Raw genomic sequence first — 55,098 nt, 5'->3', positions numbered from 1 at the left:
TGCGTGTCGATCTGCTGAGCCGTGAGTATCCGCCCGAGGTGTACGGCGGCGCCGGAGTCCATGTCGAGTACCTCGCGCGGGAGCTCCGCCGGCTGGCCGACGTGCGCGTTCGCTGCTTCGGCGCCCCGCGCGACGAGCCCGGAGTGGAGGCCTACGCGGTCCCCGGAGGGTTGTCGGGCGCGAACGCCGCCCTGCAGGTGCTCGGCGTCGACGTCGAGATGGCCGCCGGCTGCGAGGGCGCCGACGTCGTGCACAGCCACACCTGGTACGCGAACTTCGCCGGCCACGTCGCCAAGATGCTGTACGGCGTGCCGCACGTCGCCACCACCCACAGCCTGGAGCCGCTGCGGCCGTGGAAGGCCGAGCAGCTCGGCGGCGGCTACACGCTGTCGTCGTGGGCGGAGCGGACCGCGCTGGAGTCGGCCGACGCGATCATCGCGGTGTCCGAGGGCATGCGCCGCGACGTGCTCACGGCCTACCCGGAGATCCCCGCCGAGCGCGTACGGGTGATCCACAACGGCATCGACACCGAGGAGTACGCGCCCTCCCGGGGCACCGATGCGCTGGTGCGGCACGGTATCGACCCGGCCGTGCCGTACGTCGTCTTCGTGGGGCGGATCACCCGGCAGAAGGGCCTGGTGCACCTGCTCCACGCGGCCCGCTCGTTCGACCCGGCGGCGCAGCTGGTGCTGTGCGCGGGCGCGCCCGACACGCCGGAGATCGCCGAGGAGGTCACCGCGCTCGTGCGCGAGCTGTCGGCCTCCCGCAAGGGCGTGGTGTGGATCTCCGAGATGCTGCCCAGGCCCGAGGTGATCCAGATCCTCACGCACGCCACCGTGTTCGTGTGCCCCTCGGTCTACGAGCCCATGGGCATCGTGAACCTGGAGGCGATGGCGTGCGAGACCGCCGTCGTGGCGACCGCGACCGGAGGCATCCCCGAGGTCGTCGCCGACGGCGAGACGGGCCTGCTCGTCCCGATCGACCAGGGCGCGGACGGCGAGCCGCACGACCCCGAGGCGTTCGCCGCGGCGCTGGCCGAGCGGGTGAACACGGTGCTCGGCGATCCGCGCCTGGCCGCCGCGATGGGCGAGGCCGGGCGGGCGCGGGCGATCGAGCACTTCTCCTGGCGGCGGATCGCCGAGCGCACCCACGAGCTCTACGCGTCGCTCACGCACCAGGGATGATCATAGTGACGCCGGCGGACGCGCCCGGCCGGGTCAGCGCGTCCGGCGCGTCGTCGAGGCCGATGGTGCGGGTGACCAGCAGGTCGGGGCGGAGCACGCCCGCCGCGATCAGCTCCAGCATCGGGGGATAGGCGTGGGCGGCCATGCCGTGGCTGCCCGCGATCTCCAGCTCGTGCGCGATCACCCGGCCCATCGGCAGGGAGGTCTCCCCGGGGAGCAGGCCCACCTGCACGTGGCGGCCCCGCCTGCGCAGGCCGCCGATCGACGCGGCGCAGGTCGCGGCGTCGCCCAGCGCGTCGAGGGAGACGTCGGCGCCGGCGCCCCCGGTGGCCGCCCTGACCCGCGCGGCCGACTCCTCGGGAGAGTCGCCCTCGCCGAGCAGAACGCACTCGGCCGCGCCGAACCGCTTGGCCAGATCCAGGGCGGCGGGGGACACGTCCACCGCGACCACCCGCGCGCCCACGGCGGCGCCGATCATCACGGCCGACAGCCCGACCCCGCCGCAGCCGTGCACGGCGAGCCACCGGCCCGCCCGGACCCGCCCCTGCTCGACGACGGCCCGGAACGCGGTGGCGAAGCGGCAGCCCAGGCTCGCCGCCGTGGCGAACGCCATGCCGTCCGGCAGCCGTACGAGGTTCACGTCGGCGTGGTCGATCGCGACTAGCTCGGCGAACGACCCCCAGTGGGTGAAGCCGGGCTGCGTCTGGCGCTCGCACACCTGCTGGTCGCCGGCGACGCACTCGCGGCAGCTCCCGCAGGCGCAGATGAACGGCACCATGACCCGGTCGCCGGGCCGCCAGCCGGAGACCCCCGGCCCGGCCGAGTGCACCACCCCCGCCAGCTCGTGCCCGGGCACGTGCGGCAGGACGGTGATGTCCGCGTCGTGGCCCATCCACCCGTGCCAGTCGCTGCGGCACATGCCGGTCGCCTCGACCCTGATCACCACACCGTCCGGCGGCGCCACCGGGTCCGCCACCTCGCGCACCTCGGGCCGCCCGCCGAACTCCTCGTACACCACCGCGCGCATGTCACGCTCCTTCCCTGGCCGTACGCTAATCGGGTGATTGCGATCGACCGGATCCGGATGGCCTTCACCGACCGGCACGGCGGCGTGAGCGCCGGACCGTACGGCACCCGCAACCTCGGCGGGGCGGTGGGGGACGACCCCGCGGCGGTCGCCGAGAACCGGGCGAAGACGGCCGCGGAGTTCGGGCTCGACCAGGTGGTGTTCATGCGCCAGGTCCACGGGACCGACGTCGCCTACGCCGCACGGCCGTTCGGGGACGACCCGCCCGCGCTGGACGGGGTGTTCACCGACCGTCCCGGGCTCGGCCTGGCGGTCCTGGTCGCCGACTGCGCGCCCGTGCTGGTGGCCGACCCGGTGGCCGGCCTGGTCGGCGGCGCGCACTCGGGACGGCCCGGCACCGAGGCGGGTGTGGTCCCCGCGCTGGTCGAGACGATGGCGGCCCGGGGGGCCGAGCCGGAGCGGATGGTGGCGGTGATCGGGCCCTCGGCGTGCGGGCGGTGCTACGAGGTGCCGGAGGACCTGCGCGAGCGCGTCGCCGCCCGCGTGCCCGAGACCTGGTCGCGGACGAGGCAGGGCACGCCCGCGCTCGACATCAGGGCGGGGATCGCGGCCCAGCTCGCCCGGGCCGGCGTGGCCGACGTCCGACACGACGACCGCTGCACGATCGAGACGGCCGATCTCTACTCCTACCGGCGGGAGCAGCGCACCGGGCGCTTCGCCGGCTACGTCTGGCTCACCGCCGGCTGAGAACGCTCCGGCGCCTGAGACCGCCCCGACCCTGAGGCCGCTCCGCGACGGCCGCCCCGGAGGCGTCTCAGGCCCGTGCCCGCGGCTCCAGCCCGGCGTACGCCTTCCTGAGCAGCGCGTGCAGGGTCGCCCGCTCGTCCTCGTCGAGCGCGGCGAGCAGGTCGTCGCGCACCTCCCCGGCCTCGCGCAGGGCCGCCTCCAGCGTGGCCCGGCCCACGGGGCTGACGGCGACGCGGTAGCGCCGCCGGTCCACCGGGTCGCGCTCGCGCTCCACGAGGCCCAGCGGCACGAGCGTGTCCATCACCGCCACGAGGTCGCTGGGGTCGATGCCGAGCCGGGCGCCGAGCTCGCGCTGGGACGCCGGGCCGAAGTCGCGGAGCGCGGCGAGCACGGCCATGTCCCACAGGCCGATGCCGTGCGCGCGGAGACGGTCGCCCATGCGGCGCCGACCGGCGATGCCCACCTTCGACAGCAGGAACGCGGTGATGCCGAGCAGGGAGGGGGGAAGTTGCGGCACCTCACTCACAGGAGCAGGATAGGGCAGGCCAATGATTGGTGCTACCCAAGGATTTCCATGGACGCTCTCTACCCCCGCGTGCTCACCGCGAGGTTCGCCGACGCCTTCCGCTTCTACGACGGCCTGCTCACCGTCGTCGCCGGGGCCCGGCTCGTCAAGGGCACCGAAGACGGGCCGTACGCCAACTGGGACCGGGATGCCGAGGCGGTGCTGGCGCTGCTCGACCGGTCGATGCTGGAACGGGTGACCGGCATCGGCCTCGACGGCTCCGGCGGCGCGACGATGCTGGTCCTGACCGTGGACGACGTCGAGCGTGCCGCGGCCGTGGCGGCGGCGTGCGGCGGCCGGGTCGTGGTGCCGCCGGGCGACCGGCCCGAATGGGGGCCGACCTGCCGCACCGCCCACCTGCGCGATCCCGACGGCAACCTCGTCGAACTCCAGTCCTACTGAGCGCGGCGCGTCCGTCGCCTGCCCGGAGGCGGATCGCGGCGTGCGGGGGGCGATGACGGGCTTGCGAGCGGCTTGCAGCGGTTGCGGAAAGCCTGCGGCAAGGGGCGTGCAGGCGAGCGGGCCTATCACTGAGGAGTACCGACCCGGCGGCGACGGCCAGACCGGGAAAGCACCCTCACCCCGCACTTCCAGGAGACAGTCATGAAGCGCACCCTGCTCGGTCTGGCCGCCGCCGCGATCTCCGGTCTGGCCGTCACGGCCCCCGTCACCCTCATGGCCGGGCCGGCCTCCGCGACCGGCGACTACGGCCCGGACACCTGCATCGAGGGCTACGTCTGGCGCGAGGCCCGCCCCAGCGACCACGTCTGCGTGACCTCCGCGACCCGCACCCGGACCCTCGCCGACAACGCCGCCAAGGCGTCCCGCTGGACCTCCGGCCCGTTCGGCCCGCACACCTGCACGACGGGCTACGTGTGGCGCGAGGCGTTCACCGGCGACGACGTGTGCGTCACCCCCGCCGTCCGCGCGCAGGCCAAGCTCGACAACGGCAAGGCGGCCGAGCGCAAGGTCTCGGCCAGGCTGTGGATCACCCGTTACACCGTTCCGCCCCTGGACAACGGCGACGGCACCTCCACCAGCACCTCCGTCGACGACATCCCGCGTCTCAAGATCAACGGCGACCACTTCAACCACGGGCAGGTCCGGCTCTACATCCGGTACACCAGCGGCAAGGTCTACTGGAGCGGCACGGTGACCGCGAGCGCGCACAGCGGATACGTCGCCGGGAGCTTCGGCAAGAAGACCGGCGTGTTCGACTGCGCCTTCGGGGGCAAGCCGGCCAACGCCTACGCCCAGGCGCAGGACGTGATCTCCGGCCGCTGGTCGGCCAAGGTCCCCGTACGCGTCGGCTGCGCCGTCCTCTGACTCCGAGGGCGGAGGTTTCCCATAACCGGCGAACACGGAGGACCGGCCCGGTCGGGCCGGTCCTCCGGCGCGTCACGGCACGACCGGGGCCGGGGTCCGACGATCTTCTGGGAGGGCCGGCGTTCCAATCCTCGTGATCGGGGTAGTCGGTGGGCCGGCGGGGACCCACCGGAGGCCGGCCCGCGACCCGGCCTCCGGCGGGTCCCCACCCCCGATCTGTGAGGGACTGACATGGGAACCGCGACCCCGGTGCCGGAGACCAGGAGCATGAGCGGCGACGAGCTGTCGGCCGACGACGCCTACGCCGCCATGCGACGGTACGGCGGCTGGCACCTCATCCGTGACGCGTACGTCCGGTTCAGATACGGCGACGGCGTGAGCAACGCCCGCGCCCTCGCCTTCCAGACCTGCCTCGCGATCATCCCGGGAGCGATCGCCGTCGTGGGCCTGAGCTCGGTGCTGCACCAGGAGCGACTCGGCCGGCTCCTGGAGCTCACCCTGCGGCGGCTCACCCCCGGCGCGGGCTCGCGGGTCATCCAGGAGACGCTCAGCCAGAGCCACCACGCCTCGGGCGCGGGGGGAAAGCTGGCCCTGTGGCTCGGTCTGCTGACCGCGCTGGTGTCGCTGACCACGGCCATGGGCCAGTTCGAACGCGGGGCCAACCGCATCTACGGCATCGAGCGCGACCGCCCCTTCGCGGCCAAGTACGGCAGGGCGCTGCTGATGGCCGTCACCGCGGGCCTCCTCATGAGCGTCGGGTTCGTCATCCTGGTCGGCGGCGGCGCCGTCGGCGAGGCCGCGGCGCACGCCTACGGCTGGAGCGAGACGACCGAGCGGCTGTGGGGCTGGCTGCGGTGGCCGATCGGCTTCCTGCTCGCCGTCCTGTCGATCTCGGTGCTCTTCCGCGCCTCGCCCCGGCGCAAGCAGCCGGGCCACACCTGGCTCGCGGTCGGGGCGACGGTCGCCGTGCTGCTGTGGACGCTGTTCACCTGGCTGCTCGCGCTCTACACGGCGGGCAGCGGCACGTTCGGCGCGACGTACGGACCGCTCACGGCGATCATGGCGTTGCTGCTGTGGTCGTTCCTCAGCTCGATGGCGCTCTTCCTCGGCCTGGCCTTCTCGGCGCAGCTGGAGGCCTGCCGCGCGGGGTGCGACGAACCGGCGGAACCCGACCCCGGCCCGGCCCCGGCTCCGGCCCTTACGCGTGAGCACCAGCCCGTGGGGAGCGGCCGATGAGCTGGTGGCGCAGGCGGTTCGACCCTCAGCACGGACTCGGTCTGCGGCTGACCGTGGCGGTGGCGGCGGTGGCGCTGATCGGGGTGCCGTTCACGGTGCTGCTGGTCTTCGTCAAGACCTCTTTCGGCCCGCTCACCGAGATCGACGAGGGCGCCGCGCGGGACCTGCACGTCTACGCGGTCGGCAACCCGGGCTTCGCCCGGCTGATGGAACTCGTCAGCGACGTCTTCGCGCCGCTGACGTGGCGGATCGCGGTCGGCGCCGCGGTCGCCTGGCTGGTCTGGCGCCGCGCCTACCACCTGGCCCTGTGGGCGGCCACCACGCTCACGGTCGGCGGCCTGCTCGGCCTCGCCCTGAAGGTCGTCGTCGCGCGGGCCCGGCCCAGCCTGCCCGACCCCGTCGCCATCGCTCCCGGCGCGTCGTTCCCCTCGGGACACGCGGTCAACGCCACGCTCGGGGCCGGGATCCTGCTGCTGCTCGTCCTGCCCCTCGTACGCGAGCGGGGGCGCGCCCTCGCCTGGGCGCTCGCCGTGCTGATCCCGCTGGCGGTCGGTTTCAGCCGGATCGCGCTCGGCGTGCACTGGTTCAGCGACGTGGCGGCGGGCCTGGTGTTCGGCGTGGCCGTGGTGGCCGCCACGGCCGCCGCGTTCGAGACCTGGCGCCGGCGGGACGTGGGCCGCCGCCCCGCCCAGCCGTTACGTGAGGGCGTCGGGCCGGAGGCGAAGACGGAAATCACCCCCCAAGGAGGACGAATTGGCCACCGTTCGTGAACGTCCGGCCCAGAGCGGACGGGGGTCGTCCTCCGCTCCCGCTCACGGAGTCGCCGCGGAAGCGGGCCGGCGGATTCTGCTCCCGCTCGTGCTCATGGCCCTGGTGACCCTCGGGCTCGGCCTGCTGATCACCAAAGTCATGGAGCACTCGACGCTCGTCGCGCAGGACGAGGCGGTCAGCCGCGAGATCGCCCAGGAGCGCACGCCGTTCTGGAACGAGGTGACCCACTACGCCTCGATGCTGTCCGACACCCCCGTGATCATCGTGGTGACGGCGATCATGGCGGTGCTCTTCCGGCTCGCCTACAAGCGCTGGCGGGAGTCGGTCTTCCTGGTGGCCGTCGTCTGCGCCCAGTCGGCGATCTTCCTGCTCGCGACCGTGTTCGCGCAGCGGGCCCGCCCGCACGTGCCGCACCTCGACCCCGCGCCGCCGACGTCCAGCTATCCGTCGGGGCACACCAGCGCCGCGGTGGCGTTCTACTGCGGCACCGCCCTCGTCCTGACGCTGCACACGCACCGCCACACGATTCTGAAGGCGCTGTGGTGGCTGCTCGGCGCGGGCGCGGCCCTGGCGGTCGGCCTTTCGAGGCTCTACCGGGGCATGCACCATCTGACGGACGTGAGCTGGGGCTACGTGCTCGGGATCTTCTGCGTGGTCGTGCTCGCCCAGGCCCTGCTGCTACGGCCGCTCATGGAGTCACGGCGCGCCGCGAGCAGACGATCCGTACGCGGCGCCGCGCGGGCCTGACCGGCTCTACCCGCCTCCGGTCCGACCGGCTCCCGCTCGTGGCCGGGAGCCGGTGGCCGGGGCGGTCAGTCCGACACGCCGGTGAGGCGGCAGGCGTCGGCCCAGCGTGCGGGATCGACCGTGGCCCGAGCCGGTCCGGGGGCGGCCCCGACGCCGGCCGTCGAGGCGGTGCCCACGGCGGTTCCGGCTGTGGTTCCGGCGGTCGTCTCGGCGGCGGTTCCGGCGGCGGGGCGCAGCAGGGCCCAGCAGTCGTCGATCGCCTCGGCCAGCAGATCCCGCAGCAGCGGATCGGGGTCGGGCACGCACGCCTGGGCGATGCCCCGGACCGCGAGCTGCACGGTGTTCGGCGCGGCGTACCGGCGGAACCCCTTCGGCGAGACCCGTACGCCGCGCCCGAAGGTGTAGGCCCAGCGGGTGGCGTCCGGCACCTGGGCCAGCGCCTGCCTGCTGCGCTCGCTCAGGTCGTGGGCCGGGCGGCCCTCCAGTTCGGCGAGCACGTGCTCGCCCGACAGGATCGAGACCGCCATCGCGAGCTGGCGCTCGTGCGCGACGACCGGCAGCGCGGCCCTGGCCGAGCACAGGGCGATCCGCGCGTCGAGACGCGGATCGTCGCCCGTCAGCCCGATCACCGACGGGATCAGCTCGGCCAGCCGGGGCCGGGCGGCGTCGGAGGTGTGGTCGTTGACGAGCCGGGCGAGCCCGGCGAGCAGCGGGTGTGTGCACGACGGGTGGTCGCTCCACCGCTCACCTGCGAGGTAGGACGCGAACTCCATGAAGCAGGCGCCCTTGCTGGGATTGCGATGCTTGCCACGAGACAGCATGGGCATCGCTGAGGGCATGTGACCGTGCACGAGCTACTCCACGCTAAATCGCCTATGGTGTCCCTTTCAGTGTGCGCCCGGCACGGGGCATTGAGAAGAACCCTTACTCCGACTTGTCCTCCGTGTGGCGGAACGCACCAGTGGCGGCCGTACGGATTCGGCGCCGGTGCGCGGCGCGGGCGTCGCGGGGTGTGCCTTCTCCTCGGGCCGGAGCCCAGGGTGACAATCGTGGAAGCAGAACAGCGGGCGTCGCATGAGTCACGACGCCCGCTCCAGAACCGAATTTCAAAAAAGAGGTGGAGACGGGATTTGAACCCGTGTACGCGGCTTTGCAGGCCGCTGCCTCGCCTCTCGGCCACTCCACCAGAGCGAGGCCCGCATTCGTGACCTCTCGGAGCGGAAGACGGGATTCGAACCCGCGACCCTCACCTTGGCAAGGTGATGCTCTACCACTGAGCCACTTCCGCGTCCGCCTCGCGGCGACGTGGCTACTGTACCGGGTTTTCGCCCCCAGTGTGTACTCAGAACGGCCGGGCGATCGGTCTGCGGAAGGCGCGGTCGGCTCCCCGCTCGATCGCGGGCAGGGTCAGGAAGATCTCCAGGATCCGGGTGAGCCGGTGCACCTCGTTGCGGTGGAAGGCCGGCCCCTCGGCCCTGGCCAGCATCAGCGCCAACGCCAGCGGCGGCAGCGGTGCGACGATCACGTGCAGGCCGGACGGCAGCGTGGTGGCCGTCGGCCTGGGCGGGGTCTCCTTCGGGAACGGGATGTCCTCGGGGGCGCGCCAGCTCGCGTACACCGTGACGCGCGGGTCCTTCTCGGTCGCCGCCGCGGCCCAGCCGGCGCTGAACAGCACCGGCATGGAGTCGATCAGCGTGCCGAGCGCGCGGTCGCCCGCCGTGGCGAGGAACTTCAGGATCTCCAGCTCCGGATAGGTGCCGGGCGCCTCCCTGGTGCTCCAGATGCCCTCGATCCGGACCCCGTCCATGTCCTCGAGGGCCCGTACGAGGTCCTCGCGGGGGGCGGAGTCGGGCCAGTAGACGGTGAAGTCGTCGAGGGCGCGGCCGTCGCCCCGGTCGAGCACCGTCACCTGGGTGATGTCGGCGCCCGCGGCCCCCAGGACCCCGGTCACGTGGCTCAGCGAGCCCGGACGATCCGGCAAGGCGATTCTCAGTCGCAACAGCATGACGACCTCCCCCACCGTTGGTCCAGGTCAGATTATCCGGGGCAAAAGCTCCACGTCCACGATCTTGTACGGCTCACAGCCGGCAGCGGGGAAAATGAACGTGTGAAAGTCGGCGCGCTCGAGGTCTGGCCCCCGGTGGTGCTCGCTCCCATGGCGGGCATCACGAACATCGGTTTCCGCACGCTCTGCCGGGAGCAGGGCGGCGGCCTGTTCGTCTCCGAGATGATCACTTCCCGGGCGCTGGTCGAGCGGGTGCCGCTGACGTTCCAGATGATCCGGTTCGGCCCGGAGGAGTCGCCCCGCAGCATCCAGCTGTACGGGGTCGACCCCGCCGTGATCGGCAAGGCCGCACGGATGATCGCCGAGGAGGACCTGGCCGACCACATCGACCTGAACTTCGGCTGCCCGGTGCCCAAGGTCACCCGCAGGGGCGGCGGGTCGGCCCTGCCGTACAAACGGAACCTGCTGCGCGCCATCCTGCGCGAGGCGGTGGCCGGCGCCGGGCCGCTGCCGGTCACGATGAAGATGCGCATGGGCATCGACGAGGACCACCTGACCTACGTCGAGGCGGGCAGGATCGCCGTCGAGGAGGGCCTCGCCGCCGTCGCCCTGCACGCGCGTACGGCCCGCCAGCACTACGGCGGCACCGCGCACTGGGACGCGATCAAGCGGCTGAAGGACGACGTGCCGGAGATTCCGGTGCTCGGCAACGGCGACATCTGGAGCGCCGACGATGCGCTGCGCATGGTCGCCGAGACCGGCTGTGACGGGGTGGTGATCGGCCGGGGCTGCCTGGGCCGGCCGTGGCTGTTCCGCGACCTCGACCTGGCATTCCGCGGCTCGGCCGAGCGCACCCGTCCCCGCCTCGGGGAGGTCGGCGCGATGATGCTGCGCCACGCCGAGCTGCTCTGCGAGGTCATCGGGAGCGAACGCCACGGTCTGGCCGACTTCCGCAAGCACGTCGGCTGGTATCTCAAGGGCTTCGTCGTCGGCGCGGAGACCCGCCGCGCCCTCACCTCGGTCACCGGGCTGTCCGAGATGGCCGAGCGGGTCGCCGAACTGGACGCGGACCAGCCCTGGCCGGACGAGGCCGACGGGCCCCGCGGCAAGAGCGGCGAGCGGTCCAAGGTGTCGCTGCCGCACGGCTGGCTCGACGACCCCGACGACATGACGATCCCCGGCGCCGGAGCCGAGGACGCCACCTCCGGCGGCTGAGGGGCGTTCACGGCGCTCGGGCGGCTCGGGCGCCCGGGGGCCTCGCGGGCCGTGGGAACCGTGCGGGAAAAGGCTTTGCGGCGCGAAGCCCGGCGATGACAGGGTGCTCGGCGTGCCGCCGCAGCACCAGGTCCGCGCCGACTACGACGCCGAGACGATCGTGGTCTATCAGGCGTACCCGGCGGGCGTGGCGGACCCGGCACTGAGCGCCGGGCGGTTCGTGCCGCCCTTCTCGTTCACCCGCATGACGTGGATCAAACCGTCGTTCCTGTGGCTGATGCACCGCAGCAACTGGGCGCGCAAGGCCGGGCAGGAACGCGTCCTGTCGGTGCGGATCACGAGGCGGGGATGGCGCGAAGCCCTCTCCCGGGCGGTGCTGACGACCGCGGACCCACTGTCGGTCGGCCGGGCGGCGGTGCACGTCCAGTGGGATCCCGAGCGTTCGTTGCGCGGGGCGCCGCTCAACCACTACAGCATCCAGGTCGGCATCGGCCGTGACCTGATCCGTACGTTCGCGGACGAGTGGGTCGTGGACCTGGCCGACCTCACCCCGCGGGTCCGCAGGATCGCGAGCCTGGTGCAGAGCGGGCAGGCGGCGAAGGCCCAGCGGCTGCTGCCGCCGGAACGGGTCTACCCGGTGCCCGAGGAGATCGGACGACGGCTGCTCATCCGCCCCTGAGAACGGACCGCACGGCCGCTCCCGTGGACCCCACCACGTGTGAGCGTCGCGCACGTAGGCTCTGGGCATGGCGAACGCGATCATCACGGCCCGCAGGGTGGGGCTGGACCTGGGCGGAGTGCCCGTGCTGCGCGGCGTCGATCTCACCGCGGCCCCGGGTGAGATCGTCGCCGTCATGGGGGAGAACGGCGTCGGGAAGTCCACGCTGCTGCGCTGCCTGGCCGGTCTGCACCCCTCGCCGCGCGGTGAGATCGACGTCCTCGGCGGGCCGCCGGCGGACCTGCCGGACTTCTGGCGGCACGTCGTGCAGGCCGGCGACGAGCCCGCCTGGTATCCGGGCCTGAGCGTCCGCGAACACCTCGAGCTGATGGACGCCGTGCACCAGGACGCCCGGCTGACGGTGGACGAGGCGCTGGACGCCTTCGAGCTGACCGCCAGGGCCGATCTCACCCCGTTGTCGCTGTCCACCGGCCAGCGGCAGCGGCTGTCGCTGGCGATGGCACTGCTCCGGCCGAGCCGCCTGCTCCTGCTCGACGAGCCGGAGCGCGGCCTCGACGCCGGGTTCAGACGGCGGCTCGCGGCGATCCTGCGCGACTACGCCGCCGGGGGAGGCACGGTCGTGATGGCCACCCACGACGCGTTGCTCGCGCAGGACGCGGGAGCCCGTGTGATCACGCTGCGGGCGGCGTCGTGATCCCGGTGGCCGCGCGGACGCATCCCGCCTTCGCCTACCTGCGCGCGCACCGTGGGCGGCCGGCGACCTGGTCGGACCGGTACACCAGCGTTTTCGGCCTGCTCGTCGCCGCCACGGTGCTCGGCCGCCCGGCCGCCGAGGCGCTCGCCGGGCTGGCCCGGCACGCCGACCCGGCGCGGCTCGGCGCCGGGTTCGCGCTGGTCGCGGCGGCCTACGCGGGTTTCCTCGCCCTGGCGCGGGCGCTCGGCCCCGTCGTGCTGCCCGCCGCCGACGCAGCATGGCTGGTGACCTCGCCGCTGCCCCGCCGGGCCGTGCTGAGCCGTACGGCGCTGCTCCTGCTGTCGGCGGCGGCGCTGGCCGGGGCGGCGCTCGGGCTCGCGGCGCTGTCGGTGTCCGGGGCTCCCGGCGAGTTCGGTGTGCGCCTCGCGGCGGCGCTGGTGCTCGGCGTGGCCGCGGGCGTGGGCGGCATGGCCGCGGCGGTGCTCGGCCAGCAGTCCCCGGCGGCGGACACCCGGCTGCAGCTCCTGATCGCCGGAATGTTCTCCGTGGCCGTGCTCGCGGCCGTGTCCGGCGCGGGCCCCGGCCGGCGGATCCTCGCCGCCGTGGCCGGGGCGCCCGCGTCCCTGGGCGCGGCGGTCGCGGGCGTCGCCTCCGTGGTGGCCGCCTTCCTGGCACAGCGGGCCTGGGCGGCGCTCGGCCGCATCCCCGCCGGCACGATCCTGGCGTCCTCGACCCGTACGGCCCGGGTGACCTCGGCCGCGACCATGCTGGATCCCGGAATGCTCACCTGGGTCGCGGAGGACGTCCACTGGCGCGGCCGGGCGCTGCGCTCCCGCCCCTGGCCGCGCCTGGTGTCGCGGCTCGGCCCGGCGCCCGCGCTGGCGTGGCAGGAGTGGCTGCGGGTGGGCAGGCGACCGGGCCGGCTGGCGGCCCTGCTCGGCGCGGCGGCGCTGCCCGCCGTCTGCGCGGACGCCGCCGGCGGCTCTGCGCCCGCCGCCGGGGCGCTGCTGTGCGGGGTGCTGCTGTGCGGGGCGCTGACCGCCGCCGCGATGTGCACCGGAGGGGTCCGGCGCGACGGCGGTGACCCCGCCCTGGCCCGGATGCTGGCCGTGGACGCCAGGGCCGCCACGGCCGCCCGGTCGGTGCTGCCCGCGCTGCTGGCCGCGGCCTGGTCGGCGCTCGCCCTGGCGGGCCTCCAGGCCACGGGCGCGCTGCCGGCCGGGGTCTGGTGGACGCTCGGGCCGGCGGCCGCGCCCGCGCTGGCGGCCGGGGCGCTGCGGATGGCCCGGCGCCGGCCCGTCGACCACTCCATGCCGGTCATCGACACCCCCGGCGGCGCGGTGCCGACCGGCCCGCTCATCTGGGCGGCGACGGGGCCGGACGTCGCGCTGCTCGGATCCCTGCCCGCGCTCGCCGCGCTGGTCACGCGGCCCGCCGACGTCGTGCCGTACGTCGCGGCGCAGGCCGTCGCCGGGGCCGCGGTGCTCGCCGCCCTCGTGCTGCGGTCCGCCCGGAGAGCCCGCGGATAGCCACCGTCGCCGGCCGGCGCGGGTGAGAACGGCGCTACGTTCCGTGATCGGACTGTGATCCGGATTGTGACCGCGCGGAGTCAGATCTCGGCGTACCTTGCGGTCAAGGGCTTGCCGCACCGCAGGGGAGACGCGTGACCGAGACCCGGCACGAGACGTCGGCGGAGGACCTCGTCGCCGAGTTCGACGCGGAGCGTCCCGCGCGGCGACTTCCGGGCCGTCCGGCGGCGCTCGTCACGATCGTCGCGCTCGCCCTGTCGCTCTACGCGCTGTACCAGACCTTCCGGCCGGGGCCGGTCCTGCCGTACCGGATGGCGTTCCTCGCCGTGGTGCTGCCGCTGGCGTTCGTCTGTTACAAGGCGCGGCGCGGAGGCCGGGACAGGCCCGGCGTGCTCGACTGGGTGCTCGCGGCGCTGTCCCTCGCGGTCTGCGCGTATCCGCTCGTGGTCTTCGACGACCTCATCCGCCGGGCGTACGCGCCGACGCCGCTCGACGTGGCGGCGGGAGCGCTGCTCACGCTGCTGCTCCTGGAGGCGTGCCGGCGGACCGTGGGCTGGATCCTGCCCGTGGTGTGCGCGGTCTTCGCGGCGTACGCCTACTACGGGGGCTACCTGCCCGCGGACTGGTCGCTGGGTCACCGGGGCTACGACCTGGACCGGATCGTGGCGGCGTTCACGATGGGCACGGAGGGCGTGTACGGCGTGCCCCTCGACGTCGCCGCGACCTACATCATCCTGTTCACGATCTACGGCGCGGTGCTCGACCATTCGGGGGCGGGACGGTTCTTCGTGGACGTCTCCTTCGCGGCGTTCCGCCGTTCGCGCGCCGCGCCGGGGCGCACCGTCACGCTCGCGGGGTTCCTGCTCGGCACGGTGAGCGGTTCCGGCGTGGCCACCACGGTGAGCGTGGGCAGCGTGGCCTGGCCGATCCTGCGCCGGGCCGGCTATCCGCGCGAGCAGGCCGGGGGAGTGCTGGCCGCGGCGGGCATCGGCGCGATCCTGTCGCCCCCGACGCTGGGCGCGGCGGCTTTCATCATCGCCGAGTACCTGCGGGTGAGCTACCTGACCGTGCTCGTCTACGCCACGATCCCGACGATCCTGTACTACCTGGGCGTCTTCCTCGCCATCGAGATGGACGCCCGCAGGTACGGCACGCACGCGGTGCCGGTGGACGCGGGCCGTCCCTGGCCGCTGATCAGGCGCTTCGGCTACCACTTCAGCTCGCTGTTCGTGATCATCGCCTTGATGGCACTCGGCCAGTCGCCGTTCCGGGCGGTGGTGTACGCCACGCTGCTGGCCTTCGCGCTGTCGTTCCTGGACCGCACCCCCGGCGGCGAGAACCGGCTCACGCCGCGCCGCGCCGTACGGGCCCTGGCGGCGGGCGCGACGGGGGTGCTGCCGGTCGCGGTCACGTGCGCGGCGGCGGGGACGATCGTCGGCGTGGTCACGCTCACCGGGCTCGGGCTCAAGGCCGGCTCGCTGATCGTCGGCCTGTCCGGGGGGAACCTCGCGGTCACCGCCGTCGCCTGCGCGCTGGCCGTGCTGCTGCTCGGGCTGGCCGTGCCGGTCACGGCGTCCTTCGTCATCGCCGCCGTGATCATCGGCCCCGCGCTGCTGAACCTCGGCGTGACGGCGGCCGAGGCGTACATGTTCATCTTCTACTACGCGGTGCTGTCCGAGGTGAGCCCGCCGACGGCGCTGTCGGCCTTCGCCGCCTCGGCGATCACGGGCGGCAACGCGCACCGCACGATGTGGGCCACCTGGAAGTACACGCTCCCGGCGTTCCTGGTGCCGTTCGCGTTCGTGCTCACCCCGCCCGGCGCGGCCCTGCTGGCGCAGGGCCCGATCGGCGAGGTCCTGCTCGCCGCGGCCGTGTCGGCGCTCGCGGTGGCCGCCCTCGCGGTGACCACCGGCGGCTGGATCGCCGGCCCCGCCGGACCGGTCGAGCGGGGCCTGTGCGCGCTCGCCGCGGTCCTGCTGCTCGTCCTTTCGCCCGGGCCCGTGCTGGCCGGGCTGGGCGCCGCGGTCCTGGCGCTCGCCGTTCACCTCGTCCGCAGACACAGGGAGGCGCGACTGTGAGGATCAGGCTCGTGACGGCGCTGGCCGTCACCGTGGCACTGCTGGCCGGTGGTTGCGGGGGCGACCGATCGGCCGGGCGGGAAAGCGGTGGCACCCGCCTGTCGATCGCCACCGGCAACACCACCGGCGTCTACTACGTGCTGGGCGGCGGGTTCGCCGAGTTGATCGACAAGCACCTGCCGGGCCACCGGGCGACCGCGGAGGCCACCGGCGCTTCGGTGGAGAACATCCAGCGCGTGGTCAGGGGACAGTCGGACATCGCCTTCACGCTCGCGGACACGGCCGCCGACGCGGTGAGGGGCACCGGCGCCTTCACCGCGCCGCAGCCGATCCGCGCGCTCGCCCGGCTCTACGGCAACTACACCCACGTGATCGCACGGACCGACGCCAAGATCAAATCCGTCGCCGGCCTGCGCGGCAAGCGGGTGTCCACGGGATCGCCGAACTCGGGCACGGAGGTGATCGCGCTGCGGCTGCTCGCCGCCGCCGGGCTCGACCCGGACAAGGACGTCGAACGTCAGGCGCTGTCGTTGCCCGAGACCGTGCAGGGGCTCAAGGACGGCACCCTCGACGCGCTGGTGTGGTCGGGCGGCCTGCCCACCTCGGGCATCACCGACCTGGTGACGAGCATGCGCGACGAGGTGACCTTCGTGCCGTTGGACGACGTGCTGCCCGCCGTGCGCGCCGCCCACGGCCCCGTCTACGCCGAGGGCACGATCCCCAAGGGCGCGTACGGCACGGCGTCCGACGTGCCGGCCATCGTCGTGCCGAACCTGCTCGTGGTGAACGCGTCGATGGACGCGAAGCTCGCGGAGGAGCTCACCCGGCTGATCTTCGACCACAAGGCAGACCTGGAGAAGGTGCACGTGTCGGCCAAGGACATCACCCTCGCCGAGGCGCCCAGGACCGACCCCGTGCCGCTCCACGAGGGCGCGAGGAGGTTCTACGGCTGAGGGCCGACCCGGATGAGGCGCTGCCCGGCCTGGACGCGCGCTAGAGGCGGGTGAGGCCGGTGACGTGGAGGACGGCGTGGCCCTCCTCGTCGGAGGCGGCCAGGTCGACCTCGGCGCTGATGCCCCAGTCGTGGTTGCCGGCCGGGTCGTCGATGATCTGACGCACCCGCCACAGCTCCTTCTCCTCCTCGATGAGCAGGAGCGCGGGACCGCGGGCGGCCGGGCCGGTGAGGACCTCGTCGTGCTCCTCGTAGTAGGCGTCCATGGCCGCGCCCCAGTCGACGTCCGGGTAGAGCTCGACCAGCTCCTCCTCCCGGTCCAGCGCGATGAGTTCCACCATGCGGAACATCGCGTTGCGGACCAGCACCCGGAAGGCGCGCGCGTTGGCGGTGACCGGACGGGTCCTGGTCTCCAGCTCCTCCCCGGCCTGCAGCGCCTCGGCGGGGTTGGCCAGCTTCTCCCACTCGTCGATGAGGCTGGAGTCGACCTGGCGCACCAGCTCGCCGAGCCATTCGATGAGGTCCACCAGGTCGTCGGTCTTCAGGTGCTCGGGCACCGTCTTCGACAGCGTGCGGTAGGCGTCGGCCAGGTAGCGCAGCACCGTCCCCTCCGAGCGTGCCAGCTCGTAGAACTGGATGTACTCGGTGAAGGTCATGGCCCGCTCGTACATGTCGCGCACGATCGCCTTGGGGCTGACGACGTGGTCGCCGACCCACGGATGCCCGCGCCGGTAGGTCTCGTACGCGCCGAAGAGCAGGTCGGCCAGCGGCATCGGGTGCGTGATCTCGGCGAGGCGCTCCATCCGCTCCTCGTACTCGATGCCGTCGGCCTTCATCTGGGCGACCGCCTCGGCCCTGGCTTTGTTGAGCTGGGCGTGCAGGATCTGGCGGGGGTCGTCCAGCGTGGACTCGACGATCGAGACCAGGTCCAGCGCGTACGTCGGCGACTCGCGGTCGAGCAGCTCGAAGGACGCCAGCGCGAACGTGGCCAGCGCCTGGTTGAGCGCGAAGTCCTCCTGCAGGTCGACGGTGAGCCGGGCCATCCGGCCGTGCTCGTCGGGCTCGGCGAGCTTCTCCACGATGCCGCCGGCCAGCAGCGAGCGGTAGATCGCGATGGCGTGGCTGATGTGGCGGCGCTGCGCCTTGCGGTCCTCGTGGTTGTCGGTGAGCAGCCGCTTCATCGCCTGGAAGCAGTCGCCGGGCCGGTTGATGATCGACAGCAGCATGGCGTTGCTGACCTTGAATCGGGAGGTCAGCGGCTCGGGCTCGGCCGTCTGGAGCTTCTCGAACGTGTCCTCGCTCCAGCCGACGAACCCCTCCGGGGGCTTCTTGCGCGCGTAGCCGCGGCGCCGCTTGGGGTCGTCGCCGATCTTCGCCAGCGCCCGTTCGTTCTCGATTACGTGGTCGGGCGCCTGGCAGACGACGTACCCGACCGTGTCGAAGCCGGCCCGGCCGGCCCGCCCGGCGATCTGGTGGAACTCCCGCGCCCGCAGGCGCCGCACCTTGGTGCCGTCGAACTTCGACAGCGCGGTGAACAGCACGGTGCGGATCGGGACGTTCACCCCCACGCCGAGCGTGTCGGTGCCGCAGATCACCTTCAGCAGGCCCGCCTGGGCCAGCCGTTCCACCAGGCGGCGGTACTTCGGCAGCATCCCGGCGTGGTGCACGCCGATGCCGTGCCGCACGAGCCGGGACAGGGCCCGGCCGAAGCGGGTGGTGAAGCGGAAGTTGCCGATGAGGGAGGCGATGGCCTCCTTCTCGGCCTTGGTGCACATGTTGATGCTCATCAGGGCCTGGGCGCGCTCCATCGCCGCGGCCTGGGTGAAGTGCACGACGTAGACCGGCGCCTGCTGGGTGGACAGCAGCTCCTCCAGCGTCTCGTGCAGGGGAGTGGTCCGGTAGGAGTAGATCAGCGGCACCGGCCGCTCGGCGTGCTTGACGACGCTCGTGGGGCGGCCCGTGCGGCGGGTGAGGTCGGTCTGGAACCGCTCGACGTCGCCGAGCGTGGCCGACATCAGCACGAACTGCGCCTGCGGCAGCTCCAGCAGCGGCACCTGCCAAGCCCAGCCGCGGTCGGGCTCGGCGTAGAAGTGGAACTCGTCCATGATCACGGTGCCGACGTCGGCGTCGGCGCCGTCGCGCAGCGCGATCTGAGCGAGGATCTCGGCGGTGCAGCAGATGACGGGCGCGTCGGCGTTCACGGTGGCGTCGCCGGTCATCATGCCGACGTTCTCCGTGCCGAACAACGCGCACAGGTCGAAGAACTTCTCCGACACCAGCGCCTTGATCGGCGCGGTGTAGAAGCTGATCTCGTCCCGCGCCAGCGCCGCGAAGTGCGCCCCGGCGGCGACGAGGCTCTTGCCCGAGCCCGTCGGCGTCGACACGATCACGTTGTTGCCGGAGACGACCTCGATCAGCGCCTCCTCCTGCGCCGGGTAGAGCGTGAGCCCCCGATCGGCGTTCCACGACACGAACGCGTCGAACAGCGCGTCGGGTTCGGAGTCGGACGGAAGACGGCGGAGGAGGCTCATGCTTTCGCTCACGCCTCTTATCCTGCCCAAGACGCATGACTGTTTCGACCGCCCCGTCGTACGGCAAGCTGTGGCACAGCTACGTCAAAGGGGTGTGGCGCTGCACGAAGCCGCAGGTCAAACCCACAAACTAGCGGTATGGGGGAGAAGTGGGCCGGGCTCGCCGCGCGCCGGGAGGCGGCGGCCGACGTGCTGCTCGCCGTCGCCGTCCTCGCTTTCGCGGTTCCGGCGGTCGTGTTCGGCCGCTCCTTCCCGGCCCTGCCGTTCCTCGCCGTGCCGTGGTGGGCGCAGGTCGCCGTGGGGGTCGCGGCGGCCGCGTCCATGCTGGTGCGGCGCAGTGTGGCCTGGCCGATGGTCGCGGCCACCGTCGCCTGCGCCCTGCTAGCGGGCCAGACGATGCCGCTGATACTGGCGGCGTACTCGATGACCTCGCGGAACACGGTGCGTTCCTGGCCGTGGGCGACCGCCGTGCTGGCGGGGGTCTACGCGCTGGCCGACTACACGAGCCCCTACACCGACAAGCTGCCCGTCGCCGTGACGGTGCGGGCGGTCACGCTGATCTTCATGCCCGCCCTGGTGGGCACCTGGGTGTGGCGCTACCGCTCGATGATCCGGGAGCTGCGGGCGGGCGTGCGGGCGCGGGAGGAGCGCGCCGCCGCCCAGGAACGCCGCCGCATCGCGGGCGAGCTGCACGACACGGTGACGCACGCGGTCACCGTGATGGTCCTCAACGCCGGTCTCATCCAGGACGCCGACGAGCTCGACGAGATCCGCAAGCTGGCCAGGAACATCGAGGACAAGGGCGTGCGGGCGCTGACCGAGCTGCGCGAGCTGCTCACGGCGCTGCGGCGCAAGGACCTGCCGCCCTCGGCGGAGAGCGTCGAGGGGATACCGCGCCTGGTCGAGGAGAGCAGGGCCACCGGCCTGCGCGTCGCCCTGCACTACGACGTGCCGGAGGAGACGCTGCCGCGGCAGGCCGGTCACGCCTGCTACCGCGTCGTCCAGGAGGGCCTCAACAACGTGCGCAAACACGCGCCCGGGACCGACGTGCAGGTGGTCTGCGAGGCCCACGGCGACGTGCTGAACGTGTCGGTGGTCAACAGCGGCAAGAGCCGGGCCGTGCCGGTCCGGGTGCCCGCCGACGCGGGGGGCGGTTACGGGCTGCCCGGCCTTCGTGAGCGCGTCGCGCTGGTGGGCGGGCGGCTCACGTACGGGCCGACCGCCGAGGGCGGGTTCGCGCTCACCGCCCGCATCCCCTTCCACCTGTCCGACCACGGCGAGCCCTGATCCCGTCTTCCGGCGGCGGCGCGGGCGCCGCGAGCACCGGCCGCGCTTGCGGGGGCAGGGCCGGGAGGCGGCGGTCACCGCCGCATCCTCGGGTCCTGGGTGGGGTCGGCATACATACGCGGACAACCACGAGCGATCGCATCGGTGCGCAGTTCGTAGTGCCAGGGTTCGTTCACGTAGATCTGGCACAAGCCGTACTCGGCACCATGGTCGGACAGCCACGCCGTCGCATCGGAATGCCCGACGTCGACCGCGTCCCCCGTCACGTGAGAGGACGTCGCCGGGGTGGCCACCCATCGCGCGGCCTCGTCTTCGGACCCGTACTTGGAGACCGCCTCGCGAAGAAGCTGATTCTGGTACTCCGGAGAGCGCCAGCCGCTGTTGACGTAGAACTCGACTCCGTCGTCCGCGGCGTCCGTCGCCGCCTGGCGGAGGGCCCTGAGCAGACCCCGGTCGAGGTTGACGACACCCGGAATCCCGTCGTCGAAGACCGTCACGCCGTCCGGGACGACACCGTCGGCTTCGCCGGGCGCACAACGGCGCTCACTGTGACGGGCATCCGGCGACGACGCCGGGGAGGTCGTGGCGGGAGGCGGGACCGGGGTGTGCTTCCGGGGCGGTGCGGCGGCAGGGGAGGACGCCGGGATCGGCGCCGGTGACGAGTGCCGCACGGGGGATCCGGCCGAGAAGAACGAGCAATGCGGCGACCGGTGGCCGAGGACGGCGATGATGGCTGCTGTGACGACTATCAGGCCGGCGACCAGGAGCCGGCGCATCCGGCGGGCCCTCGTCCGTGCCGATGGTGGGGTTTGAGCCATGCGGCCAGTCAAGGCAGTGGGCTGTTGCCGGCACGTATGAGGTTTTCGATACGCCGGCGACACGCGCCGGCTCGTAGCGTCGCCTCCGCGTGCTCCCCGCGTGCTCCCCGCGTGCTCCCCGCGGGCGAACGGCGTGGACGCCGTGGCCGTGGAATCCTCAGGACGGCGCCGGTGGCCGCGCGGGGATCAGAGGCCGAGGTCTTCGATCTCCTTGAGCAGGGCCGACCGGGAATCGGGCGGGGCCGCCTTGCCGGGGGCGGCGCTCCCGCCCGTGCCCCCGCCCGTGCCCCCGTCCGTGCCCCCGGTCGCGGCCTTGGCCCGCCGGTCGCGGAACAGGTAGCCGCCGAGGATGCCGCCCGCGAAACCGAAGACGTGGGCCTGCCAGCCGATGCCCTCGGCCGGCAGCAGCCCGGCGAACTGGTAGGCGAAGCACAGACCCATGACCAGGCCGATGACGATGTCGATCAGGTGCCGGTCGAAGGCTCCGCGCACGAGGACGTACCCGAAGTAGCCGAACACCAGCCCGCTCGCGCCCGCGCCGACCGTGGAGGAGTCGGCGGTGAACCACGAGCCGAGCCCGCTGGCGACGGCGATCAGCCCGGTCACGCCGAGGAAGCGCCGCACGCCCCGGTAGGCCGCGAGGAACCCGAAGATGAACAGCGGACCCGAGTTGCCCTCGATGTGGGCCCAGCTCCAGTGCAGGAGCGGCGCGGAGACGACCCCGGGGAGCCGCTCGAGGTCCCAGGGCCTGATGCCGTAGCTGTAGCTGAGCGAGTAGTCCGCCGCCCAGTTGGCCACCTGCACGACCCAGATAAGCCCCAGGAAGCCGACCATGACCCAGAAGGCCTTGCGGGCCTCGGCGATCATGATCTCGGCGGTGCGGCCGTCGCTCACGGGACCTCCCTGTGCCTGAAGGCCACGCGGTCGCCGAAGACGGCGCGGCTCCTGAGGATCACCCGGGAAAGATACCGCCGACGGCCGCACGAGTCACTGCGCGCCGACGCCAGGAGCGCGGCACCGCGGTGGGGCCGCGCGGCGGGAGCGGGTGCCGGGCGGCTCCTGCGCGCCGCCCGGCGCCCTCACGCGGCGCGCCGCGCTACACGCGTTCGATGACGACGACCGGGATCTCCCGGTCGGTCTTGGTGACGTACTCGTCGTACGCGGGCCATGTGGCGGTCATCGTCCGCCACATGTCCGGACGCTCCTCCGGAGTCGCCGTACGGGCCCTCGCCTTGAACCTGTCCCCCCTGATCTGGAACTCCACCTCGGGGTCCGCCTGGAGGTTGCGGTACCACAGCGGGTGCTCGTCGGCCCCGCCCTTGGACGCCACCACCAGATAGGCGTCGCCGTACGGCTGGTAGATCAGCGGAGTGCTGCGGGGCTGTCCCGACTTGCGGCCCCGGGTCGTGAGGATGGCCACGGTGGTGCCCTCCCAGTCGTGGCCCACCTCGCCGTCGGTCTCGATATAGCGCTTGACGTGTTCCTGTCCGAAAAGCATGTCGATCACCTTCCCATCAGAGGGGGATCAACCGCCTGAACCCTCGGCCAATTCCAGGGCGACCTGCAGCCCCGCCGCGGTCCGCTCCTCCTCGGACGTCGACTCGTCCCTCACGAAGAACCACGCCGCGTGCATCGCGAACAGGGCCATGGACCGCCGGAGCTTGACCGGCAGCGGATCGTCCGGCTCGTACAGCGCCTGCATCAGCTCGCTCATGCGCTCGCGCATGAGGTCCACCTTGGCGTGGCCGCGCAGCGCCGTCTTGTTGCGGTCCATGAAGTGCATGACCTCGTGGGCGCGCCCGCGGGTCATCAACGCGGAGTAGCGGGTGATCAGCTCCCCACGGGTGTCGGCGTCGCGGGGGTGCCGGTTCGCCCACGCGATCAGCTCGTCCAGCGCCTCGATGCGGTCCTCGACCAGGCTGGCGACGATGTCCTCTTTCGTCCGGAAGTGGTAGTAGAGGGCCGCCTTGGTGACGCCGAGGGCCTCGGCGATCTCCCGGAGTGACGTCGCCTCGTACCCCTGTTCGGTGAAGAGCCTGATCGCGACCTCCTGGATGCGGCTGCGCGTGTCGGTATGAGCACCCATATCCTGCTGTTCCTAATTGACTTGACGGCCGGCAAGTAAGGACAATACCGTGCCCCGGGCACTAGCCTGTCGGCAAGTAAGTAAATTCCTTCAAGGGGGCACCCATGACTACGGAGACCGCGGCCGCGCCCGGCCGGTCCCGGGAAGTGATGATCGTCTTACCCGGCCTGATGCTCGCCATGATGCTGGCGATGCTGGACAACATGATCGTCGGCACCGCCATGCCGAGGATCGTCGGGGAACTCAAGGGCCTGGACTACTTCACCTGGGTCACGACCTCGTACGTGCTGGGCACCACGGTCTCCACGCCGATCTGGGGGAAGCTCGGCGACCTCTACGGCCGCAAGAACGTCTTCCTCAGCTCGATCGTCATCTTCCTGGCCGGTTCCGCGCTGTGCGGCATGGCGGGCTCGTCGCTGTTCGGCGGCACCGGTGACGGCATGATCGAGCTGATCGCCTTCCGTGCGCTGCAGGGCCTCGGCGCCGGCGGGCTCATCGTCGGCGTGATGGCGATCATCGGGGACCTCGTCCCGCCGCGTGAGCGTGGTCAGTACCAGGGCATCATGGCCGCGATCATGTCGCTCGCCATGATCGCGGGGCCGCTGGTCGGCGGGTTCATCACCGACAACCTGAACTGGCGCTGGGCCTTCTACGTGAACCTGCCGCTCGGCGGCGTGGCGCTGATCTGGCTCATCCTCAAGCTGCACCTGCCCAAGCACCGGACCCAGCACCGCATCGACTGGCTCGGCGCGGCCGTCCTCACCGTGGCCATCACCGCGATCGTGCTGATCACGTCGTGGGGCGGTCAGAAGCACGGCTACGCCTGGGGCTCCTGGCAGATCCTCGGCCTGGCCGCCCTGGCGGTCGTCGCGCTGGCCGTGTTCATCCCCATCGAGCGGCGGGCCGCCGAGCCGATCCTGCCGCTGCACGTGTTCGCCAACCGCAACTTCACGCTGATCAACCTGCTCGGCTTCCTGCTCGGTTTCGCGATGTTCGGCGCGATCACCTTCCTGCCGATGTTCCAGCAGATCGTCCAGGGCGCCACCGCCACGAACTCCGGGCTGCTCCTGCTCCCGATGATGGCCTCGTCCATGGTCGTGTCGCTGTTCGTCGGCAAGGCGATCACGCAGACGGGCAAGTACAAGAGCTTCCCGGTGATCGGCGGCGTGATCATGGCCATCGGCATGTGGCTGCTGTCGACGCAGGACGTCCACACCCCCGCCTGGCGGACCGGCGTCTACATCGCCGTCCTCGGCCTCGGCATGGGCTTCCTGATGCAGACGACCATGCTGATCGCGCAGAACAGCGTCGAGCAGAAGGACATCGGCGTGGCCAGCAGCGCCTCGACGTTCTTCCGCTCCATCGGCGGTTCGTTCGGCATCTCGCTGTTCGGTGCGATCTTCAACAACCGGCTCGCCGACGAGATCGCGGCCAAGTTCGGCGCGCAGGCGGCGCCCCTGGCGAACGCCGGCGGCGGTCAGATCGACCCGAAGGTGCTCGAGCAGCTCCCGCCGCCGGTGAAGGCGGGGTTCCTGGAGGCGCTCGCCGGCGCGATCGGCTCGGTATTCCTGTGGTCGGTCGTGTTCGCCGCGTTGGTTCCGGTCATCGCCGCCTTCATCAAGCACGTCCCGCTGCGCGGCGGCGCTCCCGGCGCCGCCGGCGGCGAGAAGGCGGAGCCGGTGGCCGCCGCCTTCGAGTAGCCGAACCGGGCCGGTACGGCGCACGCCCCCGCGCGGGCGTGCGCCGTACCGTGTTTCCGGGGGTCAGGCGGGCCGCTCGGCCCGGTCCGCCGACCAGTCGGTGTGGAAGGAGCCCTCCCGGTCGACCCTCCGGTAGGTGTGGGCGCCGAAGAAGTCGCGCAGACCCTGCAGCAGCGCGGCGGGCAGCCGGTCGCGCCGCAGGCCGTCGTAGTAGGCGAGCGCCGAGGAGAAGCCCGGCGTGGGCACCCCGATCGTCGCCGCCGTCGCCACGACCCGCCGCCACGACTCCTGGGCCTCCTCCAGCGCCTGGGCGAAGGTGGGGTCGACCAGCAGCGTCGGCAGGTTCGGGTCGGCGTCGTAGGCCGCCCTGATCCGGTCGAGGAAGCGCGCCCTGATGATGCAGCCGCCGCGCCAGATCGTGGCCATCGAGCCCAGCTTCAGGTTCCAGCCGTACTCCGCGCTCGCGGCGGCCATCTGGTCGAATCCCTGGGCGTACGCGACGATCTTCGAGGCGTACAGCGCCCGCCGCACGTCCTCGACGAGGCCGGAGTCGCCGGCCGTGCCGGAGGGCCCGGCGAGCGAACGGGCGGCGGCCCGCTGCTCCGGGTGGCCCGACAGCGCCCGGGCGAACACCGCCTCGGCGATGCCGGTGACCGGGACGCCGAGGTCGAGGGCGCTCTGCACGGTCCAGCGGCCGGTGCCCTTCTGCTCGGCCTGGTCCACCACCACGTCCACGAACGGCTTGCCCGTCGCGGCGTCGACGTGGCCCAGCACCTCCGCGGTGATCTCGATGAGGTACGACTCCAGGTCGCCCCGGTTCCACTCGCGGAAGATCTCGGACAGTTCCTTCGGGTCCAGCCCGAGGGCCTGCCGGAGCAGGTCGTACGACTCCGCGATGAGCTGCATGTCGGCGTACTCGATGCCGTTGTGCACCATCTTGACGAAGTGCCCGGCGCCGTCGGGGCCCACGTGGACGCAGCACGGCACCCCGTCGACCTTCGCCGCGATGTCCTCGAGCAGGGGACCGAGCGTCTCGTACGCCTCGGGGTCGCCGCCGGGCATGATGCTCGGGCCGTTGAGCGCGCCCTCCTCGCCGCCGGAGATGCCGGTGCCGACGAAGTGGATGCCCCGCTCACGGAGCGCCGCCTCCCGGCGGCGGGTGTCCGCGTAGAGGGCGTTGCCGCCGTCGATGATCATGTCGCCGGGCTCCATGACGGCGGCGAGCTCCTCGATCACCGCGTCGGTCGGCGCCCCGGCCTTGACCATGATGATCGCCTTGCGGGGACGTTCGAGGGAGGCCACGAACTCCTCGATCGTGCTCGCGGGCAGGAACGCGCCCTCGTCGCGGTGCTCCTCCATGAATCGGGTCGTACGGCTTTCCGAGCGGTTGTGTACCGCGACCACGTGGCCGTGGTGGGCGAAGTTCCGGGCGAGGTTGCGGCCCATGACGGCCAGGCCCGTCACTCCGATGTGTGCCTTATCCATGTGCACAGTCATACCGCCTCCCGGAAACCGGCGACCGGCCGAGGGTGGGTGTTTCCGCGGCCGGTCGCGGTGGGCGGCGCGATCAGGGGCCGTAGCCGCCGGCAGGGCGGGAGGCGGGGTGTGAGTGCGACGGCGCCGGCCTGGCCGAAACCGTGGGTGTGGGCGAGGCGGCGCCCGTGGCCGTGACCGGGCGGATCAGGCCGAGCAGGCCGTGCCGGGCGCCGGAGACGCCGGCCGAGAACCACACCGCGTCGGTGCCGCCGTTGGCGGCCGTGCCGGGTTCGAGGTCCCACAGGCCCTCGACGGCGATCGCCCTGCCGTCCGCCCCGCGCAGCGGGCCGAGGTGGCGCCCGGTCCTCGGGTCGTACGCGTTGATCCATCCGTCGCCGAAGTTGCCGACCAGCAGCGCTCCCGCGTACGCGCCGAACCCGCGGGGGGCGAGCGTCATCGCCCAGGGCGCGTTCAGCGGGCCCCGGGAGGCGAGACGGCGCACGAACCGGCCGTCCGCCGTGAACTGGCTGACGAACCCGTTGCCCCGGCCCGCCACCGGTCTGCCGGTCCCGGGATCGCGCTTGGCGTACGCCACGAGGACCGAGGTCCCGGCGATCTCGACGTTGAAGGGGGAGTAGCGCGCGGGCAGGAACGGGTCGCGGAACTGGCGGCGCGACAGCCGCACCCGCCGGAAGTCGTCGTCGAAGACGTGGACGCCGCCGCCGGAGAAGGACGGCGCGAGCAGGAACGCACCCCGGTCGGTGTGCATGAGCGCCAGGCCCTTGTAGTCGGCGCCGCGGGTGAACGCCGCGATCACCGCGGTGCCGGGATCGGCCTTGGCGCTCCAGGCGGTGATGGCGCCGCTCGGGCTGGAGAAGATGAACGAGGCGGGCGCGGTCCCCGCCTTTCCCTTGATCGTGAAGGTGTCGCCGGTGTAGGCGACCTGCCCGGTCGGGGTGCCGCCGGGGATGCTCACCGTGGTGGGGGCCTTCCTGGCCGTTCCCGTGCCGCCGGGGTGGCCGCCGGTGTAGACGGTCGCCGTGCCGGTCCCCGCGTTGGACACCCAGAGAGCGGCGCCCATCGCGAGGCCCCAGGGGTTGACCAGCTTCGGGTCGGTGAGGGCCGCCCGGCCCTTCACGTCGGAGACCAGGTCGACCTCGGCGAACCGGGCGGCCCCGCGCGCCGTGTCCGGGGATCGGTGGAGCCGGTGGCCGGAGCCCTGCCCGGCGGGGGACGCGTGGGGGGACGAGGCGGGGTGGGCCGGTGCCGCGCCGGCCAGTGCGAGCGCGAGCGGCGCGGCGCAGAGCGTGACGATACGTGCCCGCATGGGGCCTCCTGGAAGTGGTCAGAGCTGTGTCGGCATGCCCTTACGCCCGGAGATACGCCGCCGCGCCGTTCCGGGTTCACCCCACTCTTCCGCAGGTAGGGGACGCGGGCAGCGGCCCATCTGCCTTATCCTGACAAAACCCGCAAACCAAGCGGGTTTTATATAGACATGGTCGCCCGATGGCGAGGACGCTTGGCCTCCCGCCGGGCCGCTGGTAAGTCACTACAGCCAAGAAGTGCCGGCACCCAGCCGGCAGCCCACCGTCGTCGCGCAGCTACGGAGAAGAGACGTGTTCGCACCGAAGCCGGAACGGTCAGTCGTCGCGGTTCCTCCGCCCGGAGACGGGCCCGGATGCTGGTCGGGCGCGCCCAGCGCCGTGAGCCGGGACGGGTGGATCTACCTGGCCTACCGGCTGCGCCGGCCGCTCGACGAGGGGCGCGGGTACGCCGTGGAGATCGCCCGCTCGGCCGACGGCGAGCGGTTCGAGAGGATCCTCACGATCACCAAGGAGGAGATGAAGACCGAGTCGCTGGAGCGCCCCACGCTCGTGGTGACGCCGGAGGGCAGGTGGCGGCTGTATCTGAGCTGCGCCACCTACGGCACCAAGCACTGGCGGGTGGAGATGATCGAGGCCGCCGGACCGGCGGAGTTCGACCCCGCCGACGCGTCGGTCGTGCTGCCCGGCGACCTCAAGACAGGCGTGAAGGACCCGGTGATCCTCCACCACGGCGGCGTCTGGCACCTGTGGGCGTCGTGCCACCCCCTGGAGGACCCCGACGAGGCCGACCAGATGGTGACCGACTACGCCACCAGCGCCGACGGCGTCGAGTGGGCCTGGCAGGGGACCGCGCTCGACCGGCGGCCGGGCGAATGGGACTCGCGCGGCGTGCGGGTGAGCGCGGTCACGTTCAGCGGCGAGACCGTCATCGCCTACTACGACGGCCGCGCGTCGGCGGAGGAGAACTACGAGGAGCGCACGGGCGTGGCCATCGGCCCCGGCCCGTCCACGCTCACCGCCACGGGAACCTCCCCCGTCGCCCAGTCGCCGTACGCCGGGGGAGGGCTGCGCTACCTGTCGATCGTGCCCGTCCCGGGGGGCCACCGCCTGTACTACGAGCTGACCCGCGCGGACGGGTCCCACGAGCTGCGTACCGAGCTGCGCTGACCTCGGCCCGGCCGGGCGGAGCCTTCGTGGCGCCGCGCCTTCGCGGGACAGCAGGCCGGGGACGCCTGCCCGGGAGACGAGGAGCCGGAGGACGAGGGACCGCGAGCGGGGGACGACGCGGTCAGGTGGCGTCGGGCGTCAGGTCGTCGTCGTCCGGCGCCCGGCCCCGGGAGGCCGCCCAAAGACGGGCGCCGTCGCGGGCACGGCCGTTGCGGGCCTGCCGCTGGCCGGACGGCCGGGCGCCGACCAGGCCGCCGGACCGCTCCCGGGGGCGCAGCCAGTCGCCGAAGTCCTCGCCGAAGGAGTCGCTGCCCAGCACGTCGCGCAGCAGCGCGATGTCGGCGGCGAAGTAGGCCAGCAGCTCCTGGCGCTGCTCCCAGGTGAGCGGCCGCCGGGGCTGCGCGTCGCGCTGCAGCAGCCGCTCGAGCGGCGCGGTGAGCCGCTGGCCCAGCACCGGGTCGCCGAGCCGGACGAGCCGGGCCAGGACGCGGTGCGTGCGGCTGTGCGGCGGATGGGCGGTGACGTTCTCCCTCGGCACCTCGCCGACGAGCCCCTGCTCCACGCCGAGGAACGCGCAGATGCGGTCGAGCGCGGCGGCGGGGCGGTCGACCAGGTCGCGATAGCGGAAGACCAGCACCTGCTCGCGGGGGAACAGCGTGAACAGGTGCGCCAGCTGCTCGCCGTACCGGCCGAGGCCCACGTAGTGCCAGAACGGCGACCAGCCCTCGGCGGCCCGGCGCCTCTCGGCCGCGCAGGCCTCGATGACGTCCCCGATCGGCTCCAGGCCGGCCGACCACAGGTGGGTCCAGTTGGAGTGCGCGCGCTCCACGGGGTCGCGCAGCGAGACGATGAGCTTCGCGTGGGGGATCGTCTCCCGGATCCGCCGCTGGGCGTCCCGGTCGTACAGGTAGAAGGGGGTCGACTCGCCGCGCAGCGCCCCCGGTGGGGCGTCCGCGAACAGCGCCTCGTAGTCGGCGCGCCGCCACACGTGCTCCCGGTAGGTCTCGGCGTCCCCCGGCCCGCCCCTGTCGGGCGGCGGGCCGTCGGTGAGGAAGAACTTCGGCTCCTTCACGGGTGACATGAAGAGCCGGGGGTGACGGGCCAGTGCCGCGTGCAGGGCCGTGGTGCCGGCCTTCGGCACCCCGATCACCAGGAAGTCGGGCAGGGCCATGCGGAAGTCCTCCTACTTTCCCGATTTATTTACTAGGTTTTGCCCCTTCCCCGCGAGAAATCACCCGTAGGTTCTGTACCACTCATCACGCTCGTGTCACTTCACGGGCCGCACATTGCTCGCGACCGCGGCCCCCGGCCGGACCCACGCGGCCGTCCGCGGACGGGCGAGCGCCGCGCGGCGGCGGTCGCCTTCGGACCAGATCTCGAACCACACCTCGTTGCGCCCGCCCTCGCGGACCAGCCCCCAGCGGTCGGCCAGCAGGTCCAGCAGCGGCAGGCCGCGACCGCCCTGGCTCGATCCGTTCGGCAGCGGATGACCGGCGCACGGCGGTCCGGCCGAGCCGTCGTCCTCGACGCAGACCCGCACGCGGTCGGGCAGGCACGAGACGGTGACGGTGAACGTGCCGCCGCTCCCCGAGCGGGAGTGCACGACCGCGTTCGTCGCGATCTCGCTGGTCAGCAGCACGCAGTCGTCGTGGCGGGGATGGTCTCGCCCGAGTGCGGCCGACACGAGCCTGCGCGCCCGCCCCACCTGGTCCCGTCCCCCCGCGAGGCGGGCCACGCGGTTCCCCGCGCCGTCCCCCGAGATCTCCATGAGCCCTCCCGTGCCTGGGCGGTGTGACCGTCGCAGGAGAGGACGTCCGCCCCCGCGCTCGCGATGTCACGGGAAGGTAGGAGTGTCCTTGCCCCGTTATGTCAGGAAAACGAACCGCGCGGACGAACGCGCCGGAGGGCGGCGTCCGGCGCGGGGGTACGTGCGTGCAGCGGTGCGAGGCGGGTGCCTGTGAGGACGCGCGGAGCGGCCGGGCGCGTGTGAAGGCGGCGTGGTGCGGTCGAGGTGCTGCAGTGGCGGGGCGGGGCGGCGGGGTGCATCGAAGGCACGGAAACGCGACGGGGGCGGCGGGTCCGGTCCGTCCGGGCCCGCCGCCCCCGTTCGCCCCGCCCGTGCGGCCGGGCGGGGCCGCCTCGGTCAGGAGTCGTGCGCGGCCGCTCCCGCGGCGGAGCCGTTCACGACGAGCACGCGCTCACGCTCGGGCACGCGCTCACGCTCGGGTACCTCGATGGCCGGGAACGTGCCGGTGTCGACGATGCCGTGCTCCCGGTACGCCGCCTCGATCAGCGCGTACGCCTGGGGTTCGAGCTTCCACAGCGCCCGCCACTCCTTGGCGACGAGGAGCGGGATGCCCACCTCCTGGGCGATGTCGGCGGCCCGGGGGACGTATTTGCGCGCGATCTGCTGGTCCCAGTACTGCCGGGCGGTCCGCAGCTGGGCCGCGCGCTGGGCGGTGTCGACGACGGGCGCCGGCTCGGCCGCGACGTCCTCCTCCTCGTCGTCGATCAGCTCGGCGATGGCCGCGGCGGGCAGCGCCACGGCGGCCGGCGGCTGCTCGGGCTCGGGCGCCCAGGGCACCGGCGGAGCGAGGTCGATCAGCGCGGAGGTGTTGTAGAGCGCGCCGATCTGGGACAGCAGGGCCTCCTGCCGCTTCTCGTCCACGGCGAGGCCGGTGTACTCCACGGCCTGGTCCATCGCCTTGTCGAGCCTGGCCATCGCGGTCCGCAGCTTGCGGCCGGACGCCCCCGCCTCGCGCAGCGCGCGGACCCGCTTGGCGGCCAGCGCCACCCTGGTCAGCCTCCGGTGGGCGTCCACCTCGCTCGCCGTACGGTCGCTCGCCTCGGCCAGGCCCACCCGGACCAGCACCCGCTCGGGGGTGAGCCGCCAGTTGATGCGGCCCCTGCCGGTGATGCGGACCCGCTCGATGGCCATGCCGCGCTCCCACAGCCAGGCGGCGACGAGCGGGGCGGCGAGGCGGAAGACGGCCTCCGCGACGCTGCGGGCGTCCATGCTCGACAGGACGGCCGACAGGGAGGTGAAGACCCACACGGCGATGCCGTCGATGCCGGCCGAGTAGTTCTCCCGCATGTTGCGGCGCGCCCGTACGGCGCTGGTGATGACGGCGACCTCGATGAAGGCGAACAGCAGGAGCCGCAGCGGCCCGTCGAACCCGAGGACGTCGCCGGAGAAGCGCCACATGCCCTGGGCGGAGACGCCCGTGGCGATGCTGGCGGCGACGATGGTGAGGATGTCCTCGGTGGGCCGGCCGGCCGCCCAGCGGCGGAAGAGACGGATCAGGGCGCGCAGGGCGAAGAAGGCCAGGACCAGCAGGACCAGGGCGATGACGCTGATGATGGCTGTTCCGACCGGATGGGCCGACACGAAGGCGGTTATTTGGTCAATGGGGGGCATCAGTCACGGTCTCTCGACGTCCGACGGTTTTCCTCGAGATCATCCCAGAGGGGCGTCGTTCTGTGTGCGAAACACGCCTGCCCGTGACCCCCCGTCGCCGGGGGCCCGCACGGAGGTGTGGCCATGGCGGGACATTGACCGGCCGGGGGCCGGTACGTACGTTCCGGGCAGCGTGGAGGACAGGCGACGCCCGGAGGCGACGATGACAGACCAGTCCGGCACCACATGGCCCTGGCCCGACTTTCCGCCCGGTCCCCTGGGCACCCCCTCGCCCGATCTCGCACGCAGGCAGGCGGATGGCCCGATGGAGCCGGTCACCATGCCGAGCGGAGACCGGGCTCCGATGATCGTCAGGTACGAGGACGTCAGGACTGTGCTCACCTCGCCCGCCGGCAGCCGCAACCTGCGGGCGGCGGGCCTGCCCAGAATGGTCAGCGGCACCGGCCTGGACGACGACCCGGCGGCGCTGATCAACCAGGATCCGCCCGAGCACACCCGCTACCGCCGCATCATGCAGAGCACCTTCACCCCCCGGCAGATCGAGCGCTGGCGGCCCCGGGCGGCGGCCATCGCCGGCGAACTGCTCGCCGCGGCCGGCGACGAGTTCGACGTGGTCGCCGACTTCGCCCTGCCGCTGCCCGCGCGGGTGATCTGCGAGGTGCTCGGCGTGCCGATGGACCGGTTCGAGCAGTTCCGCGGCTGGACGGAGATGTTCCTGTCCTCCTCCGAGGCGAGCGCCGAAGCCAGGGCGGAGGGGTTCGCCGCGTTCATGGCGTACGCGCGCGAGCTGATCGCGGAGCACCGGACCAGGCCGGGCGACGACCTCATCGACCTGCTCATCTCGGCGCGCGACGGGGAGGACGCGCTGAGCGAGGACGAGCTGACCCACATGGTGTTCACGCTGATCATGGCGGGGCACGAGACGACCGCCTCGATCATCATCCGCGGCACGTTCCGCCTGCTGTGCCACCCGGAACGGTACGCGGAGCTGGCGGCCCGGCCCGAGCTGCTGGAACCCGCGGTGGAGGAGATCCTGCGATACGAGGGGCCGGGCGGGAACGGCCTGCTCCGGCTGGTGACGGAGGACGTCGAGCTGTCCGGCGGCACCATCCCGGCGGGGACCGTCGTCCTGCCCAACCCGGCGGCCGCCAATCACGATCCCTCGGCGTTCGACGATCCGTCGCGGTTTGACATCCGGAGGTTCGCCGGGGCGGCGCCCAATCCGCAGCTGGCGTTCGGTCACGGCCCCCACTACTGCCTGGGGGCGAACCTGGCCAGGATGGAGCTGCAGGAGGCGTTCCGCGCCCTGGTCACGCGGCTGCCGGGCCTGCGCGCGCAGGAGGACCTCGCGGCCGTGCGATGGACCGACGACGGCCTGATCCACCGGCCGCGGCGCCTGCTGGTGAAGGCCGGCTGAATCCGGAAGAGCTCGGCCCGCCCGTGCCGGCCGAGGTCGTCCGGCGAGCCGGGCCGTGATCGGCGAGGGTGTCAGATGTCCAGGTTGAGGCGGGCGATGGGCTCCACGAGCTCCTCCTCCTCGTAGCGCAGGTGCGACAGCAGCACGTCCGACAGCAGTTCCACCTGGTCGCGTACGCCGTCGAGCCGGTCCGGGTCCTCGATCATGGCGACGAGCGCGGCGTCCAGCTCCGTCAGCACTCCGGCGATGACCTCGTGCTCCTGCTCCAGCCGGGCCACGACCGGCGCCAGCGACTCCTGCGCCGAGGCCAGCATCGGGAACATGTGCTCGTCCTCGATCGTGTGGTGGGTGGTCAGCAGGCGGCAGTACGACGCGCAGAACGTGCCGAGCGTCCAGTAGTTCTGCCGCACGGTGAGCTCGTTGATCATCGAGCGGAGGGCGGCGGCGTCGGAGCGGCCCGCGGCGACCTGCTCCAGGGCGTCCCTGATCTGGGTCAGCTCCCGGCGCAGGTGGTCGTGGATGAGCACGAGCCGGCGGCCGCCGGCCTGCTGCTGGGGCGTGAGCGCGGTGATGTCCCGCTTGGGCAGCCGGGGCCGGGTGGCCTCGTCGAGCACCGCCCCCGCCGGTGTCCCGCCCGCGACCCGGATCGGGCTCCCGGTGCCCGCCCCCGGGGCCCGCCCGCGCTCCCGCGCCACGGCCTCGCGTACGGCGGGGGCGACCTCCTCGGCGAAGACCTTGAGGTCCCTGTCGTCGTCCACGGCGAGCACGAACACGCTCGTGCCGTGGCGGAGGGCGAGCTCGGTCAGCTGCTCGGCCCAGACGGCCGGCGGCCCGTCGAGGAACCCCTCCCCGGCGACGGCGGAGAAGCGGCCGTCGATGTTGTAGACGCGGCGGATCTCGCCGGGGTCACGCCCGGCCCGCTCGGCCGCGGCGTCGAGGGTCTCGCTCATCGCGCCCAGCTCGCCCGGCGCGGCGTACCCGGACGATGGCACCCACCCGTCGCCGAGCCGCCCGGTCAGCTCCAGCATGCGCCGCTTGTAGGCCCCGATCCACAGCCCGATCGGGTGCGGGGGGAACGGCCCCGGACGCGCGCCGTCCAGCCGGTAGTGCCTGCCGTCGAGCCGTACGGGCTCACCGCCCGGCGTCCACAGCGCGCGGAGGACCGCGACGGCCTCCTCCAGCGCGTCCACGGCCTCGCCGGGGCCGCGGCGCGGGCCGCCCATGGCGGCGATGCCGTCCCAGAACGCGCCGGAGCCGAGCCCCAGCTCGACCCGGCCGCCGCTCAGGATGTCGAGGGACGCGGCGGCCCTGGCGAGCACCGCCGGCGGCCGCAGCGGCAGGTTCACCACGTCGGGGAACAGCCGCACCCGCTCGGTGCGCCCCGCGAGCGTGGCCAGCAGCGTCCAGGTGTCCAGGAACGACGGCTGGTAGGGGTGGTCCTGGACGCCGATGACGTCGAGCCCGATCTCGTCGGCCAGCACGGCCTGCCGGACGATCCGGTGGTGTCCCGCCGCGTCCGGCGTGAGAAACGCCCCGAACCACAGCTCATGTCCGAAGTCGGCCATTAATTCGCTACCTTTCCGCGTCCCGGACCGGGAGCCTACCTTCGTGACGAGATCTGGCGACATGACCCTGGCGGCCCCCGCCGGCACCGTTCTGTCGGTCGTGATCGGCTCGCGCGCGTACGGGCTGGAGACCGAGGAGTCGGACGTCGACAGGCGGGGCGTGTTCGTGACGCCCACCCCGATGTTCTGGCGGCTGGACAAACCGCCGGATCACGTGGAGGGGCCGCTGCCCGAGCAGTTCTCCTGGGAGGTCGAGCGGTTCTGCGTCCTCGCGCTGGAGGGCAACCCGGTCGTGCTGGAGTGCCTGTGGTCGCCGCTGGTGGAGCTGTCCACCCCGGTGGGCGAACGGCTGCTGGCGCTGCGCCGCGCGTTCCTGTCCGGGAAAGCCGTGCGGGCGTTCGCGGGCTCGGCCGAACGGCAGTTCCGCCGGCTCGGGCCGCAGGACCCGCCCCGGCCGGGCGGCGACGTCAGGCGGTGGAAGATGGCGATGCACATGATCCGGCTGCTGCGGGGCGCCGTCCACCTGGCTCGGCACGGGGAGCCGTCGATCGACGCGAGCGCCTGCCGCGACCGGCTGCTCGCCGTACGACGGGGCGAGACGCCCTGGCCCGAGGTGCTGGCGTGGCGCGGGCGGCTGCTGGCCGAGCTGGACGAGCGGGCCGGGAGCGCGCTGCCCGGCCGCCCGGACCGGGCGGCCGTCGAGGAGTTCCTGATCGACGTGCGGAGGTCGGCCCTGTGACCCGCGCGGAAGGAGAGAGGCCGTGACCGAGGTCCTGCCGCCCTGGCTGCCCGAGATCGCCGCCGGCGAGCGGCACCCGCTGGTGTTCGCCACGGTCAGCGGCGCGCACCTGTACGGGTTCCCATCAGTGGACTCCGACGTCGACCTGCGCGGCGTGCACGTGCTGCCCGCCGAGGAGGTCGTCGGCCTGCGCATCGGGGAGGAGACCGTGACCCGCTCGTGGGTGCGCGAGGGCGTGGAGGTCGACCTCGTGACCCACGACCTCGCCAAGTTCTGCCGGCTGCTGCTCGGCCGCAACGGCTACGTCCTCGAACAGCTGCTGTCGCCGTTGGTCGTGACCACCTCCCCGCTGCACGAGGAGATGCGGGCCCTCGCCCGTGGCTGCCTGACCCGGCACCACGCCCATCACTACCTCGGGTTCGCCCGCACCCAGCGGCGGCTGTTCGACCGCACGGAGGAGTTGAAGCCGCTGCTCTACGCGTTCCGGGTGCTGCTGACCGGCGTCCACCTCATGCGCACGGGCGAGCTCGTCGCCGACCTCACCCTGCTCCTCGACGACGGGCCGTCGTACCTGCCCGGCCTGGTGGAGGCCAAGCGGGCGGCCGAGCACGGCGGGCTGCCGGGCGGCGCGCCCGGCGGCGAACGGCTCGCTGCCGACCTCGACGCGCTCACCGCCCGCCTGGAAGACGCCCGGGACGCCTCCGCGCTGCCGGACGCCCCGTCGGCCCGCGACGCCCTGCACGACCTCGTCGTACGGGCCCGCCTGGCGGGCGGCTGATCCGGTCGAACGGGACGGGACACGCGAACAACGCGGGTGCCGCCCCACGTCGCGACGCCATCGCGGATAATGGGGCGACGCCGCCACATCCCAGGAGAACGCTTTGACCACTCCGTTCGGCAAAGACAACCTCGACCTGGCCGCGAGCGCGCAGGCACTGGCCGACAGCGCGCCCACCGGATCACTGCGCCACGCGGCCGCCAAGTCGGTCGCGATCACCTTCGCCACGACCCGCGACGCCGCCCAGGCCCGCAGCACCCTGAACGGCATCTCGCCCGACGACGTGCGCAGGGCCGCGCTGGAGCTCTTCGACGAGCTCTCCACGCGGACCGACTGACCGCGCGCGCCCCGCGGGAGCCGGCCGCCCGGCGTGCCCGGACGGCCGCCCGTCGCCGTGCCCTCCGGTGTGGCCTTCCGCGAAGGGGGCAGCGTCGCGGGAGACCTCATGAGGGGAGCCTGGAATGAGCGGGCCGGTGCCGGGGGAGGTCGTCGAGGGCGAGATCTCCGATGCCCGCGTCACGCTGCTGACGTTCGGGCACGGCACCGCGCCCCGTGGGCACCTGACCCCGCTGCTGCACGGTGCCGGTGTGCGGGAGGTGGTCGACGTCCGGACCGCACCTGGCAGCAGGCGCAACCCCGATGCCGGCCGTACGGCGCTGGCGGGCTGGCTGCCCGAGGCGGGGATCGGCTATCGATGGGACAGGCGCCTGGGCGGGTTCCGCAAGGCGGCTCCGGACTCGCCGGACGCCTTCTGGGAGAACGAATCGTTCCGGGGATACGCCGGATACTCTCGGCATCCCGAGTTCCTGGCCGCCATGGACGACCTGCTGGCGCAGGCGCGGGCGGCCCGGACCGCCGTGATGTGCGCGGAGGCGGTGTGGTGGCGCTGCCACCGGCGGATCATCGCCGACTTCGCCGTCCTCGTGCGGGGAGCGCGCGTGCTGCACCTGTCGCATGAGGGCAGGCTCACCGAACACGCGCCGGCCTCCGGTGCCCGCGTGCGCGACGACGGGCTCCTCGTGTACGACCGGGTGTGAGATCGCCCGCGTCCCGGGGAGGCGCTCGTCGTGTGCCACCGAGGCCGGAGCCGTGTGCCACCGAGGGCCGGACGAGCGAAAGGCCGGATCCCCGATCTCGGGATCCGGCCTCTCGTGCCTGTTCTTGCTGGTGGGCGATACTGGGATTGAACCAGTGACCTCTTCCGTGTCAGGGAAGCGCTCTCCCGCTGAGCTAATCGCCCTTGGACGAACCAAGAGGTGGAGACGGGATTTGAACCCGTGTACGCGGCTTTGCAGGCCGCTGCCTCGCCTCTCGGCCACTCCACCGCGTCACTCTGCACCGTGACAAGCTGCACAGTGTCAAGCTCCGAGCGGAAGACGGGATTCGAACCCGCGACCCTCACCTTGGCAAGGTGATGCTCTACCACTGAGCCACTTCCGCGTCCCGGCTCTCGGCCGGACTCACGTGGAGCACTTTATCCAATCTCCCGCGACTCCCCAAATCAACGGCGTCCTCCCTGCTCACGCCGCGAGTCGCGGCCGATGCTTCCAGCGCCGTCGAACCGTTCTGGGGTTAGCGTCGGAACATGTCCGTGACGCATGACCGCACCCACGCCGCGATCCCCGGCGTCGCCGCACCCACGCCGCAGCCCGCGACGGCCGAGATCGAGGGAGACGCCGACATCGCCCCCGTCGCGGCCCTGATCGCGGACGGCGCCCGCGCCGCCATGCTCACCGCGCTGCTCGACGGCAGGGCGCTGGCGGCCGGGGAACTGGCCAGGATCGCCGGCGTGAGCGCCCCCACCGCGAGCTCCCATCTGGCCCGGCTCCTCGACGGGGGGCTGGTGACCGTGGTCAAACAGGGACGGCATCGCTACTACCGCCTCGCCGGCCCCGACGTCGCCCGCGTCATCGAGGTCCTGGCCCGGGTCAGCGGGCGCGTCGCCGTACGGTCCCTGCGTCAGTCTCGGCGGGCCGTGCTGCTGCGGCAGGCCCGCAGCTGTTACGACCACCTCGCCGGACGGGCGGGTGTCGAGCTGTACGACGCGCTGGTGCGCGAGGGGCGTCTGGTCGAGGCCGACGGCGGCTGCCTGCTGACCGCGAGCGGCGCCGAGGCGCTGACGGAGCTGGGCGTGGACGTGGAGCGGGTGCGCCGCGCCCGCCGCAGGTTCGCCCCCGACTGCCTCGACTGGCTGGAACGCCGGCCGCACCTGGGCGGGGCGCTCGGCGCCGCGGTCCTGGACCGGCTCCTGGCCCGGGAGTGGCTGGTGCGCGGCACCGTGCCCCGGGCTCTGCGGGTGACCGCCGAGGGGCGTGAGGGGCTGGAGAGGATCTTCGGGTGTAAGGACCTAAGCTGAGATACGCTGGTTACTCATCATGCGTGGGCACGCGCATGCCGACGTGAAAGAGTGGGACGATGCACGACAACGAGGTCGTGGCCGTCGGCCCCGGGCCGCTCGCTTTCGACGACGTGGTCCGGGTCGCGAGGTACGGCGCACCGATCCGCCTGACGGACGACGCGATCGCCGAGATGGCGGCTTCACGGGGGCGGATCGAGGAGCTCGCGGAGGCCGACACCCCCGCCTACGGCGTCTCCACCGGTTTCGGCGCCCTCGCCACCCGGCACATCGACCCCGCACTGCGCGCCCAGCTCCAGCGCAGTCTCGTCCGCTCGCACGCGGCCGGATCCGGCCCCGAGGTGGAGACCGAGGTCGTGCGGGCCATGATGCTGCTGCGCCTGCGCACGCTCGCCACCGGGCACACCGGCGTGCGCCCCGCCACGGCCCGGGTGCTGGAGTCCCTGCTCAACGCCCGGCTCACCCCGGTCGTCCACGAGTACGGCAGCCTCGGCTGCTCGGGAGACCTCGCCCCGCTCGCCCACGTCGCCCTGACGGTCATGGGCGAGGGCGTCGTGCGGGACGCCGAGGGACGCCTGCGTCCCGCCGCCGAGGCGCTCAAGGAATGCGGCGTCGAGCCCGTCGAGCTGGCCGCCAAGGAGGGGCTCGCGCTCATCAACGGCACCGACGGCATGCTCGGCATGCTGGTGCTCGCGCTGCACGACCTGTCCCGGCTCCTCACGACCGCCGACATCAGCGCCGCGATGAGCGTGGAGGCGCTGCTCGGCACCGACTACGTGTTCGCGGCCGATCTGCAGGCGCTGCGGCCCCATCCCGGCCAGGCGCTGGCGGCGGCGAACATGCGGACGCTGCTCGCGGGCTCCGGCGTGATGGCCTCGCACCGCGACGGCTCCTGCACCCGCGTCCAGGACGCCTACTCCCTGCGGTGCGCCCCCCAGGTCGCCGGGGCCGCCAGGGACACCCTCGCCCACGCGTCCGCCGTCGCCGCCCGTGAGATCGCCAGCGCCGTCGACAACCCCGTCGTGCTCGCCGACGGGCGCGTGGAGTCCAACGGCAACTTCCACGGCGCCCCGGTGGCGTACGTCCTGGACTTCCTGGCCATCGCCGTGGCCGACCTCGCCTCGATCGCCGAACGGCGCACCGACCGCATGCTCGACGTGGCGCGCAGCCACGGGCTCCCGGCCTTCCTCGCCGACGACCCGGGGGTGGACTCCGGGCACATGATCGCGCAGTACACCCAGGCGGCGATCGTCTCCGAGCTCAAGCGGCTGGCGGTGCCGGCGAGCGTCGACTCGATCCCCAGCTCCGCCATGCAGGAGGACCACGTCTCGATGGGCTGGTCGGCCGGCCGCAAGCTGCGCCGCGCCGTCGACGGGCTCACGCGCGTGCTCGCGATCGAGCTGCTGACCGCCGCCCGGGCGCTCGACCTGCGCGCGCCGTACGCGCCGGCGCCGGGGACCGGCGCGGTCGTCGCGGCGCTGCGCGAGTCCGTCGCGGGGCCGGGGCAGGACCGCTTCCTCGCCCCGGAGATCGAGGCGGTCGTCCGGCTCGTCGGCAGCGGCGCCGTGGTCGCCGCCGCCGAGTCCGCCGCCGGCCCCCTGGGTTGAGCCCTCAGAGGGCGGCGACCACCTCGACCTCGATCATCAGCCCCGGCCGGAACAGCCGCTCGACCTCCACGGTCGTGCTGGCGGGGGGCTCGCCGGTGATGTAGCGGCCGCGGACCTCGGCGTACTCGCGCAGCCGGTCCATGTCGGTGAGGAACGTCCTGATGTGCAGGATCCGGTCGAACGAGGAGCCCTGGTCGGCCAGGATGCGGCCCAGGTTCTCCATCACGATCTCGGACTGCCGGGCCAGGTCGCCCTCGCCGGCGACCTTCCCGTCCTCGTCCAGCGCCACCTGCCCGGACACGAACAGCAGGTCCCCGAAGCGCACGGCATGCGAGTAGCGGCCGTTGGTCGCCGGCACCGAGGGCGGGTTCACCGCGCGCACGTCCTTCGTCCCGGATGTCCCCGCCACCCGGGACGCCGCGAACGGGACGACGGCGGTGAGGTCGTGCCCTGCCAGCCCGGCCGCGACCGCCCCCGTGAGCAGGTCGCGGGCGGCGGCGGTCACCGTCTGGCGGCTCCCCGGCCCCTCGGTGGCCAGCCGCAGGTCCTTGGCGGCCAGGCCGAGGGCGTACCGCGTCTCGAACGGGCCCGACTCGGCCACGGGCCGCAGCCGCTCCGCCAGCCCGGCCAGCGGTGTGGCCCCGAGGACGTCCAGGAGGGCGGTGCGGCCCACCCCGAGCGCGTCCGCGTAGGCCAGCGTCTCCGCCAGCCCCACCTGAGCGGTCACCAGGGCGCTCATCACGGCGAGCTTGGTCGCGGCGCCCGCTCCCGGCCCGCCCGCCTCGTGGACCGTCCCGAAGACGCGCAGCACGTCCGACACGCGGTCGAGGTCCTCGCGGACGCCTCCGGCGAGCACGACCAGCGTGCCCTCGGCGGCCGGGCCCACGCTGCCCAGCACGGGCGCGTCGACCAGGCCCACGCCCGCGGGGAGCAGGCCGCGCAGCCGCCGCACCGCGTCGGGGCCGATCGTGGACATCTCCACCAGCACCGACCCCGGCCGCAGCCCCGGCAGCGCCGCCCGCACCACCTCGGAAACCGCCTCGGGATCGCTCAGCATGGAGATGACCACGTCCGCTCCGGCGACGGCCGCGGCGGGGGAGGGGGCCGCCTCCGCGCCCGGTACGCCCCGTGGCGTACGGTTCCACACGGCCACCTTGTGACCGGCGGCGACGAGGCGTCCGGCCATCGGAACGCCCATGCGGCCCAGGCCAAGAAAAGCAATCATGTCCCTGGACGTTATGGGAGGAACAAACCATTCCACCAGCGACTAGATTGCATGGCACTCATTCCCCTCGCTCATGGATCGGAGCATGTTCGACACCGACGCGCTTGTGCTGCTCGACGTCGTGGCCCGTACGGGGTCGTTCACGGCCGCCGCGGTGCAGCTCAACTACACCCAGTCGGCGGTCTCCCGGCGCATCGCGTCCCTGGAGGCCCAGGCGGGCGGCCCGCTGTTCGCCCGGCTGCCCAGGGGGGTGCGGCTGACGCCCGCGGGCCGGACGCTGCACCGCTACGCCCGGGAGGTGCTGGAGCGGCTCGGCCGGGCGGGGGAGGAGCTCGCCGCCATCCACCAGGGCACCGGCGGGCGGCTGCGGGTCGGCGCGTTCGCCACGGCCAACGCCGTGCTGGTCCCCGCCGCCCTGCGCGAGCTGCGGGCGGCCCGCCCGGAGGTGGCGGTCAGCATGGTGGAGGGCCTCAGCACGGCGCTGATGGACGGGCTCGGCCGCGCCGAGATCGACATCGCGGTGGTGAGCGACTACCCCTCCGGCCTGGGAGCGGGTCCGGAGGTGGAGGTCACCCCCCTGCTGGAGGACGAACTGCTCGTCGCCCTCCCCGCGGACCACCCGCTGGCCGGGTGCGAGAAGGTGGACCTGCGTGACCTGCGCGACGAGAGCTGGATCGAGGGCGCCCCTCCCGGCACGGTGACCATGCTCGGCGCCGCCTGCGCCCGGGCCGGTTTCGCGCCCAGGGTCGACCTGCGGATCGGGGAGTGGACCGGCAAGCTCGGCTACGTGGCCGCCGGGCTCGGGGTGACGCTGGTGCCCGCCATGGCGGCGCCCGCCGTACGCGGGGACGTGGCGCTGCGGTCGCTCGGCGAGTTCGCGCCGCGCCGCACGGTCTACGCGGCCCTGCCGCGCACGGCGCCGCTCCCGGCCGCCCGCGCGCTGCTCGGCCTGCTGTCCCGATCCGTCCCCGGCTGACCTTCCGTCCCCGGCTGACCTTCCGGCCCCGCCGGGGGAGCGACAATGGACACGTGTACGACGCCTTCGCCCATATCGGGGGCCGCCTGGCCACGGGCCTGAGAGAGGTGACCACCGACCTGGCCGCTCTCGACGGCTCCGGCTGGTGGGCGGTGGTCGTGTCGTACGAGGGAAAGGTGGTCTGCGCGCGGTTCGACCGGGTGCGGCCCGCTCCGCTGCCCCCGCCGCGCGGCCCGTGGCGGGGACCCGCCCGCGACGCCTGGGCCACGTCCCTGGACCGGGAGGGGTACGAGCGGGGCGTCGGGCGGATCAGGGACTACATCGAGCGGGGGGAGGTCTACCAGGCCAACCTCTGCCGTGTCCTGTCCGCGCCGCTGCCCACCCCGGACGTGGACCCCCTCGCCCTGGCCGTACGGCTGGCCGAGGGCAACCCGGCGCCGTACGCGGCCGTCGTCGGCGTGCCCGGGCTGACCGTCGTGTCGGCCTCGCCGGAGCTGTACCTGTCCAGGAGCGGCGAGATGGTCGAGTCCCGGCCGATCAAGGGGACCGGCGTGACGGCGGACGATCTCCTCGACAAGGACTACGCCGAGAACCTCATGATCGTCGACCTCGTTCGCAACGACCTCGGCCGCGTGGCGGAGGTAGGCTCGGTGACCGTGCCCTCGCTGTTCGCGGTCGAGGAGCACCCCGGGCTCGTGCACCTGGTCTCCACGGTGCGGGCGCGGCTCGCCGGCGGCGCCGGCTGGCCGGAGCTGTTCGCCGCCACCTTCCCTCCGGGATCGGTGACCGGGGCGCCGAAGTCGTCGGCGCTGCGGATCATCAACGAGCTCGAACCAGAGCCCAGGGGGCCGTACTGTGGGGCCGTGGGCTGGGTCGACGCCGACCGGCGCGAGGGGGCGCTGGCGGTCGGCATCCGCACCTTCTGGATCGAGCACGACATGATCCGGTTCGGTACGGGAGCGGGCATCACCTGGGGGTCCGACCCCAGGAGGGAGTGGCGCGAGACCGAGCTCAAGGCCGCCAGGCTCATCGGCCTCGCGTCCGAAGACGGCCCGCGACATCGGTAACGAACGGAGCAGGAGATGTCTGTACCCATCTGGGTGAACGGGGAGCTGTACGAGCCCGACAGGGCCGTGGTCTCGGTGTACGACCACGGGCTGATGGTCGGCGACGGCGTGTTCGAGACGGTCAAGGCGGTGAACGGGGAGTCCTTCGCGCTGACCCGCCACCTCGACCGGCTGGCGCTGTCGGCCAAGCGGATGGACCTGCCCGAGCCCGACCTCGCAGCGATCGCCGACGGGGTGCGCCGCTGCCTGGCGGCCGCGCCGAAGTGGCCCCTGGCGCGGATCAGGATCACCTACACCAGCGGCCCCGGCCCGCTCGGCTCCGACCGCGGGTCGGCCGGCACGAACGCGATCGTCATCGTGGGCGAGCAGGCGCCGTTCCCCGCCACCGCCGACGTCGTCGTGGTGCCCTGGCCGCGCAACGAGCGCGGCGCGCTGGCCGGCGTCAAGAGCACGTCCTACGGCGACAACGCCAAGGCCCTGGCGTACGCCAAGGAGCGCGGCGGCGCCGAGGCGATCTTCGAGAACCTGGCCGGGCACCTGTGCGAGGGCACGGGGAGCAACATCTTCATCGTCACCGGCGGGCGGCTGATCACCCCGACGCTCGCCTCCGGCTGCCTGGCCGGCGTCACCCGCGCGCTCACCCTCGAATGGTGCGGCGGCGAGGAGGCCGACGTGCCGATCTCGGCGCTGTACGAGGCCGAGGAGGCCTTCCTCACCTCGACGACCCGTGACATCCAGCCGATCAGGGCCGTGGACGGGAAGGTGCTGCCCCAGGCGCCCGGACCGGTCACGCTGGAGGCCATGAAGGTCTTCGCCGAGCGCTCGGCGGCCGACGTCGACCCGTGATCCTCAGTAGGAGCGCTGGCTCTGGGCGTTGAGCTCCTTCATCCGTACGGCCCTGGCGGGATCGGTGCGGGGGTCGTCCACGCGCAGCACGTCGAGTCCCTTGGTGATGTCGCTGGAGTAGATGTAGCCGTTGTAGTAGTAGGCCGACCAGGAGCCGCCGAGGTGGAGCTCCGGCGCCAGCGGCCCGCGCTCGAAGTAGGCGATCTCCTGCGGGTGGGCGGAGTCGGTGAAGTCCCAGACCGAGACTCCGCCCATGTACCACCCCTGGACCATCACGTCACGGCCCGGCACGGGCACCAGCGCGCCGTTGTGGGCCACGCAGTTCTCCTTGGCGTCCTGCGCCCGGGGGATCTTGAAGTAGCCCTGCCGCACGAGCCTGCGCTCCGGCGTCAGCGAGTAGATCGCGTCCGCGCCCTTGGTCTCGCTCACCGAGGGCAGGCAGGTGGCGGCCACCCCGCCGCCCATCTCGTCGCTGAAGACGACCTTGGTGCCCTCGTTGTTGAACGTGGCCGAGTGCCAGATGGAGAAGTTCTCCTCGTCGCGCACGGTCTGCAGCAGCTTCGGGCGCACCGGGTCGGAGATGTCCAGCAGGACGCCGTCGCCGAAGCAGGCGCCGGCGGCCAGGTCCTTCTCGGGGTAGACGGTGATGTCGTGGCAGCCGCCCAGGCCGTCCTCGCCCGCCGCCCTGCCCGCGAACAGCTCGGGCTTGGCCACGACCCGCGCCTTGCCGGGGTCGGCGACGGGAACCTCCACGATCGAGATGTTCTGGTGGGGCGGCGCGCAGTTCGTCGTGTCCGGCTCCGGGCCCGGGGAGGACACGTACAGGTAGACCGTCCCGGCGTCCTTCCCCGGCACGACCGCGTGCGTGTGAGAGCCGCACTCCGTGCGTACGGACTTCAGATAGCGCGGGTGGGCCTTGTCGGAGATGTCGAAGACGCGGATGCCCTCCCACGCGCTCGCGGCCGCCGGGTCCCCGGCCTCGCTGGCACAGGTGTCGTCCGTACGGGGCTCGTCGACCGACAGGAACAGCAGGTCGCCGGAGACCGAGATGTCGTTCTGCCCGCCGGGGCACCTCACCCGGGCGACGGCCTTCGGGTGCTCGGGGTCGCCGATGTCGTGCACGGTGAAGCCCCCGTAGTTGCCCACGAACGCGTAGCGGCCCTGGAACGCCATGTCGGTGCCCCAGTCGTCCGGGCCGTCGAACGGCGCCGCCAGGGGGACGTTGGCGACCACCTTCATGTTGGGGCTGTGCCTGATTTCGTCCCGGGCCGGAATGCCGTCCGCGGCGGCCGTCGGCGACGGAGCGGGCTCGGCGGGGGCGCATGCCGGGGCCAGGAGGACAACGGTCGCCACCAGCGCGGCCTTCAGCCTCGGTCTACTCACATCGCCCCCATGTCCGCGGATCATCGCCCACTATGGAAGCTATGTCGAGCCCGCGGCCGGTGCGGACCGGTTTGGTAACGGTTGTGCTGGCAGTTGTGCCCGCGCTGGCCGCCTGCTCGTCCGGGGCCGCCCTGCCGGCGCGCGCGGACGCCCCGGTGATCGTGCCCGGCGCCCCCGGGCAGTCGGGTGGTCCTCCGCCGGACCGTCCGGCCGCGCGGACAGGGCCGGTGGCGGCGGACGTCCGGTTCGCCGAGGCGATGATCCCGCATCATCGGCAGGCGCTGGAGATGGCCGGGCTGGCCGCGGCGCGTACCGGCGATCCGCTGGTGACCGCGGTGGCCGGCCGCGTGGTGGACGGGCAGCGCCCGGAGATCGCGGTGATGGAGTCGTGGCTGCGGGGGCTGGGCCGTACGCCGCCGTCCGGCCACGACCACGTCGCGAGCGGTTACGGCATGGCCGGTGAGGAGGAGCTCGACCGGCTGCGTACGGCGCGGGGGCGCGCCTTCGACAGGCTCTTCCTCACGCTGATGATCCGGCACCACGAGGGCGCGGTGAGCATGGCGGCGGAGGAGCTGCGCCGGGGACGGGACCGCACCATGCGGTCGATGGCCCAGGACGTCGTCACCGGCCAGCAGATCGAGATCGCGCGGATGAAAGGGATCCAGCGGAAGCTGGGCTGATTCCTAGGAGCTCCAGAGCATGTTGGTGAGCTCCTCGTCCAGGTCCATGAAGTCGGTCTCACGGCCGGCGGGGACGAGCTCGTAGGTCCGGTGCAGGAACTCGGTGAGGGGGGCCAGCGGCACCTCGAACAGGGCCTGGCCGAAAGGTGAGGTGAGGCTGATGTTGAGCGTGCGCTCGCCGTCCGACCGGGCCGGCCACACCTGGACGTCGCCGTCTCCGACGCGCCGCACGATGCCGACGGTCAGCAACTCGCGGGCGAAGATCCACTCGACCGGCTCGTCATTCCCCACGTGGAAGGCCATCCGGATGGCGTACGGATCCTCGGCCGTGTAACTCAGCCCGGCGAGCAGGGGGACGGTCGTACGGTCGGGGACCACAAGCCGAAGGCCTAGCTCGGCAGAGACGGTGGTGCTGTTCATCGTCAGCCAAACCTTTTCGTCGTCGGGTCCCCTGTCAGGGGCTTTCACTGCGTCTTCACTGTCCGGTCGGGCCTCGCCGGGCGCTCGCGCTACGAGACGAACGAAGAGACCCGTAGGAAAGATTCCGCCTCCAGGCCCTTCTGTAACGCACATCACAGCTTGACATTCGGTCATCTACCAGCTCAAACATCACCAACAGGCTTGTCCTTACCTCTGCGTTGCGTGTCGGCGGGGCCGCGCCGGCGACGCCATTGCGGGCGAATGATCTCAGGTCGTGCGTATAGGTCGAGCATGGAGCATCACGATGCTATGACACCACACCCCCACGCCGGGGACGGTCTGGCGAACCTTTCGAAGGTGTTGACGAAGGCGGGACGATCGAGCCGACCGGGCCGTGCTTTCGCCATCACCCCCTCGGGTGCGGTATGGTTTTCCCCGTCGGCGCCGCGAGGCGCAGACGATCCCGGGCGATTAGCTCAGCGGGAGAGCGCTTCGTTCACACCGAAGAGGTCACTGGTTCGATCCCAGTATCGCCCACACGATCAAGGCTCGTCGGAGGTCACCACTCCGACGGGCCTTTTCGCTGTTCAAAGCTTTGGCTCTAGCTGTCGTCCTCCTCCCGATCGAGATCAGCGGCGCTGACTGCGTCCGGCTCCTGGGGCCGATCTGGAGCAGGAGTCAGCGAAAAGTCAGCGAACACCGCCCGCGCCCTGCCGTAGCGGTCGCGCGAGGAGTGCGTGTATCGGTTGAGCGTCGTGGACATCTGCTCGTGCCGGCTTGCGCGTCACCGTGCCCACCACCCGCTCCACTCGTACGGTTCCGGCATCTAGGTCGACGGCGTCCCAGCGCAGGCCCGCGCGTTCACCCCAGCGGAGGCCGGTGCCGGCGACCAGGCCGACGAGCGCCCGGTCGTTGGCCGGACGGGAATCAGCAGAAGACCATCGCAGCACCCGTCGCGATTGACTGGCGGGCTGCGGCCATCAACTGCAGGCAGGTGAAGGACTCCACGCCGTACCGCTGCCAGCCCTCCCGGGCTGCCCCCTCGCCCTCGAGGGCTTCGTCGACCTCATCCGACCACGGGTCGAGGTCCTCTGGCAGGCCGAGCCGCTCGGCGAGGCGCCGGCACTCCTCCAGCAGCCGCTGGGACGAGCCGATGTACGCACCGGTGACTCTTCCGTCGATGAGTACCGGCGCGAAATCGACGGGCACGTAGAAGCCTTCGCAGTCGCTATGGTGTACGAGATGATCGAAGCGACCAGCGGCGCCCTCTGCTGAGCCGATCACCCTGACCGGGTCACCGATCTCCACCGCGTGATGGGGATGACGGGTGTAGACCCGGGCCAGCAGGGGGTCCTCTGCGGCCTTAAGTGCGTCCTGCCGAGCGGGCAGCGCTCCCGTTTCGGTCAGGTGGACGGCCAGACGGCGGAGATTGTGCAGCCCGATGTAGCCGTACATCTCGAAATCGCCCGTCTCGGCGGGGAGGTCAGGCTCCGCCCAGTCGGGAAGCCTGGCTTCCGCCAGTGCCTGTCGGATCGCCGTGAAGTCTTCGCCGAACTCGTCGGCCGCGTCATCCAGTTCGGGGTCGGCGAGGATGCCCACGACGATGTTGAGTCCCATGCCAGGCATGGTGGTGTACAGCAGCGTGTACAGCAACGCCGCCTTGTACGGTCGCATACCACCGGCCTGCACCTGACGCTTGAGCAGGACGAGGAGCCGCCGACAAGGCATCTGCCCTTTCCTCGCAGTCAGATGGTCGCGATGAACCAGGCGGTCCCTTCCGGCAGTTCCTCTTCCTTCAGGCTGAGGCGGAACGCTGATCCGGGTTGAATCGGTGTCCAATAAAGTGCTCGTCTCCGGCCGGGTTGGCGGGCGTGGAGCTGCCGCCACCACAGAAGCGTTCCGAATGGGACGACGAGGGTTTGGTGTTGCTCCGCGTCGGTGTGCCGCCCCTTGTGCCATCGCCGTCCCCGGAGATCGCAGGAGACGGATGAACGGATCTGCCGATCGGAGGCCGGCCCGCTCAGCGTCCCCAGACGCCGACGGTCTCGCCCGAGGCGACGGCGGCGTTCTTGATGTGCTGGTGCGTCGCCGTCGCGTCGTCGCCCGGTGTGACGGGACCGCGCAGGGCGTACACGATGAAGTGGTAGCGGTGTCCGCCGCTCGGTGGGCAGGGGCCCGCGTAGGCGGCCTGTCCGTTGCTGCCCGGCAGCACCTTCCCCTGGGCCTGCCCCTCGCTGACGCTCGTCGCCGAGGCCGGGATGCCTGTCACGATCCAGTGGATGTACGTCCCGCCGGGGGCGTCGGGATCGTCCACCACGATCGCCAGCTCGCGTGCGGACTCGGGAACGCCGGTCCAGGTCAGCGGCGGTGAGACGTTCTCACCGCCCTGCTGCGTGCACACGTGCTTCTCGGGGATCGCGGCGCTCTCGGCGAACGCCGGGCTGCTCACCTTGAGACCGTCGGTGGGCGGGGCGTCCCCGGGCGCGCACCCGGCCAGCAGCAGAAGGACGACGGCGCCGGCCATCGCACACTTGCCGATCTTCACGTGGCCAGGATAAGCGGCAGGAGAGCGGCAACCGCGACGTTCGTCCCTCACGTCAGCGAACGCATCCGGCATGCCGGGCGCGGCTGAGCGGCCGGTCTGGCCGAGCTGTCAAAGGTCGGCCTTTTCAATCCCTCTCTTCGGTATTTATCAGCATCTCTGGTGCATTGATCAGATACGTGCGGTGAGGATCGGGATGCAAGGGGAGGAGGGAAGCGCATGATCACACAGGAGCAGATCCCCGCGGTACTGGACCACGACCTCTTCGACATCGACGGAAACAAGATCGGCGAGGTCAAGCACGTCTTCCTCGACGAGGTCACCGGCAGGCCCGAGTGGCTGTGCATCAAGACCGGCCTGTTCGGCCTCAAGGAGTCCTTCGTGCCCATGCGGGACGCGGAGCTGGTCGCCGACCACGTCGAGGTGCCCTACGACAAGGACCGCGTCAAGGACGCTCCGAACATCGACGTCGACGCCGGCGGGCACCTGTCGGCCGATGAGGAGCGCGACCTGTACCGCTACTACGGAATGAGCTGGGAGACCTCCTGGCGGGAGGCCAACCAGCCCGGCGAAGGCGGCTGGGCCCACGAGAGCGGCATGCGCGAACGTGAGCGCCTCGGGTACGGCGAGACCGGCGGCGTGGAGACCGGCGGCATCGAGACCGGCACGGGCATCGGCACCGGCACAGGTACGGGCGGCATCGAGGACGCGATGACGCGCCCGGAGGAGCCGACGGGCCTCGGCGCGACAACCCATGAGGGCGACCGGCCCCGGTTGCGCAGATACACCGTGACGGGCGAGTAGCGAATATCCCGTCGCGAAGGTACGGGCGAGGCGGTCATCCGTGCCGGTCCTCTTCGCGGGACACGGCGGGCGACCCCAATGCGGCCGGCGTCTCCGGCGAGCGAGACAGCGTGACGCTTCGCCGTGGACGCACCAGCCGTCGCGGAGGTGCGCCCCAGGGATGACGGGGGGTCGACCCTCCAGGGACAGGGCTTCGTCCGGAGGGGGACAGAAGGCGGTCTCCCGATCGCGAGACCGCCGGATCGGGGGAAACCAATGCGCAAGATGCTCACGAGCCTGGGGCTGGCCTTCCTGCTCACGCTCGCCCCGGCCGCGGCCGCCACGGCGGATACGCCCGTCGCGCCGGCCACGTACAGCCAGCCCAGTCCGTCGCCGCAGCCCGGCCAGGGCAGGGACGACGGCGGCAGCGGAGGCCTGTGGGGTCTGCTGGGCCTGCTCGGTCTGCTCGGTCTCGCCGGGATGCGCAAGCAGAAGCACCGTGTGGGTACGGCCGAGCACATGTCCAACCGTCCGTACAGCTGAGGCCTGCTGCGGCACGTGTCCTCGCGGCGGCCCGCCGCGGGGACACCGTCGCGGGTGGAGGCCCGCTGACAGGTTTGGCCCTCCTACCAGCGGGTACGGCGCGCGGACTGCTCGTTACCGCTTGATGGAGGATCGCACCATGGATGCCAGCAAGCCCGCCAAGGCGGTCAAGGAGGTCGTGGAGAACGCGGCGGAGAAGGTGACCGACTTCCTGACGCCGGACGTGCCCGGCTCGCCGGGCAGCGCCCCGGCGACCCTTGAGGAGCCGACGACGCCGCGCGATCCGCTGCCCCCGAAGAAGGAGCAGGGCGCTCCCGCGACCGTCACACCGACCGGAGCGGAGACCGGCGCGCCCGCCACGGCCAAGGGACAGCAGGGCGCCCACCTCACCACCGCGCAGGGGGCGCGGCTGCGCGACACCGACCACTCGCTGAAGGCGGGTGAGCGCGGCCCGACCCTGCTGCAGGACCACCATCTGCGCGAGAAGATCACGCACTTCGACCACGAGCGCATCCCCGAGCGCGTCGTCCACGCCCGGGGCGCCGGCGCCCACGGCGTCTTCGAGGGGTACGGCACCGCCGAAGCGGTGACCAAGGCCGGTTTCCTGAAGAAGGGGAAGAAGACCGACGTCTTCGTGCGGTTCTCCACGGTCCTCGGTTCGCGCGGATCAGCCGACACGGTCCGCGACACCCGCGGGTTCGCCACCAAGTTCTACACCGACGAGGGCACCTTCGACCTCGTCGCCAACAACATCCCGGTCTTCTTCATCCAGGACGGCATCAAGTTTCCCGACGTCATCCACGCGGGCAAGCCGCACCCGGACCGGGAGATCCCGCAGGCGCAGAGCGCGCACGACACGTTCTGGGACTTCGTCTCGCTGCACACCGAGGCGCAGCACCACACGATGTGGAACATGTCCGACCGCGGGATCCCGCGCTCCTTCCGCATGATGGAGGGCTTCGGCGTCCACACCTTCCGGCTGGTGAACGAGGCCGGGGAGACGGTGCTGGTCAAGTTCCACTGGAAGCCCAAGCTCGGCGTGCACTCCCTGACCTGGGAGGAGGCGCAGATGCTCGGCGGCATGGACCCCGACTTCCACCGCCGGGATCTGTACGACGCGATCGAGGCCGGCGCCTACCCCGAGTGGGAGCTCGGCATCCAGGTCTTCCCCGACACTCCTGACCAGACGTTCGAGGGCATCGACCTGCTGGACCCGACCAAGATCGTGCCCGAGGAGCTCGCGCCGGTGCAGGCGATCGGGAAGATGACGCTCGATCGGACGCCCACCAACTTCTTCGCCGAGGTCGAGCAGGTCGCCTTCCACGTCGGGCACCTGCCGCCGGGCATCGACGTCACCAACGACCCGCTGCTGCAGACGCGGCTGTTCTCCTATCTCGACACGCAGATCACGCGGCTGGGCGGCCCGAACTTCGCGCAGATCCCGATCAACCGTCCGCACTGCCCGGTCAACGACATGCTCCGCGACGGCTTCCACCAGCACGCCGTCCACGCCGGCGTCGCGCCGTACCGGCCGAACTCCCTGGACGGCGGCAACCCGTTCGTCGCCGGCGACGGGGAGAAGGCGTACACCGACGTGCCGGTCGAGGTCGCCCAGGCGAGGAAGGTCCGCGCCAACCCCGTGTCCTTCGACGACCACTTCAGCCAGACGCGCCTGTTCTGGCTGAGCATGACGCCGGTGGAGAAGGAGCACATCATCCGCGCCTACACCTTCGAGCTGGGCAAGTGCTACGAGCAGGCGATCAAGGAGCGTCAGCTCCAGTGCCTGGCGAACATCGACCCGGTCCTGTGCCGGGAGGTCGCCACCGGGCTGGGGTTGCCCGCGCCGGAGCCGACCCTGCCGCTCGCCGATTCGGCGCCCAGCCCCGCGCTCTCGCAGCTGGGCAAGGAGTGGCCGGGTGACGGCCGCATGGTCGGCGTCGTGGTCGACGACGGCGCCGACCTCGACGGCGTACGCGACCTGCGCAAGGCCGTGTTCGCCGCCGGGATGGTGCCGCTGCTGATCGCGCCGCACGGCGGCATGCTGGGCGACCTGCCCGTGCAGCGGACCTTCGCCACCGCCCGGTCGATCGAGTTCGACGCGCTGCTGCTGGCGGCCGCGCCGGTGCCGGCGCCGGACGCGCTGCCCGCGCGTGACGCCAAGGCGGGAGCGGGCGACGCCATCGCGGTGGACCCGCGGGTGATGCTCATGATCGACGAGTGCTGGCGGCACGCGAAGGCGATCGGCGCGTGGGGCGGCGGCGCGAAGCTGCTCGCGCAGGCCGGGATCAGCGGCACGCCGGGCGTGGTCTCCGGTGACTCCGCCACCGAGGTGTTCACCGCTGTGCAGCGGTTGATGGCCGCCCACCGCGTCTGGGAGAGGTTCCCCGCCTCGGTCGCCTGACGGCTCCGCGTCGTGGGGCGAGGGGCGGCGAGGGGCGGCTAGCCCTCTCCGGAGGGGCCCCGCACGGCCTCCTCCTCCGGTCAGTCCGGGGAGGAGGCCGTGGTGAGGAGCCTTGTCGAACTCGGTGATCTGCTGAACGCCGACGGCTTCGGGTTCGTCCCCGACCACGTGCCGTTGGAGCCCAGGCTGACGGACGAGCCGCCCGGCCCTCGGCGTCGGACGCCGGAGGGCCGGGTGCTCGGCGGTGAGCCGGAGGCCTACCAGGTGACCGGCATCGTGGTCAGGCCGTGTACGACGGTGAAGGAGCGGAACAGGGGGTCGCCCGCCAGTCGCAGGCCGGGGAACCGGCGCAGCAGGGCGGGGAACGCGATTCGCATCTCCATACGGGCCAGGGGAGCGCCGAGACAGTGATGGACGCCGTGTCCGAACGCGACGTGGCCGATGACATCCCGGCGGATGTCCAGGTCGTCCGGGTTCGGAACGAGCCCCGGGTCGCGGTTGGCGGCGGGCAGGGAGCAGATGACGGTCTCGCCGGGGCCGAGGGTCCGATCGCCCAGCCGGACCTCGGTTGTAGTGATCTTGACCGTTCCGGAGTGCACGATGCTGAGCCATCGCAGCAGTTCCTCGACGGCGGCGTCCACGCGGTCCGGCTCGTCGCGCAGCAGCGTGAGCTGATCGGGATGCCGCAGCAGGGCGAGGGTGCCCAGGGACAGCATGTTTGCCGTGGTCTCGTGCCCGGCGAGCAGCAGCAGGGTGCCGATGCCGGTGAGTTCGGGATCGCTCAACTCGTCGCCGTGCTCGCGTACGAGCATGCCGAGCAGGTCCTCACCGGGGTCCTTGCGCATCGTCGTGATCAGGCCTGCGATGTACGCCCGGGCCTCCGCCGCCGCGGCCGCGCGTTCGTCCGGGGACAGGGAAGCGTCCAGCATCCGCTTGGACGTCCCCTGGAAGCCGGCCCGGTCGGCGTACGGCACGCCCAGCAGTTCGCAGATCACCAGGGAGGGAACCGGGAGGGCGAAGTCCGTCACCAGATCGGCGGGTGGTCCGCCGCGCTCCATGGCGTCCAAATGGTCGTCGACGATCTGCTGGACTCTGGGCTCCAGCCCCCGCATACGGCGGACGGTGAACTGGGCCGTGAGCATCCGGCGCAGCCGGGTGTGCTCGGGAGGGTCGGAACCGAGCAGGTTGCCGGCGCGCATCGCGGCGG

At 72.4% G+C, this 55,098-nt stretch carries 52 protein-coding genes and 6 tRNA genes (2 of these 58 running past the window's edge); 31 read left to right on the top strand and 27 right to left on the bottom strand.

Features of this window, described 5'->3' with window-relative positions; genetic code table 11:
- On the top strand, positions 1–1,184 hold the 3' portion of the coding sequence (gene glgA, locus ACWEQG_RS05475; RefSeq protein ID WP_452281972.1) for a glycogen synthase. The gene continues 1 nt to the left of window position 1, outside the view; the window shows 1,184 of its 1,185 coding nt (coding positions 2–1,185); the start codon is cut by the window's left edge — 2 of its three bases fall inside, at positions 1–2; the stop codon is at positions 1,182–1,184.
- Here the strand turns inward: glgA and ACWEQG_RS05470 are convergent.
- Complete coding sequence (locus ACWEQG_RS05470; protein ID WP_452281970.1) at positions 1,168–2,211, bottom strand: zinc-dependent alcohol dehydrogenase family protein; 1,044 nt, start codon at positions 2,209–2,211, stop codon at positions 1,168–1,170. The two genes, glgA and ACWEQG_RS05470, sit on opposite strands and share 17 nt — an antisense overlap.
- A gap of 57 nt (positions 2,212–2,268) precedes the next feature.
- On the opposite strand from ACWEQG_RS05470, the gene pgeF reads away from it, so the two are divergent.
- A complete protein-coding gene (gene pgeF, locus ACWEQG_RS05465; protein ID WP_452282860.1) occupies positions 2,269–2,958 on the top strand; it encodes a peptidoglycan editing factor PgeF in 690 nt (229 codons plus the stop codon).
- 67 nt (positions 2,959–3,025) lie between these two features.
- Here the strand turns inward: pgeF and ACWEQG_RS05460 are convergent, their stop codons facing one another.
- The gene (locus tag ACWEQG_RS05460) at positions 3,026–3,484 is read right to left on the bottom strand and encodes a MarR family winged helix-turn-helix transcriptional regulator (protein WP_452281968.1); all 459 of its coding nucleotides are present in this window, start codon (positions 3,482–3,484) and stop codon (positions 3,026–3,028) included.
- A gap of 48 nt (positions 3,485–3,532) precedes the next feature.
- On the opposite strand from ACWEQG_RS05460, the gene ACWEQG_RS05455 reads away from it, so the two are divergent.
- From ACWEQG_RS05455 to ACWEQG_RS05435, 5 genes are all read left to right on the top strand, one after another.
- A complete protein-coding gene (locus ACWEQG_RS05455) occupies positions 3,533–3,925 on the top strand; it encodes a VOC family protein (RefSeq protein ID WP_452281966.1) in 393 nt (130 codons plus the stop codon).
- Between the two features lie 201 nt (positions 3,926–4,126).
- Positions 4,127–4,849 (top strand): hypothetical protein, encoded by a 723-nt coding sequence (locus ACWEQG_RS05450; protein ID WP_452281964.1) that lies wholly within the window; start codon positions 4,127–4,129, stop codon positions 4,847–4,849.
- Positions 4,850–5,080: 231 nt separating this feature from the next.
- Complete coding sequence (locus ACWEQG_RS05445; protein ID WP_452281962.1) at positions 5,081–6,085, top strand: YihY/virulence factor BrkB family protein; 1,005 nt, start codon at positions 5,081–5,083, stop codon at positions 6,083–6,085.
- The gene (locus tag ACWEQG_RS05440) at positions 6,082–6,855 is read left to right on the top strand and encodes a phosphatase PAP2 family protein (RefSeq protein WP_452281960.1); all 774 of its coding nucleotides are present in this window, start codon (positions 6,082–6,084) and stop codon (positions 6,853–6,855) included. The genes ACWEQG_RS05445 and ACWEQG_RS05440 overlap by 4 nt, the downstream gene beginning before the upstream one ends.
- Positions 6,839–7,603, top strand: a complete 765-nt coding sequence (locus tag ACWEQG_RS05435) for a phosphatase PAP2 family protein (RefSeq protein ID WP_452281958.1) — start codon at positions 6,839–6,841, stop codon at positions 7,601–7,603. Before ACWEQG_RS05440 ends, ACWEQG_RS05435 begins: the two co-directional genes overlap by 17 nt.
- Before the next feature lie 65 nt (positions 7,604–7,668).
- Here ACWEQG_RS05435 and ACWEQG_RS05430 read toward each other — a convergent pair whose 3' ends face one another.
- The 4 genes from ACWEQG_RS05430 to ACWEQG_RS05415 form a co-directional block, all read right to left on the bottom strand.
- Positions 7,669–8,430: a hypothetical protein gene (locus ACWEQG_RS05430; RefSeq protein ID WP_452281956.1), complete on the bottom strand. Its 762-nt coding sequence runs from the start codon at positions 8,428–8,430 to the stop codon at positions 7,669–7,671.
- Between the two features lie 288 nt (positions 8,431–8,718).
- A tRNA-Cys gene (locus tag ACWEQG_RS05425) sits at positions 8,719–8,789 on the bottom strand.
- A 30-nt stretch (positions 8,790–8,819) separates the two neighbouring features.
- A tRNA-Gly gene (locus ACWEQG_RS05420) sits at positions 8,820–8,891 on the bottom strand.
- A gap of 54 nt (positions 8,892–8,945) precedes the next feature.
- Positions 8,946–9,608, bottom strand: coding sequence for an ACT domain-containing protein (locus tag ACWEQG_RS05415; RefSeq protein ID WP_452281954.1), 663 nt, complete (start codon positions 9,606–9,608; stop codon positions 8,946–8,948).
- Between the two features lie 102 nt (positions 9,609–9,710).
- Here ACWEQG_RS05415 and dusB point away from each other — a divergent pair, with 102 nt between their 5' ends.
- From dusB to ACWEQG_RS05385, 6 genes are all read left to right on the top strand, one after another.
- Positions 9,711–10,823 (top strand): tRNA dihydrouridine synthase DusB, encoded by a 1,113-nt coding sequence (gene dusB, locus ACWEQG_RS05410; protein WP_452281953.1) that lies wholly within the window; start codon positions 9,711–9,713, stop codon positions 10,821–10,823.
- A 112-nt stretch (positions 10,824–10,935) separates the two neighbouring features.
- The gene (locus ACWEQG_RS05405; protein ID WP_452281951.1) at positions 10,936–11,502 is read left to right on the top strand and encodes a DUF4291 domain-containing protein; all 567 of its coding nucleotides are present in this window, start codon (positions 10,936–10,938) and stop codon (positions 11,500–11,502) included.
- 67 nt (positions 11,503–11,569) lie between these two features.
- Positions 11,570–12,196, top strand: coding sequence for a heme ABC exporter ATP-binding protein CcmA (ccmA, locus tag ACWEQG_RS05400; RefSeq protein ID WP_452281949.1), 627 nt, complete (start codon positions 11,570–11,572; stop codon positions 12,194–12,196).
- The gene (locus ACWEQG_RS05395; protein ID WP_452281947.1) at positions 12,193–13,725 is read left to right on the top strand and encodes a DUF6297 family protein; all 1,533 of its coding nucleotides are present in this window, start codon (positions 12,193–12,195) and stop codon (positions 13,723–13,725) included. Before ccmA ends, ACWEQG_RS05395 begins: the two co-directional genes overlap by 4 nt.
- Before the next feature lie 134 nt (positions 13,726–13,859).
- The gene (locus ACWEQG_RS05390; RefSeq protein ID WP_452281945.1) at positions 13,860–15,803 is read left to right on the top strand and encodes a TRAP transporter permease; all 1,944 of its coding nucleotides are present in this window, start codon (positions 13,860–13,862) and stop codon (positions 15,801–15,803) included.
- A complete protein-coding gene (locus tag ACWEQG_RS05385) occupies positions 15,800–16,756 on the top strand; it encodes a TAXI family TRAP transporter solute-binding subunit (RefSeq protein WP_452281943.1) in 957 nt (318 codons plus the stop codon). Before ACWEQG_RS05390 ends, ACWEQG_RS05385 begins: the two co-directional genes overlap by 4 nt.
- Positions 16,757–16,796: 40 nt before the next feature.
- Here ACWEQG_RS05385 and ACWEQG_RS05380 read toward each other — a convergent pair whose 3' ends face one another.
- Positions 16,797–19,286, bottom strand: a complete 2,490-nt coding sequence (locus ACWEQG_RS05380) for a DEAD/DEAH box helicase (RefSeq protein WP_452282858.1) — start codon at positions 19,284–19,286, stop codon at positions 16,797–16,799.
- Between the two features lie 138 nt (positions 19,287–19,424).
- On the opposite strand from ACWEQG_RS05380, the gene ACWEQG_RS05375 reads away from it, so the two are divergent.
- On the top strand, positions 19,425–20,573 hold the full coding sequence (locus ACWEQG_RS05375; protein WP_452281941.1) for a sensor histidine kinase: 1,149 nt from the start codon (positions 19,425–19,427) through the stop codon (positions 20,571–20,573).
- Between the two features lie 74 nt (positions 20,574–20,647).
- Here ACWEQG_RS05375 and ACWEQG_RS05370 read toward each other — a convergent pair whose 3' ends face one another.
- The 4 genes from ACWEQG_RS05370 to ACWEQG_RS05355 all read right to left on the bottom strand — a co-directional run bounded on the left by ACWEQG_RS05370 (position 20,648) and on the right by ACWEQG_RS05355 (position 23,477).
- Positions 20,648–21,070 carry a M15 family metallopeptidase gene (locus ACWEQG_RS05370; protein WP_452281939.1) on the bottom strand — a complete coding sequence of 141 codons (423 nt, stop codon included), beginning with the start codon at positions 21,068–21,070 and terminating at the stop codon, positions 20,648–20,650.
- A 507-nt stretch (positions 21,071–21,577) separates the two neighbouring features.
- Positions 21,578–22,285, bottom strand: coding sequence for a rhomboid family intramembrane serine protease (locus ACWEQG_RS05365; protein WP_452281937.1), 708 nt, complete (start codon positions 22,283–22,285; stop codon positions 21,578–21,580).
- A gap of 202 nt (positions 22,286–22,487) precedes the next feature.
- Positions 22,488–22,889, bottom strand: a complete 402-nt coding sequence (locus tag ACWEQG_RS05360; protein ID WP_452281935.1) for a nitroreductase family deazaflavin-dependent oxidoreductase — start codon at positions 22,887–22,889, stop codon at positions 22,488–22,490.
- A 27-nt stretch (positions 22,890–22,916) separates the two neighbouring features.
- Positions 22,917–23,477, bottom strand: a complete 561-nt coding sequence (locus ACWEQG_RS05355; RefSeq protein WP_363468206.1) for a TetR/AcrR family transcriptional regulator — start codon at positions 23,475–23,477, stop codon at positions 22,917–22,919.
- 104 nt (positions 23,478–23,581) lie between these two features.
- Here ACWEQG_RS05355 and ACWEQG_RS05350 point away from each other — a divergent pair, with 104 nt between their 5' ends.
- Entirely contained in the window at positions 23,582–25,177 is a 1,596-nt protein-coding gene (locus ACWEQG_RS05350; protein ID WP_363468208.1) for an MDR family MFS transporter, read from the top strand.
- A 63-nt stretch (positions 25,178–25,240) separates the two neighbouring features.
- On the opposite strand, the gene gndA is transcribed toward ACWEQG_RS05350, so the two are convergent.
- Both gndA and ACWEQG_RS05340 read right to left on the bottom strand, forming a co-directional pair.
- Positions 25,241–26,662 (bottom strand): NADP-dependent phosphogluconate dehydrogenase, encoded by a 1,422-nt coding sequence (gene gndA / locus ACWEQG_RS05345; protein ID WP_363468210.1) that lies wholly within the window; start codon positions 26,660–26,662, stop codon positions 25,241–25,243.
- An 82-nt stretch (positions 26,663–26,744) separates the two neighbouring features.
- The gene (locus ACWEQG_RS05340; protein WP_452281933.1) at positions 26,745–27,980 is read right to left on the bottom strand and encodes a TIGR03118 family protein; all 1,236 of its coding nucleotides are present in this window, start codon (positions 27,978–27,980) and stop codon (positions 26,745–26,747) included.
- A 289-nt stretch (positions 27,981–28,269) separates the two neighbouring features.
- On the opposite strand from ACWEQG_RS05340, the gene ACWEQG_RS05335 reads away from it, so the two are divergent.
- Positions 28,270–29,145 carry a hypothetical protein gene (locus ACWEQG_RS05335; RefSeq protein WP_363468214.1) on the top strand — a complete coding sequence of 292 codons (876 nt, stop codon included), beginning with the start codon at positions 28,270–28,272 and terminating at the stop codon, positions 29,143–29,145.
- Between the two features lie 121 nt (positions 29,146–29,266).
- Here the strand turns inward: ACWEQG_RS05335 and ACWEQG_RS05330 are convergent, their stop codons facing one another.
- The 3 genes from ACWEQG_RS05330 to ACWEQG_RS05320 all read right to left on the bottom strand — a co-directional run bounded on the left by ACWEQG_RS05330 (position 29,267) and on the right by ACWEQG_RS05320 (position 32,563).
- Entirely contained in the window at positions 29,267–30,316 is a 1,050-nt protein-coding gene (locus tag ACWEQG_RS05330) for a sulfotransferase family protein (RefSeq protein WP_452281931.1), read from the bottom strand.
- Positions 30,317–30,412: 96 nt separating this feature from the next.
- The gene (locus ACWEQG_RS05325) at positions 30,413–30,913 is read right to left on the bottom strand and encodes an ATP-binding protein (RefSeq protein ID WP_363468217.1); all 501 of its coding nucleotides are present in this window, start codon (positions 30,911–30,913) and stop codon (positions 30,413–30,415) included.
- A gap of 375 nt (positions 30,914–31,288) precedes the next feature.
- Positions 31,289–32,563: a hypothetical protein gene (locus tag ACWEQG_RS05320; protein ID WP_452281929.1), complete on the bottom strand. Its 1,275-nt coding sequence runs from the start codon at positions 32,561–32,563 to the stop codon at positions 31,289–31,291.
- 202 nt (positions 32,564–32,765) lie between these two features.
- Between ACWEQG_RS05320 and ACWEQG_RS05315 the strand changes: the two genes are divergently transcribed.
- Positions 32,766–33,980 carry a cytochrome P450 gene (locus ACWEQG_RS05315; protein WP_452281927.1) on the top strand — a complete coding sequence of 405 codons (1,215 nt, stop codon included), beginning with the start codon at positions 32,766–32,768 and terminating at the stop codon, positions 33,978–33,980.
- A 71-nt stretch (positions 33,981–34,051) separates the two neighbouring features.
- Here the strand turns inward: ACWEQG_RS05315 and ACWEQG_RS05310 are convergent, their stop codons facing one another.
- Positions 34,052–35,545: an LLM class flavin-dependent oxidoreductase gene (locus tag ACWEQG_RS05310; protein ID WP_452281925.1), complete on the bottom strand. Its 1,494-nt coding sequence runs from the start codon at positions 35,543–35,545 to the stop codon at positions 34,052–34,054.
- Positions 35,546–35,588: 43 nt separating this feature from the next.
- On the opposite strand from ACWEQG_RS05310, the gene ACWEQG_RS05305 reads away from it, so the two are divergent.
- From ACWEQG_RS05305 to ACWEQG_RS05290, 4 genes are all read left to right on the top strand, one after another.
- Positions 35,589–36,284 carry a nucleotidyltransferase domain-containing protein gene (locus ACWEQG_RS05305; RefSeq protein ID WP_452281923.1) on the top strand — a complete coding sequence of 232 codons (696 nt, stop codon included), beginning with the start codon at positions 35,589–35,591 and terminating at the stop codon, positions 36,282–36,284.
- A gap of 22 nt (positions 36,285–36,306) precedes the next feature.
- Positions 36,307–37,062, top strand: coding sequence for a nucleotidyltransferase domain-containing protein (locus tag ACWEQG_RS05300; RefSeq protein ID WP_452281921.1), 756 nt, complete (start codon positions 36,307–36,309; stop codon positions 37,060–37,062).
- A 103-nt stretch (positions 37,063–37,165) separates the two neighbouring features.
- A complete protein-coding gene (locus tag ACWEQG_RS05295) occupies positions 37,166–37,399 on the top strand; it encodes a hypothetical protein (protein ID WP_346227174.1) in 234 nt (77 codons plus the stop codon).
- Between the two features lie 124 nt (positions 37,400–37,523).
- Entirely contained in the window at positions 37,524–38,099 is a 576-nt protein-coding gene (locus tag ACWEQG_RS05290) for a DUF488 domain-containing protein (RefSeq protein WP_452281919.1), read from the top strand.
- A gap of 128 nt (positions 38,100–38,227) precedes the next feature.
- On the opposite strand, the gene ACWEQG_RS05285 is transcribed toward ACWEQG_RS05290, so the two are convergent.
- The 3 genes from ACWEQG_RS05285 to ACWEQG_RS05275 all read right to left on the bottom strand — a co-directional run bounded on the left by ACWEQG_RS05285 (position 38,228) and on the right by ACWEQG_RS05275 (position 38,502).
- Positions 38,228–38,302 (bottom strand) — tRNA-Val (locus ACWEQG_RS05285).
- Positions 38,303–38,316: 14 nt separating this feature from the next.
- Positions 38,317–38,387 (bottom strand) — tRNA-Cys (locus tag ACWEQG_RS05280).
- Between the two features lie 43 nt (positions 38,388–38,430).
- Positions 38,431–38,502: transfer RNA gene (locus tag ACWEQG_RS05275), tRNA-Gly, on the bottom strand.
- A gap of 145 nt (positions 38,503–38,647) precedes the next feature.
- On the opposite strand from ACWEQG_RS05275, the gene ACWEQG_RS05270 reads away from it, so the two are divergent.
- Both ACWEQG_RS05270 and hutH read left to right on the top strand, forming a co-directional pair.
- A complete protein-coding gene (locus tag ACWEQG_RS05270) occupies positions 38,648–39,418 on the top strand; it encodes an ArsR/SmtB family transcription factor (protein WP_452281917.1) in 771 nt (256 codons plus the stop codon).
- A gap of 59 nt (positions 39,419–39,477) precedes the next feature.
- Entirely contained in the window at positions 39,478–41,025 is a 1,548-nt protein-coding gene (hutH, locus tag ACWEQG_RS05265; RefSeq protein WP_452281916.1) for a histidine ammonia-lyase, read from the top strand.
- Between the two features lie 4 nt (positions 41,026–41,029).
- Here the strand turns inward: hutH and ACWEQG_RS05260 are convergent, their stop codons facing one another.
- Positions 41,030–42,250 (bottom strand): NAD(P)-binding domain-containing protein, encoded by a 1,221-nt coding sequence (locus ACWEQG_RS05260; RefSeq protein WP_363466766.1) that lies wholly within the window; start codon positions 42,248–42,250, stop codon positions 41,030–41,032.
- Positions 42,251–42,335: 85 nt separating this feature from the next.
- On the opposite strand from ACWEQG_RS05260, the gene ACWEQG_RS05255 reads away from it, so the two are divergent.
- Genes ACWEQG_RS05255 through ACWEQG_RS05245 form a run of 3 tightly spaced genes read left to right on the top strand, consistent with a single transcriptional unit; the run spans position 42,336 to position 45,139 of the window.
- Entirely contained in the window at positions 42,336–43,226 is an 891-nt protein-coding gene (locus ACWEQG_RS05255) for a LysR family transcriptional regulator (protein ID WP_363466764.1), read from the top strand.
- Between the two features lie 53 nt (positions 43,227–43,279).
- Positions 43,280–44,293, top strand: coding sequence for a chorismate-binding protein (locus ACWEQG_RS05250; RefSeq protein ID WP_452281914.1), 1,014 nt, complete (start codon positions 43,280–43,282; stop codon positions 44,291–44,293).
- A gap of 15 nt (positions 44,294–44,308) precedes the next feature.
- Positions 44,309–45,139 (top strand): aminotransferase class IV, encoded by an 831-nt coding sequence (locus ACWEQG_RS05245; protein ID WP_452281912.1) that lies wholly within the window; start codon positions 44,309–44,311, stop codon positions 45,137–45,139.
- A 3-nt stretch (positions 45,140–45,142) separates the two neighbouring features.
- Here ACWEQG_RS05245 and ACWEQG_RS05240 read toward each other — a convergent pair whose 3' ends face one another.
- A complete protein-coding gene (locus ACWEQG_RS05240; RefSeq protein ID WP_452281910.1) occupies positions 45,143–46,522 on the bottom strand; it encodes an LVIVD repeat-containing protein in 1,380 nt (459 codons plus the stop codon).
- Between the two features lie 83 nt (positions 46,523–46,605).
- On the opposite strand from ACWEQG_RS05240, the gene ACWEQG_RS05235 reads away from it, so the two are divergent.
- Positions 46,606–47,202 (top strand): DUF305 domain-containing protein, encoded by a 597-nt coding sequence (locus ACWEQG_RS05235; protein ID WP_452281908.1) that lies wholly within the window; start codon positions 46,606–46,608, stop codon positions 47,200–47,202.
- A gap of 3 nt (positions 47,203–47,205) precedes the next feature.
- Here the strand turns inward: ACWEQG_RS05235 and ACWEQG_RS05230 are convergent, their stop codons facing one another.
- Positions 47,206–47,622: an SsgA family sporulation/cell division regulator gene (locus ACWEQG_RS05230; protein ID WP_036329836.1), complete on the bottom strand. Its 417-nt coding sequence runs from the start codon at positions 47,620–47,622 to the stop codon at positions 47,206–47,208.
- Positions 47,623–48,087: 465 nt separating this feature from the next.
- On the opposite strand from ACWEQG_RS05230, the gene ACWEQG_RS05225 reads away from it, so the two are divergent.
- Positions 48,088–48,159, top strand: a tRNA-Val gene (locus ACWEQG_RS05225).
- 152 nt (positions 48,160–48,311) lie between these two features.
- Here ACWEQG_RS05225 and ACWEQG_RS05220 read toward each other — a convergent pair.
- The 3 genes from ACWEQG_RS05220 to ACWEQG_RS05210 all read right to left on the bottom strand — a co-directional run bounded on the left by ACWEQG_RS05220 (position 48,312) and on the right by ACWEQG_RS05210 (position 50,167).
- Positions 48,312–48,572 carry a tyrosine-type recombinase/integrase gene (locus tag ACWEQG_RS05220; protein ID WP_452281907.1) on the bottom strand — a complete coding sequence of 87 codons (261 nt, stop codon included), beginning with the start codon at positions 48,570–48,572 and terminating at the stop codon, positions 48,312–48,314.
- The gene (locus tag ACWEQG_RS05215; RefSeq protein ID WP_452281905.1) at positions 48,550–49,275 is read right to left on the bottom strand and encodes a hypothetical protein; all 726 of its coding nucleotides are present in this window, start codon (positions 49,273–49,275) and stop codon (positions 48,550–48,552) included. Before ACWEQG_RS05215 ends, ACWEQG_RS05220 begins: the two co-directional genes overlap by 23 nt.
- A gap of 367 nt (positions 49,276–49,642) precedes the next feature.
- Positions 49,643–50,167, bottom strand: coding sequence for a YbhB/YbcL family Raf kinase inhibitor-like protein (locus tag ACWEQG_RS05210; protein ID WP_452281903.1), 525 nt, complete (start codon positions 50,165–50,167; stop codon positions 49,643–49,645).
- A gap of 216 nt (positions 50,168–50,383) precedes the next feature.
- Here ACWEQG_RS05210 and ACWEQG_RS05205 point away from each other — a divergent pair, with 216 nt between their 5' ends.
- From ACWEQG_RS05205 to ACWEQG_RS05195, 3 genes are all read left to right on the top strand, one after another.
- Positions 50,384–50,968: a PRC-barrel domain-containing protein gene (locus ACWEQG_RS05205; protein WP_452281902.1), complete on the top strand. Its 585-nt coding sequence runs from the start codon at positions 50,384–50,386 to the stop codon at positions 50,966–50,968.
- 255 nt (positions 50,969–51,223) lie between these two features.
- Positions 51,224–51,490, top strand: coding sequence for a WGxxGxxG family protein (locus tag ACWEQG_RS05200; protein WP_363466741.1), 267 nt, complete (start codon positions 51,224–51,226; stop codon positions 51,488–51,490).
- Positions 51,491–51,629: 139 nt separating this feature from the next.
- The gene (locus tag ACWEQG_RS05195) at positions 51,630–53,891 is read left to right on the top strand and encodes a catalase (protein WP_452281900.1); all 2,262 of its coding nucleotides are present in this window, start codon (positions 51,630–51,632) and stop codon (positions 53,889–53,891) included.
- Between the two features lie 257 nt (positions 53,892–54,148).
- Here the strand turns inward: ACWEQG_RS05195 and ACWEQG_RS05190 are convergent, their stop codons facing one another.
- On the bottom strand, positions 54,149–55,098 hold the 3' portion of the coding sequence (locus ACWEQG_RS05190; RefSeq protein ID WP_452281898.1) for a cytochrome P450. 241 nt of this gene lie beyond the right edge of the window; only the last 950 of its 1,191 coding nucleotides appear in the window; its start codon lies off the right edge, out of view; it ends in the stop codon at positions 54,149–54,151.

The sequence above is a fragment of the Microbispora sp. NPDC004025 genome (assembly GCF_053604425.1).
This window is presented reverse-complemented; position numbering and strand designations above follow the sequence as displayed.

What these genes read in the sequence shown, in the direction of transcription:
- ACWEQG_RS05470 (WP_452281970.1), bottom strand. Translation starts at nt 2,211, where the DNA reads ATGCGCGCGGTGGTGTACGAGGAGTTCGGCGGGCGGCCCGAGGTGCGC.
- pgeF (WP_452282860.1), top strand. Translation starts at nt 2,269, where the DNA reads ATGGCCTTCACCGACCGGCACGGCGGCGTGAGCGCCGGACCGTACGGC.
- ACWEQG_RS05455 (WP_452281966.1), top strand. Translation starts at nt 3,533, where the DNA reads ATGGACGCTCTCTACCCCCGCGTGCTCACCGCGAGGTTCGCCGACGCC.
- ACWEQG_RS05450 (WP_452281964.1), top strand. Translation starts at nt 4,127, where the DNA reads ATGAAGCGCACCCTGCTCGGTCTGGCCGCCGCCGCGATCTCCGGTCTG.
- ACWEQG_RS05445 (WP_452281962.1), top strand. Translation starts at nt 5,081, where the DNA reads ATGGGAACCGCGACCCCGGTGCCGGAGACCAGGAGCATGAGCGGCGAC.
- ACWEQG_RS05440 (WP_452281960.1), top strand. Translation starts at nt 6,082, where the DNA reads ATGAGCTGGTGGCGCAGGCGGTTCGACCCTCAGCACGGACTCGGTCTG.
- ACWEQG_RS05430 (WP_452281956.1), bottom strand. Translation starts at nt 8,430, where the DNA reads ATGCCCATGCTGTCTCGTGGCAAGCATCGCAATCCCAGCAAGGGCGCC.
- ACWEQG_RS05415 (WP_452281954.1), bottom strand. Translation starts at nt 9,608, where the DNA reads ATGCTGTTGCGACTGAGAATCGCCTTGCCGGATCGTCCGGGCTCGCTG.
- ccmA (WP_452281949.1), top strand. Translation starts at nt 11,570, where the DNA reads ATGGCGAACGCGATCATCACGGCCCGCAGGGTGGGGCTGGACCTGGGC.
- ACWEQG_RS05380 (WP_452282858.1), bottom strand. Translation starts at nt 19,286, where the DNA reads ATGAGCCTCCTCCGCCGTCTTCCGTCCGACTCCGAACCCGACGCGCTG.
- ACWEQG_RS05375 (WP_452281941.1), top strand. Translation starts at nt 19,425, where the DNA reads ATGGGGGAGAAGTGGGCCGGGCTCGCCGCGCGCCGGGAGGCGGCGGCC.
- ACWEQG_RS05360 (WP_452281935.1), bottom strand. Translation starts at nt 22,889, where the DNA reads ATGCTTTTCGGACAGGAACACGTCAAGCGCTATATCGAGACCGACGGC.
- ACWEQG_RS05355 (WP_363468206.1), bottom strand. Translation starts at nt 23,477, where the DNA reads ATGGGTGCTCATACCGACACGCGCAGCCGCATCCAGGAGGTCGCGATC.
- ACWEQG_RS05350 (WP_363468208.1), top strand. Translation starts at nt 23,582, where the DNA reads ATGACTACGGAGACCGCGGCCGCGCCCGGCCGGTCCCGGGAAGTGATG.
- gndA (WP_363468210.1), bottom strand. Translation starts at nt 26,662, where the DNA reads ATGGATAAGGCACACATCGGAGTGACGGGCCTGGCCGTCATGGGCCGC.
- ACWEQG_RS05340 (WP_452281933.1), bottom strand. Translation starts at nt 27,980, where the DNA reads ATGCGGGCACGTATCGTCACGCTCTGCGCCGCGCCGCTCGCGCTCGCA.
- ACWEQG_RS05330 (WP_452281931.1), bottom strand. Translation starts at nt 30,316, where the DNA reads ATGGCCCTGCCCGACTTCCTGGTGATCGGGGTGCCGAAGGCCGGCACC.
- ACWEQG_RS05325 (WP_363468217.1), bottom strand. Translation starts at nt 30,913, where the DNA reads ATGGAGATCTCGGGGGACGGCGCGGGGAACCGCGTGGCCCGCCTCGCG.
- ACWEQG_RS05320 (WP_452281929.1), bottom strand. Translation starts at nt 32,563, where the DNA reads ATGCCCCCCATTGACCAAATAACCGCCTTCGTGTCGGCCCATCCGGTC.
- ACWEQG_RS05315 (WP_452281927.1), top strand. Translation starts at nt 32,766, where the DNA reads ATGACAGACCAGTCCGGCACCACATGGCCCTGGCCCGACTTTCCGCCC.
- ACWEQG_RS05310 (WP_452281925.1), bottom strand. Translation starts at nt 35,545, where the DNA reads ATGGCCGACTTCGGACATGAGCTGTGGTTCGGGGCGTTTCTCACGCCG.
- ACWEQG_RS05290 (WP_452281919.1), top strand. Translation starts at nt 37,524, where the DNA reads ATGAGCGGGCCGGTGCCGGGGGAGGTCGTCGAGGGCGAGATCTCCGAT.
- ACWEQG_RS05270 (WP_452281917.1), top strand. Translation starts at nt 38,648, where the DNA reads ATGTCCGTGACGCATGACCGCACCCACGCCGCGATCCCCGGCGTCGCC.
- hutH (WP_452281916.1), top strand. Translation starts at nt 39,478, where the DNA reads ATGCACGACAACGAGGTCGTGGCCGTCGGCCCCGGGCCGCTCGCTTTC.
- ACWEQG_RS05260 (WP_363466766.1), bottom strand. Translation starts at nt 42,250, where the DNA reads ATGATTGCTTTTCTTGGCCTGGGCCGCATGGGCGTTCCGATGGCCGGA.
- ACWEQG_RS05255 (WP_363466764.1), top strand. Translation starts at nt 42,336, where the DNA reads ATGTTCGACACCGACGCGCTTGTGCTGCTCGACGTCGTGGCCCGTACG.
- ACWEQG_RS05245 (WP_452281912.1), top strand. Translation starts at nt 44,309, where the DNA reads ATGTCTGTACCCATCTGGGTGAACGGGGAGCTGTACGAGCCCGACAGG.
- ACWEQG_RS05230 (WP_036329836.1), bottom strand. Translation starts at nt 47,622, where the DNA reads ATGAACAGCACCACCGTCTCTGCCGAGCTAGGCCTTCGGCTTGTGGTC.
- ACWEQG_RS05205 (WP_452281902.1), top strand. Translation starts at nt 50,384, where the DNA reads ATGATCACACAGGAGCAGATCCCCGCGGTACTGGACCACGACCTCTTC.
- ACWEQG_RS05200 (WP_363466741.1), top strand. Translation starts at nt 51,224, where the DNA reads ATGCGCAAGATGCTCACGAGCCTGGGGCTGGCCTTCCTGCTCACGCTC.
- ACWEQG_RS05195 (WP_452281900.1), top strand. Translation starts at nt 51,630, where the DNA reads ATGGATGCCAGCAAGCCCGCCAAGGCGGTCAAGGAGGTCGTGGAGAAC.